The organism is Burkholderia sp. PR2, from assembly GCF_052372875.1.
Classification (GTDB): Bacteria; Pseudomonadota; Gammaproteobacteria; order Burkholderiales; family Burkholderiaceae; genus Burkholderia; species Burkholderia diffusa.
Genome location: NZ_JBQRWH010000004.1, coordinates 2,267,549 through 2,323,753 on the forward strand (window position 1 = coordinate 2,267,549; position 56,205 = coordinate 2,323,753).

General features: G+C 67.5%; 49 protein-coding genes, 2 tRNA genes and 5 pseudogenes (2 of these 56 only partly in view). 28 read left to right on the plus strand and 28 right to left on the minus strand.

The genetic code is table 11. The annotated features are described in order from the left end of the window. The 3 genes from ACT2FV_RS27645 to ACT2FV_RS27655 form a co-directional block, all read right to left on the minus strand. Positions 1-725, minus strand: partial view of a porin gene (locus tag ACT2FV_RS27645; RefSeq protein WP_425127077.1) — the 5' portion only. It extends 346 nt beyond the left edge of the window; only the first 725 of its 1,071 coding nucleotides appear in the window; its start codon is at positions 723-725; the stop codon falls past the left edge of the window. Between the two features lie 101 nt (positions 726-826). Then, the gene (locus ACT2FV_RS27650; RefSeq protein ID WP_444505176.1) at positions 827-1,213 is read right to left on the minus strand and encodes a RidA family protein; all 387 of its coding nucleotides are present in this window, start codon (positions 1,211-1,213) and stop codon (positions 827-829) included. A 30-nt stretch (positions 1,214-1,243) separates the two neighbouring features. Beyond that, positions 1,244-2,458: an amino acid aminotransferase gene (locus ACT2FV_RS27655; protein WP_444505177.1), complete on the minus strand. Its 1,215-nt coding sequence runs from the start codon at positions 2,456-2,458 to the stop codon at positions 1,244-1,246. A gap of 191 nt (positions 2,459-2,649) precedes the next feature. Between ACT2FV_RS27655 and ACT2FV_RS27660 the strand changes: the two genes are divergently transcribed. Then, positions 2,650-3,132 (plus strand): Lrp/AsnC family transcriptional regulator, encoded by a 483-nt coding sequence (locus ACT2FV_RS27660; protein WP_444505178.1) that lies wholly within the window; start codon positions 2,650-2,652, stop codon positions 3,130-3,132. 83 nt (positions 3,133-3,215) lie between these two features. Further along, positions 3,216-3,290 (plus strand) — tRNA-Val (locus ACT2FV_RS27665). A gap of 160 nt (positions 3,291-3,450) precedes the next feature. Here the strand turns inward: ACT2FV_RS27665 and ACT2FV_RS27670 are convergent. The 10 genes from ACT2FV_RS27670 to hutH form a co-directional block, all read right to left on the minus strand. Then, on the minus strand, positions 3,451-4,845 hold the full coding sequence (locus ACT2FV_RS27670; RefSeq protein ID WP_444505179.1) for an aspartate aminotransferase family protein: 1,395 nt from the start codon (positions 4,843-4,845) through the stop codon (positions 3,451-3,453). A 28-nt stretch (positions 4,846-4,873) separates the two neighbouring features. Continuing rightward, a complete protein-coding gene (locus tag ACT2FV_RS27675; protein ID WP_059599064.1) occupies positions 4,874-6,211 on the minus strand; it encodes a glutamine synthetase family protein in 1,338 nt (445 codons plus the stop codon). 12 nt (positions 6,212-6,223) lie between these two features. Beyond that, positions 6,224-7,030, minus strand: a complete 807-nt coding sequence (locus ACT2FV_RS27680; protein ID WP_444505180.1) for a gamma-glutamyl-gamma-aminobutyrate hydrolase family protein — start codon at positions 7,028-7,030, stop codon at positions 6,224-6,226. 724 nt (positions 7,031-7,754) lie between these two features. Then, positions 7,755-8,552, minus strand: a complete 798-nt coding sequence (gene hutG, locus ACT2FV_RS27685) for an N-formylglutamate deformylase (protein WP_444505181.1) — start codon at positions 8,550-8,552, stop codon at positions 7,755-7,757. Positions 8,553-8,612: 60 nt separating this feature from the next. Beyond that, complete coding sequence (locus ACT2FV_RS27690; RefSeq protein WP_444505182.1) at positions 8,613-9,989, minus strand: formimidoylglutamate deiminase; 1,377 nt, start codon at positions 9,987-9,989, stop codon at positions 8,613-8,615. Positions 9,990-10,012: 23 nt separating this feature from the next. Beyond that, entirely contained in the window at positions 10,013-11,236 is a 1,224-nt protein-coding gene (gene hutI / locus ACT2FV_RS27695) for an imidazolonepropionase (RefSeq protein WP_226115603.1), read from the minus strand. A 4-nt stretch (positions 11,237-11,240) separates the two neighbouring features. Then, positions 11,241-11,852, minus strand: coding sequence for a HutD/Ves family protein (locus ACT2FV_RS27700; protein WP_444505183.1), 612 nt, complete (start codon positions 11,850-11,852; stop codon positions 11,241-11,243). 2 nt (positions 11,853-11,854) lie between these two features. Beyond that, the gene (gene hutU / locus ACT2FV_RS27705) at positions 11,855-13,543 is read right to left on the minus strand and encodes a urocanate hydratase (protein WP_059599061.1); all 1,689 of its coding nucleotides are present in this window, start codon (positions 13,541-13,543) and stop codon (positions 11,855-11,857) included. Between the two features lie 39 nt (positions 13,544-13,582). Continuing rightward, positions 13,583-14,278: a histidine utilization repressor gene (gene hutC, locus ACT2FV_RS27710; protein ID WP_059599060.1), complete on the minus strand. Its 696-nt coding sequence runs from the start codon at positions 14,276-14,278 to the stop codon at positions 13,583-13,585. Positions 14,279-14,282: 4 nt separating this feature from the next. Further along, on the minus strand, positions 14,283-15,806 hold the full coding sequence (gene hutH, locus ACT2FV_RS27715) for a histidine ammonia-lyase (RefSeq protein WP_226115601.1): 1,524 nt from the start codon (positions 15,804-15,806) through the stop codon (positions 14,283-14,285). A 268-nt stretch (positions 15,807-16,074) separates the two neighbouring features. On the opposite strand from hutH, the pseudogene ACT2FV_RS27720 reads away from it, so the two are divergent. Next, a pseudogene (locus tag ACT2FV_RS27720) lies at positions 16,075-16,307 on the plus strand (hypothetical protein); the annotation flags it as partial. A 21-nt stretch (positions 16,308-16,328) separates the two neighbouring features. Here the strand turns inward: ACT2FV_RS27720 and ACT2FV_RS27725 are convergent. Both ACT2FV_RS27725 and ACT2FV_RS27730 read right to left on the minus strand, forming a co-directional pair. Then, complete coding sequence (locus tag ACT2FV_RS27725) at positions 16,329-17,027, minus strand: 4'-phosphopantetheinyl transferase family protein (protein ID WP_444505456.1); 699 nt, start codon at positions 17,025-17,027, stop codon at positions 16,329-16,331. A gap of 185 nt (positions 17,028-17,212) precedes the next feature. Continuing rightward, a complete protein-coding gene (locus tag ACT2FV_RS27730) occupies positions 17,213-18,256 on the minus strand; it encodes an alpha/beta hydrolase family protein (protein ID WP_444505184.1) in 1,044 nt (347 codons plus the stop codon). A gap of 119 nt (positions 18,257-18,375) precedes the next feature. On the opposite strand from ACT2FV_RS27730, the gene ACT2FV_RS27735 reads away from it, so the two are divergent. The 3 genes from ACT2FV_RS27735 to ACT2FV_RS27745 all read left to right on the plus strand — a co-directional run bounded on the left by ACT2FV_RS27735 (position 18,376) and on the right by ACT2FV_RS27745 (position 20,958). Beyond that, positions 18,376-19,317, plus strand: a complete 942-nt coding sequence (locus ACT2FV_RS27735; protein WP_151052386.1) for a LysR substrate-binding domain-containing protein — start codon at positions 18,376-18,378, stop codon at positions 19,315-19,317. A gap of 295 nt (positions 19,318-19,612) precedes the next feature. Further along, the gene (locus ACT2FV_RS27740; protein ID WP_444505185.1) at positions 19,613-20,845 is read left to right on the plus strand and encodes an MFS transporter; all 1,233 of its coding nucleotides are present in this window, start codon (positions 19,613-19,615) and stop codon (positions 20,843-20,845) included. Further along, positions 20,836-20,958: a hypothetical protein gene (locus tag ACT2FV_RS27745; protein ID WP_264160566.1), complete on the plus strand. Its 123-nt coding sequence runs from the start codon at positions 20,836-20,838 to the stop codon at positions 20,956-20,958. Before ACT2FV_RS27740 ends, ACT2FV_RS27745 begins: the two co-directional genes overlap by 10 nt. A 50-nt stretch (positions 20,959-21,008) precedes the next feature. Here the strand turns inward: ACT2FV_RS27745 and ACT2FV_RS27750 are convergent, their stop codons facing one another. Further along, a complete protein-coding gene (locus ACT2FV_RS27750; RefSeq protein ID WP_444505186.1) occupies positions 21,009-22,487 on the minus strand; it encodes a cryptochrome/photolyase family protein in 1,479 nt (492 codons plus the stop codon). Positions 22,488-22,857: 370 nt separating this feature from the next. Here ACT2FV_RS27750 and ACT2FV_RS27755 point away from each other — a divergent pair, with 370 nt between their 5' ends. Together ACT2FV_RS27755 and ACT2FV_RS27760 are read left to right on the plus strand one after the other, a co-directional pair. Beyond that, positions 22,858-23,337, plus strand: a complete 480-nt coding sequence (locus ACT2FV_RS27755; RefSeq protein WP_444505187.1) for an SRPBCC domain-containing protein — start codon at positions 22,858-22,860, stop codon at positions 23,335-23,337. 13 nt (positions 23,338-23,350) lie between these two features. After that, positions 23,351-23,803: a nuclear transport factor 2 family protein gene (locus ACT2FV_RS27760; protein ID WP_124629721.1), complete on the plus strand. Its 453-nt coding sequence runs from the start codon at positions 23,351-23,353 to the stop codon at positions 23,801-23,803. 59 nt (positions 23,804-23,862) lie between these two features. Here the strand turns inward: ACT2FV_RS27760 and ACT2FV_RS27765 are convergent, their stop codons facing one another. The 4 genes and pseudogenes from ACT2FV_RS27765 to ACT2FV_RS27780 all read right to left on the minus strand — a co-directional run bounded on the left by ACT2FV_RS27765 (position 23,863) and on the right by ACT2FV_RS27780 (position 27,996). Next, positions 23,863-24,849: an acetyltransferase gene (locus tag ACT2FV_RS27765; RefSeq protein WP_124629732.1), complete on the minus strand. Its 987-nt coding sequence runs from the start codon at positions 24,847-24,849 to the stop codon at positions 23,863-23,865. A gap of 17 nt (positions 24,850-24,866) precedes the next feature. After that, positions 24,867-25,656: pseudogene (locus tag ACT2FV_RS27770) on the minus strand (SDR family oxidoreductase). Positions 25,657-25,696: 40 nt separating this feature from the next. Further along, on the minus strand, positions 25,697-26,890 hold the full coding sequence (locus ACT2FV_RS27775) for a sulfotransferase family protein (protein WP_444505188.1): 1,194 nt from the start codon (positions 26,888-26,890) through the stop codon (positions 25,697-25,699). Next, on the minus strand, positions 26,887-27,996 hold the full coding sequence (locus tag ACT2FV_RS27780; protein ID WP_124629718.1) for a DUF1214 domain-containing protein: 1,110 nt from the start codon (positions 27,994-27,996) through the stop codon (positions 26,887-26,889). Before ACT2FV_RS27780 ends, ACT2FV_RS27775 begins: the two co-directional genes overlap by 4 nt. Positions 27,997-28,272: 276 nt before the next feature. Between ACT2FV_RS27780 and cysD the strand changes: the two are divergent. The 5 genes and pseudogenes from cysD to ACT2FV_RS27805 form a co-directional block, all read left to right on the plus strand. Further along, positions 28,273-29,193 (plus strand): annotated as a pseudogene (gene cysD, locus ACT2FV_RS27785) (sulfate adenylyltransferase subunit CysD); the annotation flags it as partial. After that, on the plus strand, positions 29,193-31,091 hold the full coding sequence (cysN, locus tag ACT2FV_RS27790; RefSeq protein WP_444505189.1) for a sulfate adenylyltransferase subunit CysN: 1,899 nt from the start codon (positions 29,193-29,195) through the stop codon (positions 31,089-31,091). The pseudogene cysD and the gene cysN, both read left to right, overlap by 1 nt. Positions 31,092-31,214: 123 nt before the next feature. Further along, positions 31,215-32,310: pseudogene (locus tag ACT2FV_RS27795) on the plus strand (helix-turn-helix transcriptional regulator). Between the two features lie 278 nt (positions 32,311-32,588). Next, entirely contained in the window at positions 32,589-33,950 is a 1,362-nt protein-coding gene (locus tag ACT2FV_RS27800) for an MFS transporter (RefSeq protein ID WP_444505190.1), read from the plus strand. Then, positions 33,937-34,986 carry a lactonase family protein gene (locus tag ACT2FV_RS27805; protein WP_226115578.1) on the plus strand — a complete coding sequence of 350 codons (1,050 nt, stop codon included), beginning with the start codon at positions 33,937-33,939 and terminating at the stop codon, positions 34,984-34,986. The genes ACT2FV_RS27800 and ACT2FV_RS27805 overlap by 14 nt, the downstream gene beginning before the upstream one ends. Before the next feature lie 61 nt (positions 34,987-35,047). Here ACT2FV_RS27805 and ACT2FV_RS27810 read toward each other — a convergent pair whose 3' ends face one another. Next, a complete protein-coding gene (locus ACT2FV_RS27810) occupies positions 35,048-36,085 on the minus strand; it encodes an AraC family transcriptional regulator (RefSeq protein WP_059599044.1) in 1,038 nt (345 codons plus the stop codon). A 227-nt stretch (positions 36,086-36,312) separates the two neighbouring features. On the opposite strand from ACT2FV_RS27810, the gene ACT2FV_RS27815 reads away from it, so the two are divergent. Continuing rightward, a complete protein-coding gene (locus tag ACT2FV_RS27815) occupies positions 36,313-37,425 on the plus strand; it encodes a fatty acid desaturase (protein ID WP_444505191.1) in 1,113 nt (370 codons plus the stop codon). 46 nt (positions 37,426-37,471) lie between these two features. On the opposite strand, the gene ACT2FV_RS27820 is transcribed toward ACT2FV_RS27815, so the two are convergent. Further along, positions 37,472-38,092 (minus strand): HAD family hydrolase, encoded by a 621-nt coding sequence (locus ACT2FV_RS27820; RefSeq protein ID WP_444505192.1) that lies wholly within the window; start codon positions 38,090-38,092, stop codon positions 37,472-37,474. Between the two features lie 222 nt (positions 38,093-38,314). Here ACT2FV_RS27820 and ACT2FV_RS27825 point away from each other — a divergent pair. After that, positions 38,315-38,405, plus strand: a tRNA-Ser gene (locus ACT2FV_RS27825). A gap of 211 nt (positions 38,406-38,616) precedes the next feature. Next, positions 38,617-38,864: pseudogene (locus ACT2FV_RS27830) on the plus strand (transposase); the annotation flags it as partial. A gap of 192 nt (positions 38,865-39,056) precedes the next feature. Here the strand turns inward: ACT2FV_RS27830 and ACT2FV_RS27835 are convergent. From ACT2FV_RS27835 to acs, 3 genes are all read right to left on the minus strand, one after another. Further along, positions 39,057-41,072, minus strand: a complete 2,016-nt coding sequence (locus tag ACT2FV_RS27835; protein WP_059599040.1) for a sodium:solute symporter family protein — start codon at positions 41,070-41,072, stop codon at positions 39,057-39,059. Positions 41,073-41,075: 3 nt separating this feature from the next. Beyond that, a complete protein-coding gene (locus ACT2FV_RS27840) occupies positions 41,076-41,420 on the minus strand; it encodes a DUF4212 domain-containing protein (RefSeq protein ID WP_444505193.1) in 345 nt (114 codons plus the stop codon). Positions 41,421-41,505: 85 nt separating this feature from the next. Beyond that, positions 41,506-43,488 carry an acetate--CoA ligase gene (gene acs, locus ACT2FV_RS27845; RefSeq protein WP_444505194.1) on the minus strand — a complete coding sequence of 661 codons (1,983 nt, stop codon included), beginning with the start codon at positions 43,486-43,488 and terminating at the stop codon, positions 41,506-41,508. A 314-nt stretch (positions 43,489-43,802) separates the two neighbouring features. On the opposite strand from acs, the gene ACT2FV_RS27850 reads away from it, so the two are divergent. The 9 genes from ACT2FV_RS27850 (at position 43,803) to ACT2FV_RS27890 (ending at position 51,124) form a co-directional block, all read left to right on the plus strand. Further along, on the plus strand, positions 43,803-44,720 hold the full coding sequence (locus tag ACT2FV_RS27850) for a DMT family transporter (RefSeq protein ID WP_059600989.1): 918 nt from the start codon (positions 43,803-43,805) through the stop codon (positions 44,718-44,720). 113 nt (positions 44,721-44,833) lie between these two features. Next, positions 44,834-45,454, plus strand: a complete 621-nt coding sequence (locus ACT2FV_RS27855; RefSeq protein WP_151050745.1) for a TIGR00645 family protein — start codon at positions 44,834-44,836, stop codon at positions 45,452-45,454. Positions 45,455-45,488: 34 nt separating this feature from the next. Then, complete coding sequence (locus ACT2FV_RS27860) at positions 45,489-47,012, plus strand: fumarate hydratase (protein ID WP_059600985.1); 1,524 nt, start codon at positions 45,489-45,491, stop codon at positions 47,010-47,012. A 193-nt stretch (positions 47,013-47,205) separates the two neighbouring features. Continuing rightward, positions 47,206-47,682: a bacterioferritin gene (gene bfr, locus ACT2FV_RS27865; protein WP_011352652.1), complete on the plus strand. Its 477-nt coding sequence runs from the start codon at positions 47,206-47,208 to the stop codon at positions 47,680-47,682. Positions 47,683-47,719: 37 nt separating this feature from the next. Continuing rightward, positions 47,720-48,583, plus strand: a complete 864-nt coding sequence (gene murI / locus ACT2FV_RS27870; protein WP_444505195.1) for a glutamate racemase — start codon at positions 47,720-47,722, stop codon at positions 48,581-48,583. A gap of 150 nt (positions 48,584-48,733) precedes the next feature. Continuing rightward, complete coding sequence (locus ACT2FV_RS27875) at positions 48,734-48,970, plus strand: (2Fe-2S)-binding protein (protein ID WP_006482749.1); 237 nt, start codon at positions 48,734-48,736, stop codon at positions 48,968-48,970. 217 nt (positions 48,971-49,187) lie between these two features. Continuing rightward, positions 49,188-49,916, plus strand: coding sequence for an energy transducer TonB (locus ACT2FV_RS27880; RefSeq protein WP_151050749.1), 729 nt, complete (start codon positions 49,188-49,190; stop codon positions 49,914-49,916). A gap of 34 nt (positions 49,917-49,950) precedes the next feature. Further along, entirely contained in the window at positions 49,951-50,682 is a 732-nt protein-coding gene (locus ACT2FV_RS27885; RefSeq protein WP_059600977.1) for a MotA/TolQ/ExbB proton channel family protein, read from the plus strand. Positions 50,683-50,695: 13 nt separating this feature from the next. Beyond that, positions 50,696-51,124 carry an ExbD/TolR family protein gene (locus ACT2FV_RS27890; protein WP_006754473.1) on the plus strand — a complete coding sequence of 143 codons (429 nt, stop codon included), beginning with the start codon at positions 50,696-50,698 and terminating at the stop codon, positions 51,122-51,124. Positions 51,125-51,517: 393 nt separating this feature from the next. On the opposite strand, the gene ACT2FV_RS27895 is transcribed toward ACT2FV_RS27890, so the two are convergent. Next, positions 51,518-52,495, minus strand: a complete 978-nt coding sequence (locus tag ACT2FV_RS27895; RefSeq protein WP_059605534.1) for a LysR family transcriptional regulator — start codon at positions 52,493-52,495, stop codon at positions 51,518-51,520. Positions 52,496-52,617: 122 nt separating this feature from the next. Here ACT2FV_RS27895 and ACT2FV_RS27900 point away from each other — a divergent pair, with 122 nt between their 5' ends. The 3 genes from ACT2FV_RS27900 (at position 52,618) to hemP (ending at position 54,454) form a co-directional block, all read left to right on the plus strand. Beyond that, positions 52,618-53,490: a pirin family protein gene (locus ACT2FV_RS27900; RefSeq protein WP_124629793.1), complete on the plus strand. Its 873-nt coding sequence runs from the start codon at positions 52,618-52,620 to the stop codon at positions 53,488-53,490. Between the two features lie 99 nt (positions 53,491-53,589). Further along, positions 53,590-54,072 carry an SRPBCC family protein gene (locus tag ACT2FV_RS27905; RefSeq protein WP_059605541.1) on the plus strand — a complete coding sequence of 161 codons (483 nt, stop codon included), beginning with the start codon at positions 53,590-53,592 and terminating at the stop codon, positions 54,070-54,072. A 136-nt stretch (positions 54,073-54,208) separates the two neighbouring features. Further along, complete coding sequence (hemP, locus tag ACT2FV_RS27910) at positions 54,209-54,454, plus strand: hemin uptake protein HemP (protein WP_059605544.1); 246 nt, start codon at positions 54,209-54,211, stop codon at positions 54,452-54,454. A 323-nt stretch (positions 54,455-54,777) separates the two neighbouring features. Here the strand turns inward: hemP and ACT2FV_RS27915 are convergent, their stop codons facing one another. Together ACT2FV_RS27915 and ACT2FV_RS27920 are read right to left on the minus strand one after the other, a co-directional pair. Continuing rightward, entirely contained in the window at positions 54,778-56,175 is a 1,398-nt protein-coding gene (locus ACT2FV_RS27915) for a 4Fe-4S binding protein (protein ID WP_444505196.1), read from the minus strand. After that, a protein-coding gene (locus ACT2FV_RS27920; protein WP_059605551.1) for an FTR1 family iron permease crosses the window boundary here: on the minus strand, positions 56,172-56,205 show its end. 809 nt of this gene lie beyond the right edge of the window; the window shows 34 of its 843 coding nt (coding positions 810-843); its start codon lies off the right edge, out of view — the gene reads right to left on this strand; its stop codon occupies positions 56,172-56,174. Before ACT2FV_RS27920 ends, ACT2FV_RS27915 begins: the two co-directional genes overlap by 4 nt.

The window sequence follows — 56,205 nt, forward strand, 5'->3', positions numbered from 1 at the left end:
AGCATGCCCGTGCGATCGATGCCGCCGAGATAGCCCGCGTACAGCGTCGCCGCGCCGAACGCGTAGCGCGCGCCCGCGCCCCATGCCTGCTGCGCACGGCTGTTCAGGTCGCGCACCTGCTGGTAGGTCGCGCCGACCATGAGCCCGCCGAGCGTGTACGACACGTGCGTACCCCAGTACGCATTCGCGCCGAGGCTGCCCGCGACGCCGCCGAAGCCGTAACTCGCGCCGACGTTCAGCCCGCCGAACGTGCCGTCGTAGCTGACCACGTTGCTCGCACGGCCCTGCGTGAGGAAGTACGGCCACATGTTGGCCGTGTAGTTGCCGACCGTCAGCGGATCGAGATCGCCGAACAGGTTGAACGCCTCGGTCGCCTGCCGGCCGAGCCTCACGGTGCCCCAGTCGCTCGCCAGGCCGACATACGCATAGCGGCCGAACAGCGCGCCGTCGAGCTGCCCGTTCTGCGGCTCGAAGCCGCTCTCGAGCTGGAAGATCGCTTTCAGGCCGCCGCCGAGCGCTTCGCTGCCCTTCAGGCCCCAGCGGCTGTTGGTGATCGCGCCGTTGGTCATCTGCACGCTCGCGTCATTCGACGCGTTCGCATGCGTCGTGTAGCGAATGCTCTGGTCGACGATGCCGTACAGCGTCACGCTGCTCTGCGCCATCGCGCCGCTCGCAGCGAGCAGGCCCGCTATCGTTGGTAGTGCGAATCGAGTGATACGCCTCATCTTCGTCTCCATCCTTGTCTGAATATTTGATGTTTGTCGGGGGGGTGTTGGTGCTTGTCGGTAATCGTGGGTGCTGCAATCGTCGCGAAGTCGCGTGCCGGCTAGCCGCGTGCCGCCGGCAGCGCGACATACGCGACGAGTTCGACGCGCATGTCAGGGTGCGCGAAGCCCTGCACGCCCACGCACGTGCGGTTCGGATACGGCTCGCCGAAATGACGCCGGTATTCGGCATCGAATTCGGGCATCGCCTTCACGTCGGACAGGTAGACGAGCACCTGCGCGACGTCGTCCATCGTCGCGCCCGCCGCCGCGACGGCCTTCGCGAGATTGCCGAGCGTGATGCGCGCCTGCTCGGCCATCGTGTCGCCGGCGATCGCGCCGGACGCATCTACCGGCCCATGGCCGGTAAACATCAGCCCGCCTGCGCGGGTCGCCCACGAGAACGGCTGCGCGAGCTGGGGCAAGTCGACCGGGATGGTGTCTGCCATCGTGTCCTCCTTCGGTTCGGGATCGGCCGCTCAAGCGGCCTGGCGCGACGTGCCGCCGAGCACGTCGGCGATCGCGTTCGCGACGTGGTCGACGTTCGCGTCGCTCAGGCCCGCGATGCACATGCGGCCCGAGCGCAGCAGGTAGACGCCGTGTGACGCGCGCAGCCGGTCCACGTCGCTCGCGGCGATGCCCGTGTAGCTGAACATGCCGCGCTGCGTGACGAGCGCATCGAACGCGGGCGCTGGCAGGCGCGCGTCGAGCCGCGCCTTCAGCGCGCCGCGCATCCGCTTGATGCGCGTGCGCACCTGGGCCACCTCGTCTTCCCAGCACGCACGCAGGACGTCGTCGTTCAGCACGGCCGACACGAGCTGCGCGCCGAACAGCGGCGGGCTCGAATAGGTGCGGCGCACGCCGGCCTGCAACTGGCTCAGCACCGTCGCCGCTTCGTCCGCGCTCGCGCAGACGATCGACAGACCCCCGACGCGCTCGCCGTACAGCGAGAAGTTCTTCGAGAACGAGTTGCTGACGATCGCCGGCAGTCCCGCCTCGACGATCGCGCGCACGGCCCATGCGTCGTCGTCGAGCCCGTCGCCGAAGCCCTGGTACGCCATGTCGAGGAACGGAATCAGTCCGCGGCGCGCGAGCACGTCGATCACCGCGTTCCACGCGTCGCGGCCGAGATCGAGGCCCGTCGGGTTGTGGCAGCACGGCTGCAGCAGCACGATGCTGCGCGCGGGCAGCGCGTCGAGCGCTGCGAGCATCGCGTCGACGCGCAGGTCGTTGCGCGCTGCGTCGTAATACGGATACGTGTGCACGTCGAGGCCGGCCGCCGCGAAGATCACGCGATGGTTGTCCCACGTCGGATCGCTGACCCAGATCGCGCTGTCGGGGAAATAGCGCTTCACGAACTCCGCGCCGAGCCGCAGCGCGCCCGAGCCGCCGAGCGTCTGCAGCGTCGCGACGCGCCCTTGCGCGAGCGCCGCGCAGTCGGCGCCGAACACGAGGCGCTGCACGCCCTGCCGATACGCGGCAAGCCCTTCCATCGGCAGGTAGGTATGCGGCGCACCGGCTTCGCGCACGCGCTCGGCCGCGAGACGCGTGCTCTCCAGCACGGGGATGCGGCCCGCGTCGTCGTAGTAGAGACCGATGCTGAGGTTGACCTTGTGCGGATGGGCATCCTGCTGGAACGCCTGGAACAGCGACAGGATCGGGTCGCCCGGATAGGCGGGAATGTGTTCGTACATGACGCAATGACGGTAAGAGTTGAAGGCGGCGATACGGCCGGCGGCGTGACAGCGCGTCAGGCCGTGCGGTCGAGGCATGGGGCGCATGTTATCGAGGACGAAATAGAATGAGCTTCACTTTTCGATGACGAATCGCCGCCTTTGCAGTAGAGTCTGCGCTTGTCATCTCAAAAATTACGGGATTCTGCGAAATGAATCTGGATCGAACCGACATGCGGATCCTCCGGCATCTCGAGCGGGACGGACGCATCAGCAATCAGGACCTCGCGAACGCGGTCGCGCTGTCGCCGTCGGCGTGCCTGCGGCGCGTGAAGTTGCTCGAGGAGCGCGGCGTCATTTCGGGCTATCGCTGCACGATCGAGTCGAAGAAGGTCGGCGTCGCGTTCGAGGCGCTCGTGCATGTGTCGATGCGGCCGGACGTACCCGAATGGCACGACCGGTTCGTGGAGGCGATCCAGGAGTGGCCGGAAGTCATCGCCGCGCAGATCGTGACGGGCGGCTCGAACTACGTGCTGACGGTTCGGGCGCGCGACCTCGACCATTATTCCGACTTCGTGATCAACCGCCTGCACCGTGCGACAGGTGTGATGTCGATCAATTCGAGCATCGTGCTCGCGACGCTCAAGCGCGACGGCTCGATCCTCGATCTCGTCGAACCGTCGACGGCCGGCTGACGAACTGTTTGCACCGGCCTGAAAAATATTTGAAGAAAGTGCTTTACGAACCCGAAAAGCTCTGACATAATTTCAGCTTCTTTGGGCGGTTAGCTCAGCGGTAGAGCACTGCCTTCACACGGCAGGGGTCACTGGTTCGATCCCAGTACCGCCCACCAAAGAATTCAAGGGCCTGCGTCTCACGACGCAGGCCCTTTTCGTTTTTCGGCCGCCTTTGTCCTGCGGCGCGCCTCCCCTGCACGCTTCCTTGCGCTCGCGAACAAGTTCGACGGGCAGCGACGCTTCGACCACATGCAATCGAAGCGTCGCGACGACTGACTACCCTGCCCGCCTCACCCGCTGCGCCGTCGCATCGAACGCGCGCTTCGCCTTGTCGACGATCTCGTCGACCTCCGCCTCCCGGATCACGAGCGGCGGCGACAGCAGCATCCGGTCGCCGGTCGCACGCATGATCAGATTGCCGCTGAAGCAGAAGTCCCGGCAGATCATGCCGACGTCGACGCTGGCGTCGAACCGCTCGCGCCGCGCGCGATCGCGTGCGAGCTGGACCCCCGCGACCAGCCCCGACCCCGCGATCTCGCCGACGATCGGATGATCGCCGAGCGCTTCCCGCAGCCGACGCTGGAAATACGGCCCGATATCACGCTTGACGCGCTCGACGATCCCTTCGTCGCGCAGCAGCTTCAGGTTCGCGACCGCCACCGCCGCCGCGACCGGATGGCCCGAGTACGTGAGGCCGTGATTGAATTCGCCGTTGTCGATGATCGGGCGCGCGATGCGTTCATGGATGCCCACCGCGCCCATCGGCACGTAACCCGACGTCAGGCCCTTGGCCATCGTGATCAGGTCCGGCTCGAAGCCGAAGTGCTGATGCGCGAACCATTCGCCGGTGCGGCCGAAGCCGCCGATCACTTCGTCGGCGACGAGCAGGATGTCGTACTTGCGGCAGATCCGCTGGATTTCCGGCCAGTACGTCGACGGCGGGAAGATCACGCCGCCCGCGCCCTGGAACGGCTCGCCGATGAACGCCGCGACGTTCCCCGCGCCGAGTTCGAGGATCTTCGCCTCGAGCTGCTGCGCGCGTGCGAGGCCGAATGCCTCGGGCGTCTCGCCGGCCTGCGCTTCGCCGAAGAAGTACGGCTGGTCGATGTGCACGATGTGCTCGACCTTCGACGGCATCTGCTCGTGCATGTAGCCCATCCCGCCGAGCGTGCCGCCCGCGATCGTCGAGCCGTGGTAGCCGTTCTTGCGCGAGATCACGTATTTCTTCTGCGGCTTGCCCTGCACGCGCCAGTACTGGTGCACGAGGCGCAGCACGGTGTCGTTGCCTTCCGAGCCGCTGTTGCAATAGAAGAAGTGGTTGAAGCCGGCGGGCGTCACTTCCGCGAGCATCGCGGAAAGCTCGATCACCGGCGGGTGCGTCGTCTTGAAGAACGTGTTGTAGAACGGCAGTTCCTGGAGCTGGCGATACGCGGCGTCGGCGAGTTCCTTGCGGCCGTAGCCGACGTTCACGCACCAGAGGCCGGCCATCCCGTCGATGACCTTGTTGCCGTCCGAGTCCCACAGATAGACGCCGTCGGCCTTCACGATCACGCGGCTGCCCGCGCGGTTGAGCGCACCCATGTCCGAGAACGGGTGGATGTGGTGCGCGGCGTCGAGCGCGCGGTATTCGGCGGTCGAGCGTGCGGCGACGGCTTCGCTTCGTTCTGTCATGTTGCCTCCGCTGGTCGATGCCGCACGCTCACACGTGCAGCAGGAGATGACGGCGTTCCCACGAACTGATCACGCGGAAGAACGCTTCGTATTCGGTTTCCTTCAGCGCCAGGTACGCCTTCACGAACTTGTTGCCGAGAATGTCGGCAAGCGGCGTGCACGCGGCCATCAGCGAGATGCCCTCCTCGAGATTGCGGGGCAGCTGGTACGGCAGGTCGTAGCCGTCGGACGCGATCGGTTCGGTCGGCGCGAGCTGCTGCGTGAGACCGAGATACCCGGCCGCGAGCGTCGCCGCGAATGCGAGGTACGGGTTGCAGTCGACGCCCGGAATCCGGTTTTCGATGCGCCGCGCGACCGGCGTCGACTGCGGGATGCGGAAGCCGACCGTGCGATTGTCGTAGCCCCACTGCACGTTGATCGGCGCGGCCATGAAGCGCGACAGTCGGCGGTACGAGTTGATGTACGGCGCGAAGATCGGCATCAGCGCGGGCGTGTACTTCTGCAGCCCCGCGAGATAGCTGTGGAACATCGGCGATACGACGCCGCCCTCGTCGGCGAACAGGTTGTGGCCGGTGCGCGCATCGGCAAGGCTCTGGTGGATATGCATCGCGGAGCCCGGCTCGCCCTCCATCGGCTTGGCCATGAACGTCGCGTACATGTTGTGGCGCAATGCCGCCTCGCGCACCGTGCGCTTGAACAGGAACACCTGGTCGGCGAGCGACAGCGCGTCGCCGTGCACGAAGTTGATCTCCATCTGCGCGGCGCCGACCTCGTGGATCAGCGTCTCGATGTCGAGGCCCTGCATCTCGCAGTATTCGTAGATGTCCTCGAACAGCGGATCGAACTCGTTGACCGCCTCGATCGAATACGACTGACGGCCCGTCTCCGCGCGGCCCGTGCGCCCGACCGGCGGCCGCAACGGCAGGTCCGGGTCGGCGTTCATGTCGACCAGATAGAACTCCAGTTCGGGCGCGACGACGGGCTTCCAGCCCTTCGCCTTGTACAGGTCGAGCACGCGGCGCAGCACGTAGCGCGGCGAGATCTCGACGGGCGAGCCGTCGAAATGCACGCAGTCGTGAATCACCTGCGCGGTCGGATCGACGGCCCACGGAATCAGGCAGATGGTCGACGGATCGGGTACGCACACCATGTCGGGATCGGTCACGCCGGTCAGCGACCCGTCTTCCGGATAGTCGCCCGTGACGGTCTGCACCATCACCGCCTGCGGCAGGCGCATCGATTCGCCGGACTCGAACTTGTTGCGCGGAATGATCTTGCCGCGCGCGATGCCGGCCATGTCGGGAATGATCGCCTCGACTTCGGTGATGCGGTGCTGACGCAGGAATTCGCTCAGTTCGGGTTGCATGATCGGCCTCGTTCAGTCGATGTCGGATGCGGCCGGCGACGGCATGGTGCCGCCGGCCGCATGCATGCGGTGTGTCATGCGCGCGCGGCACGCCGCGCCGAATGCCGCGAAGATGTCGCGCGACAGCGGTTGTTCCGCGAAGCGCCATTCGGGATGCCACTGCACGCCGAGCGCGAACGCGCGCGCGCCGCGCACGCTGACGGCCTCGATCAACCCGTCGGGCGCGCTCGCTTCAACCGCGAGCCCCGCACCGAGCCGCGCGATGCCCTGGTCGTGCAGCGAATTGACCATCGCGTCGTGCGCGCCGCGCGCGACCCGTTGCAACAGGCCGCCCGGCGCGAGCTGCACGCGGTGCGCGGGGCCGTACTGCCGTTCGAGCGGATCGCCGTCGCGCTCGCGATGATCGTGGAAGCACGCGCTCGCATGCAGCCGCTGATGCAGCGTGCCGCCATACACGACGTTCAGCTCCTGCATGCCGCGGCAGATCGCGAGCACGGGCACGCCCGCGTCGATCGCCGCGCGGATCAGCGGCAGCGCGGTCGCATCGCGCGAGGGGTCGTGCAGCGTGTCCGGCGGGCTCGCCGGGCCACCGTAGTGATGCGGCTCGACGTTCGAATAGCTGCCGGTCAGCAGCAGCCCGTCGATGGACGCGACGATCGCGTCGACCGGCTGGCGCGTGCCGAGCGCGGGCAGCACGAAGGCGAGCGCGCCGGCACCGTCGACCAGCGCGACGAGATACTTCTCGCCGGCCGTATGGTTCGGATGGGCGCCGCGCATCACGCGGTCGGCGGTGACGGCTACGAGCGGGCGCGGTCGCATGATCGTCTCCACGATGAAGGTGCGACGCGTGCATGGGCGCGAGACGATGGCAACGCGCGGTCGCGCCGCACGCGCCCAACCGCGATCCTGCCGCGCGAACGGCGCGGCAACGGACGGTGCGACCCGATGCGAAGGCAGAAACGGACGCTAGGGCAACAATGAAGCGCTGCCGTCGCACTGCACCGCGCTGAATACGTGCGCGGTCACGAGATTGAAGCGGCGCAGGCTGCAATGCGACACAGCGAAGGGACGAGGCTCGCGTATGAGGACGGCGCGCGTGCCGCGATCAGCATGCCGGATCGGCCCGGCCTGAGGCGACGCGCCCGCCGACGGACTTCGGGTCCGGCATATCGAAGGGCTGGCGGCTTTCACGATCGTACTCGACTGACTGATGAAGACAGGACACGTGTCGCAATGAAGCGGAGGCGGCAATGCCGCGCGGCGACACGTCGGCAAGTGTTTCGCAGCGGATTCCGGCGCGGTGCGGCGCTGATCGACGCCGTCGCGGCCGGCGCGCGTGACGACTTCCTGACATTCAGCTTATATCACCTAAAAATTGCGTCAAATTTTCAGGTATCGATCCCGACATCGATCAGACGAAAAAAACGGCATCGACCCGGCCGGTCGATGCCGTTTTGTGCGCTGCGTCGGCGCGTGCGGTGTTCGCTGACAGGCCGCGGCGCGAGGTGGCGCCGCGCCGCCGCACGCAACGCGGGCCGGCGGCTCAGCGATGCGCGAGCGCGGTTTCGACGAGCGTCTGCAGCAGCGGCACGATCCGCGCGGCGCGCGCTTCGTCGTACGCATACGGACGCGTCTCCTCCATGTAGGTGATCTGCGACAGCTCGAGTTGCACGGCTTCGACGCCGGTGGCGGGCACGCCGTAGTGACGCGTGATGTAGCCGCCCTTGAAACGCCCGTTCGCGACGGCCGTATAGCCGCCGTGTGCGCTCACGCATGCCGCCAGCGCCTCGGCGAGGCCGGGCGCGGCGCTCGCGCCACTCGACGTGCCGAAGTTGAAGTCCGGCAGACGGCCTTCGAAGAAGCGCGGCACATGCGAGCGGATCGAATGCGCTTCCCACACGAGCACGCGGCCGTGCTCGCGCTTCAGGCGCGCGATCTCGCCTTGCAGTGCGTCGTGATACGGGCGCCAGTAGCGGTCGCGACGGCGCATGATCTCGTCGTTGCCGGGCAGCGTGTTCGCCGGATACAGCGGCGCCTTGTCGAACGTGTCGACCGGCACGAGCCCGGTCGTGTCCTGCCCCGGGTACAGGTTCTCGTTGTCGGGCGGACGGTTCAGGTCGACGACGTAACGCGCGTGCGACGGCACGAGGATCGACGCGCCGAGCGTCGCGGCGAACCCGTACAGCCGCTCGAGGTGCCAGTCGCAATCGTCGACGAAGCGCGCGTCGGGCGTCATCGTCGCGGCGATGTCGTCGGGAATGTGGATGCCTGCGTGCGGAATCGAGATCAGCAGCGGCAGCGTGCCCTGCTTCAGCGTGAAAACAGCCGGTTGTTCAGTCATGTCGCATCACCGTAAGAGTCTGCCGGCGCACGCTCGCGGCGCGCGCCGGGTGCCGCGCGTTCAGCGCAGCAGTTGCGCCAGCGCGGCGCGGTAGTCGGCATACGCGACGGCTTCGTCGCGATGGCGGCGGCCGCTCACGACGCGTTCGCCGCCGGTGTATACGTCGAGCACCGGCGTATCGCCGTGCTCGGCGAACACCGCGCCCGACAGCCACGACGCGCTGCCGTGTTCGGCGATCGCCGGATGATCGGGATCGAGCACGAGCCAGTCGGCGCGGCAGCCTTCACGCAGCGCGCCGATGCGCCGCCCGCTGGCCTGCGCGCCCCCTGCGAGCGACGCGTCGAACAGCCGGTCGGCGACATGCGCCTGCGTGTCGCTCGCGAGCACGTTGCGCGCGCGATGCACGAGCCGCTGCCCGTATTCGAGCAGGCGCAGTTCCGAGCGCCAGTCGACCGACGCATGGCTGTCCGAGCCGACGCCGATCACGCCGCCCTGCGCGAGATAGTCGACGGCCGGGAACACGCCGTCGCCAAGGTTCGCCTCGGTGGTCAGGCACAGGCCGGCCACCGCACGACGCTTCGCGAGCGCGGCCGTTTCGGTCGCATCGACGTGCGTCGCGTGCACGAGGCACCAGCGCGCATCGACATCGAAGCGATCGAGCAGCCATTGCACGGGACGCGCGCCGTAAGCGCGCACGCAATCGTCGACTTCGGCCGTCTGTTCGGCGATATGGATATGCACGGGCGCATCGTCGGGCAGGCCGTCGAGCAGCACGCGCAATCCGCTCTCGGACACCGCGCGCAGCGAGTGCGGCGCGACGCCGTAGCGCAGTCCGCCGTGCTCGGGCGCGACGCGGCGCATCGCGTCGAGCAGTTCGAGCAGCCCGTCCGGCGTGTTGATGAAGCGGCGCTGGTCGTCGCGCGCCGGCTTGTTGCCGAACCCGGCGAACTGGTACGACACGGGCAGCATCGTGATGCCGATGCCGGCCGAGCGGGCCGCGTCGATCACGCGCGTGCCGAGTTCCGCGATCTGCGGATAGCGCGAGCCGTCCTGCGCGTGATGCACGTAGTGGAATTCGCACACCGACGTATAGCCGCATTTCAGCATCTCGACGTACAGCCAGCGTGCGATCGCCGCGAGCGCGTCGGGCGTGATCTTCAGCGCGAAGCGGTACATCAGGTCGCGCCAGCTCCAGAAGCTGTCGGCGGGATTCGCGCGGTATTCGGTGAGCCCCGCCATCGCGCGCTGGAACGCGTGCGAATGCAGGTTCGGCATGCCGGGCAGCACGGGCCCTGCCGCGCGGGCGACGCCGGCCGGCGCGTCGGCGTCGGGCGTCACGTCGGTCAGCGTGCCGGCTGCGTCCCAGCGCAGCAGCACGTTGCGGCGCCAGCCATCGGGCAGCCAGGCATGGTCCGCGAACAGCGTCATTTCGGTCATCGTGAGTCTCGTCTGTTGCAACGCTAGCCGTTCATCCGGCGAAACACGGTCGTACCGCCGCGCACGACCTGCTCGCACAGCGGCCGGCCGATCCAGTAAGCGAGCTCCGACAGCGAGCCGACCGACCAGGCCGCGAAATCGGCCTGGCGACCGATCTCGAGCGCGCCGTGACGATCCGCGCGGCCGAGTGCCGCGGCCGCATGGCGCGTGACGCCCTGCAGCACCTCGGGCACCGTCATGCGGAACAGCGTGCAGCCCATGTTCATCGTCAGCAGCAACGATTCGAGCGGCGACGTGCCGGGGTTGTGATCGGTCGCGAGCGCGATCGGCACGCCGTGCTTGCGCAGCAGCGCGATCGGCGGCAATTGCGTTTCGCGAATGAAGTAATACGCGCCGGGCAACAGCACGGCGACCGTGCCGGCCGCCTTCATCGCCTCGATGCCGGCTTCGTCGAGAAATTCGAGGTGATCGGCGGACAGCGCGCGATAACGCGCGGCGAGCGCGGTACCACCCGCGTTCGACAACTGCTCCGCGTGCAGCTTCACCGGCAGGCCGCGCCGCGCCGCGGCCTCGAACACGCGCTCGGTCTGCGCGAGCGAGAAGCCGATGCGCTCGCAGAACACGTCGACCGCGTCGACGAGGCCTTCGTCGGCGAGTGCCGGCAGCATCCGTCCACACACTTCGTCGATGTATTCATCCGGGCGGCCCGCGTATTCCGGCGGCAGCGCGTGCGCGCCGAGGAACGTGGTGTAGACCGTGACCGGAAAGCGCTCGCCGAGCTGGCGCGCGACGCGCAGCATCTTGCGCTCGCTCGCGAGGTCGAGCCCGTAGCCCGACTTGATCTCGATCGCGGTCACGCCTTCGGCGAGCAGCGGCTGCAGGCGTGCGGCCGCCTGCACGAACAGCGTCGTCTCGTCGGCCGCGCGCGTCGCGCGCACCGTCGACACGATCCCGCCACCCTGCCGCGCGATCTCCTCGTAGCTGACGCCGGCGAGGCGCTGCGCGAACTCGTCGGCGCGCGTGCCGCCGTACACGAGGTGCGTATGGCAGTCGACGAGGCCCGGCGTCACCCACGCGCCGTGCAGGTCTTCCCGCTGCCAGTGCGCATAACCGTGGGGCAGCGCAGAAAACGCGCCGAGCCACACGATCGTGCCGGTTTCGTCGACGGCGATCGCTGCGTCGTCGATCGTTTCGTCGGGATGGCCGTGCGGACACAGCCTCAGGTGATGCCAGACAATCGGTTTCATGCGTTCAGTCTCGTTCGCCGACGGCGAGCGACACGGCGAGCAGCGCGCCGCCTCCGCTCACGACGACGTCAAACGCACGCTGCGGCCCGTCGAGCCGCAGCGTGTCCATTTCCTGCAGTGCGTAGTGCGCGCCGTCGATCTCGATGCCGACCGCGCCGGTCGCGCAGAACAGCAGCACGGTATCGGCGCGCTCGACGCGGTGCGTGCCTTCGGGCCACACGTCGACCGTCCCGCGCGCGGCCGAACGGCGCGTCATCAGGTTGAAGTCGCGCGTCGCGCCGTCGTGCAGCGTCGCGTCGATCGCCGTTTCGCCGGCGAAATCCGCGCGGGCGAGCGGCGCGTCGAGCACGTGAAGTGCGCCACCCGCTTCCGCGAGCGTCATGCCCGCGCCGGACAGCAACACGAGCGTGCGGTCGATGCCGTCGAAACGCGAGAACGGCCCGGCCGCGCCGACGTCCGCGACGCTCACGCGCCAGGCGAACGCGTCGAGCGCGGCGCCCGGCGGGAACGCGCCGATTTCGCGCGTCACGCCGCCGCCGTTCTTCCACGGCGACGCAACGAGATCCGCCGCGCGGATCATCGTTGCGTGCACCGGCGCCTGGTCGAGCGCCGTCATGCTCAGCGGCCGAGCATCGGCAGCTTCAGGCCGGCTTCGCGGGCCGTCTGCTGCGCGAGTTCGTAGCCGGCATCCGCGTGACGCATCACGCCCGTCGCCGGATCGTTCAGCAGCACGCGACCGAGACGCTCGTGCGCGTCAGCCGTACCGTCGGCGACGATCACGACGCCCGAGTGCTGCGAGAAGCCCATCCCGACGCCACCGCCGTGATGCAGCGACACCCACGATGCGCCGCCCGCGGTGTTCAGCAGTGCGTTCAGCAGCGGCCAGTCGCTCACGGCGTCCGAGCCGTCCTTCATCGATTCCGTCTCGCGGTTCGGGCTCGCGACCGAACCGGTGTCGAGGTGGTCGCGGCCGATCACGATCGGGGCCTTCAGTTCGCCGTTCTTCACCATCTCGTTGAACGCCTGGCCGAGGCGATAGCGATCCTTCACGCCAACCCAGCAGATCCGTGCGGGCAGGCCCTGGAACGCGATGCGCTCACGTGCCATGTCGAGCCAGTTGTGCAGGTGCGGATCGTCGGGGATCAGCTCCTTCACCTTCTGGTCGGTCTTGTAGATGTCTTCCGGATCGCCCGACAGCGCGACCCAGCGGAACGGGCCCTTGCCTTCGCAGAACAGCGGGCGGATATAGGCCGGCACGAAGCCCGGGAAGTCGAACGCGTTCTCGACACCCATTTCCAGCGCCATCTGGCGGATGTTGTTGCCGTAGTCGAGCGTGGCCGCGCCGCGCTCCTGCAGCGTCAGCATCGCGCGCACCTGCACTGCCATCGACTGCTTCGCCGGATGCACGATGCCTTCCGGATCGACCTTCTGCGTCTCGCGCCATTGCGCGACGCTCCAGCCTTGCGGCAGGTAGCCGTTGATCGGGTCGTGCGCGCTCGTCTGGTCGGTCACGCAGTCCGGCGTGATGCCGCGCTCGACGCACTCCGTGAACACGTCGGCCGCGTTGCCGAGCAGGCCGATCGACACCGGCTTGCCGGTGCGCTTCGCTTCCTCGATCATGCCGAGCGCCTCGTCGAGCGTCGTCGCCTTCTTGTCGACGTAGCGCGTCTTCAGGCGGAAGTCGATGCGCGTCTCGTCGCACTCGACCGCGATCATCGAGAAGCCGGCCATCGTCGCCGCCAGCGGCTGCGCGCCGCCCATGCCGCCGAGACCGCCCGTCAGGATCCAGCGGCCCGACGGGTCGCCGTTGAAATGCTGGTTCGCGACCGAGAAGAACGTTTCATAGGTGCCCTGCACGATGCCCTGGCTGCCGATATAGATCCAGCTGCCGGCCGTCATCTGGCCGTACATCATCAGGCCCTTGCGGTCGAGCTCGTTGAAGTGCTCCCAGGTCGCCCAGTGCGGCACCAGGTTCGAGTTCGCGAGCAGCACGCGCGGCGCATCCTTGTGCGTGCGGAACACGCCGACCGGCTTGCCCGATTGCACGAGCAGCGTCTCGTCTTCGCCGAGATCCTTCAGCGACGCGAGGATCTGGTCGAAGCATTCCCAGTTGCGCGCCGCGCGGCCGATGCCGCCGTACACGACGAGCGCGTGCGGATGCTCGGCGACTTCCGGATCCAGGTTGTTCTGGATCATCCGGTAGGCCGCTTCGGCCAGCCAGGTCTTGCAGACCTTCTCGCTGCCGCGCGGCGCGCGGATCGTACGCGTCGGATCGAGACGGGGATCGATGTGTTTCGGATGGTTCATGACGACTGCTCCCGAGGGAAAGTGAATATCAAATAGGAATCAGAAATGCCCGGTGAAGCGATAACGGCTGCCGGGGTGCCACAGATTCGCCACCGAGGCGACGACGCCCTGCGACCAGGTGCGCCTATGTAAAACGAGACACGGCTCGACGTCGTCCATTCGCAGCTGCTCGCGCCGCTCCGGCGCCGGGGCCGCCGCTTCGATCCGGTACTCGACGCGCTGCAGCGGGGCTGCGCGCATCAGGTACAGGTTCGGCGTCGTGTTCGTGAAATCCTGCTCGGCATAATCCGGCGCGACCGCCGGATTCACCCACCGTTCTTCGAGCTGGACGGGTTCGTCATTCTCGAAGTGCAACACCTGCGAATAAAACAGCTTCGCGCGCACGGTCATCTGCATCTCGTCGGCGAGCGCCTCGTCGGCGCGGATCGTCTCGAGGCCGAGCACGCTGGCGCGGTAAGCATGCCCGCGCGCGTCGACCTCCTCCGAGATGCTGCGAATCGCGACGAGCGTCGACTCGTACTTCGGCCGCGCGACGTAGGTGCCGGCGCCCTTCATGCGCGTGAGCACCTGCTCGGCCGTCAACTCGCGCAACGCGCGGTTGACGGTCATGCGCGCGACCTTGAACTCGCGGGCCAGTTCGTTCTCGGAGGGCACCTGGTCGCCCTCCGCCCACTCGCCGGCGTGAATGCGGCCCAGGATGAAATCCTTGATCTCCTGGTAGACCGGCGCGCTCATGGGCTTACTGTTCCGATGCGAACGAGAACGGCGCGATCTTCGCGAATGCGCGCTCGTCGACGAGCTTCGCGACTGCTGCGATGTCCGGTGCGAAGTAGTGGTCGAGCTCGTAATGCGCAACCTTGCTGCGGATCGTTTCCATCACGGGCGCGAGCTTCGGGCTCGTGTGGTACGGCGCGCGCAGGTCGACGCCTTGAGCGGCGGCCAGCAGTTCGATCGCGAGGATGTGCTTCGTGTTTTCCGCGATGTCGGCGAGCTTGCGCGCGGCGAACGTCGCCATCGACACGTGGTCTTCCTGGTTCGCCGAGGTCGGCAGCGAGTCGACCGACGCCGGGTGCGCGAGCGTCTTGTTTTCCGATGCCAGGGCGGCTGCCGTCACGTGGGCGATCATGAAGCCCGAGTTCACGCCGCCGTCCTTCACGAGGAACGGGGGCAGGCCCGACAGCGTCGCGTCGATCAGCAGTGCGATGCGGCGCTCGGCCAGCGCGCCGATTTCCGATGCGGCGAGCGCGAGGTTGTCGGCCGCGAATGCGACGGGTTCGGCGTGGAAGTTGCCGCCCGACAGCACTTCGCCGGTATCCGGGAAGATCAGCGGGTTGTCCGACACGGCGTTCGCTTCGACCAGCAGCACGTCGGCCGCGTGGCGCATCTGGTCCAGGCACGCGCCCATCACCTGCGGCTGGCAGCGCAGGCTGTACGGATCCTGCACCTTGTCGCAGTCGCGGTGCGACTGGTTGATCGGCGAACCTTCGAGCAGGTCGCGGTACGACGCGGCCGCGTCGATCTGGCCTTGATGGCCGCGCAGTTCGTGGATGCGGGCATCGAACGGCTTCACCGAGCCGGCCGCCGCGTCGACCGACAGCGCACCCGCGACGAGCGCGGTGCGGTACAGGTCTTCGATCGCGAACATGTTGTCGAGCGCCAGCGCCGTCGAGGCTTGCGTGCCGTTCAGCAGCGCGAGGCCTTCCTTCGCCTGCAGCGTGAGCGGCGCGAGGCCCGCGACGCGCAGACCGTCGAGCGCGCTGGCGCGCTCGCCGCGGATGAACACTTCACCGACGCCGAGCAGCACGGCCGACATGTGCGCGAGCGGCGCGAGGTCGCCCGATGCGCCGACCGAGCCCTTCACCGGGATCAGCGGCAGCACGTCGGCGTTGAACAGCGTGATCAGCGCGTCCATCACCTCGCGGCGGATGCCCGAGTGGCCGCGGCCGAGGCTCGACAGCTTCAGCGCCATCAGCAGACGCACCGACGAGCGTGCCATCGGCTCGCCCACGCCGACCGCGTGCGACAGCACCAGGTTCTTCTGCAGCAGCTCGAGCTGGTCGTGCGGGATGTGCGTGCTGGCCAGGCGGCCGAAGCCCGTGTTGATGCCGTATGCCGGCTCGCCCTTTGCCGCGATGTCGGCGACGGCCTTCGCGCCTGCATCGATCTTCGCGAAGCTCGCAGGGTCGAGCGTGAGCTGCACGGATTCGCGAGCGATCTTGCGCAGTTGCGGGAGGGTCAGGTGGCCGGGGGTCAACGTAATCATGTGATCAATCCTGTCTAGACAAGTTCGTGATGGATTGCAGTGTAGCCATCGCAACTTGTCTAGACAACCCCGTTTTTCACGATTTCGACTCGGGAGTTTCCCTGATATCCGGGGCGGCCCGCCGGAGTGGCCCGACAGCCCCGGCAATTAACATCCGTTGCAGTTTATTTTTCGTTGGCAACGTACGGATTGACGCTTCCTCGCGATCCGTCCACGCAGACTTGCCATGACCATCCCGCCCCGGTTGACCGCCCTCCTCGGCCGCAGCCTGCTCACGCGCACGAGCCCGGGCACCGGCGGCTTCCCCGATCTCGCCGGCAAGACGGTCGTGACGAACCAGGGCACGACGTCCGAACGCGTGCTGCGAACGATGAACGAGGAGAAGAAGATGACACGTGGTTCATGAAGCCGGTGCCGCCGAAAGCGCGCGCGTTCGACGGCCCGATGAGCGACGTGATCAGGGCGCGCTACGCGACGCCGAACGACGTGCCGCTCGGGTGAGCGTCGCGTGCCGAAACGGGTTCAACGCGTCCACGCGACGCACGCCGCGTAGCCGGGCGCCGCGTCGAGCCAGCCCGCATCGAACGCGGCCACGCCGGCGGCGGGCGCGGCCGGCTCGACGATCGTCGTCGCGGGCGTCGCCGCATCGCGCGGCGGCACGACCGCGAACGCGCGCAGCCCGCCGACGATGCCGGTGCCGAGCGCCTTCAGCAACGCCTCCTTCGCGGACCACACGCGCATGAACGCGTCGGCACGCGCGGCCATCGGCAGGCCGTCGAGATACGCGGCCTCGGCGGTCGCGCACACTTCGCGCGTCAGCGCACGCCAGTCGGTCGAACGGTTGCAGCTTTCGATATCGACGCCGACACGTCCCGTCCCTGTCCATGCGATCAGCGCGTGATCGCCCGCATGCGACACGTTGAAATCGAGCGATGCGCGATGCGCGGGGTCGAGCGACGGTCGTCCCGATGCGTCGACGACGATCACGATGTCCTTTGCCGCCACGTCGAGCGCCGCGCCGAGCACGTCGCGCAGCGCGGCGCGCGTCGCGGCACTGCGCACCGCATCCTCGTGCCGCAGGTAGCGCCCGGCACGCGCGCGCTCGGCGTCGCTCAGTGCCGCATAGGCCGGCGACGCGAGCGGCACGTGCCAGTCGAAATCGATGCGCGCGACCTGCACGCCGGCCCGCGACGCGGCTGGCGGCACGTCGAGCAGGTGCATGCGCCACGCGCGGGACGGGTCGGCGGGAATCCCGGAATCGGGTGGAATGTACGTCGGCACTGGGCAGCCAGTCGAATGAAACGTCCGATGTTAATCGATCGCGCGGCACGGCCGCGATCGTCGACAGTGGCGGCAGGCGCGGCCGCCGCATCGACGCGACGGCCTGGCCGCCCTCGCCTGCGCGGTCACCCGTGCGCGACGGCGCCCGGCACGCCGCTTCCCGCCAGCCGCGCACGCTGCGCCGGATGGCGCGCGTGGACGCGGCCCGGTGCGTCGGCCGGCAGCACGCCGTGTTGCAGCCAGTACAGCGCCACGGGCCACAACGTGTCGGTGAAGCGGCTGTGGAAGAACGCGAAGTGGCCGATCGCGTCGACACCGATGTCGCGCGGCGCGATCCGCAGATGCGTGACGTCGCTGCCCGTGTAGTAGCCGACCAGTCGCTCGATCGCGTCGACCGTGCCGAACCCGTCGTCATCGAGGCCGATCGCGAGCATCGGCGCCGGCAGCCGCGCGAAGCGGGCCGGCAGCGCGGCGCGGCTCGCCGCGGTTTCGGCGAGCAGGCCGTGCGTATAGGCATCCTCGAAACGCGGCTGCGAACGCACCCACGACAGCGCGACGCCGCGCGGCGTATCCTCCATCCAGCCAAGCCGTTTCGCGGGCACGTAGCCGAACACGGCCGCGAGCGCCGGCATCGCGACGTGCCACTTCCACCACATGCGCCGCCGCTCTGCCGGCCGATAGTCACGCCAGTACGCATACTGCGCGCCGACGGTCACCGCATGACGCACGTACGCGTTCGACGCCGCGAGCCCGAGCACGCAGCCGCCGATGCTGTGCGCGACGACGTCGAGCGGCTGGCCGGGAAACGCGTCGCGCGCGTACTGCAGCGCGGCCTCGCAATCGAGCCGCCCCCAGTCGAGCCAGTTCGCGCGCAGCTTCGCGAGCCGCGCGGGGCGCGATCCGCCGATCCCGCGATAGTCGTAGACGAGTACGTCACGCCCCTGCGCGAACAGCCAGGCCGCGAAGCGGAAGTAATAGTCGCAGCGCACCGACGTCGCGCAATTGACGACCGTCACGGGCCGCGCGGCACCGCCGCCGCGATGCCGCCATACGTAGCCGCGCAGCACGTAACCGTCGGCCGCGGTCAGCGTCACGGCCTGCGGCGGCAACGCGCCCGCCGCGCGCCCGGCCGCCTGATCCGCCCCGGCTGCTTCGTTCGAAATCGTCATCCTGTCTCCTGTGCGGCACCGCATCACGCCGCGCTCGCCCGATCGGCCAGCCTCCATTGAACTTGACGCGCCCGGCGTTCTCAACCAATCTTGCTGCTCCGTTCGCATGAGCCCTACGCATGTCAACGCCGCTCGTCCGTCTCCCGTCGCTCGACCTCGTGCGCGGCTTCGTCGCCGTCGGCCGCCGCATGAGCATCACGCTCGCCGCGCAGGACCTGTGCGTCACGCAGTCGGCGGTCAGCCGCCAGGTGCACGCGCTCGAGGCGCACCTCGGCGTCGCGCTGCTGCAGCGCGGCTATCGCAAGATCGCGTTCACGCCGGAAGGCGAGCGGCTGTTTCGCGCCGCCGACGCGGCGCTGCTCAGCCTGCAGGACACCGTCGCGTCGCTCGCCGCCGCGCGCGAGCGCCAGCCCGTCACGATCACCGCGAGCATCGGCGTCACCGCGCTGTGGCTGCTGCCGCGGCTCGGGCGCCTGCAGGCGCGCCTGCCCGACGTCGACTTGCGCGTGGCCGCGAACGACAAGGTACTCGATTTGCGCACGGAAGGCATCGACCTCGGCATCCGCTACTGCCCGCGCGAGCGCGCGCCGGCCGGCGCGCTGCACCTGTTCGACGAGGTCGTCGTGCCGGTCGCGCACCCGGCGCTGGCCACGCGGCCCGTCACCGACGCGGCCGCGATCGCCGACCACGTGCTGCTCGAATTCGACGGGCCGCCGCAAACGCAACTGCAGTGGCGTGCGCACCTGCACGCGGCCGGACTCGGCGACGCGCGCCCGAAGGGCGTGCTGCGCTTCAACCAGTACGACCAGGTGATCCACGCCGCGATCGCCGGCCAGGGCGTCGCGCTCGGGCGGCTCGCGCTCGTCGCGCCGATGCTCGCGGACGGCCGGCTCGCGGTGCTTGGCCCGCACTCGCAGGCGTTGTCGGATACGTACGGCTACTGGCTGTTCCGGCACGATCCCGCACCGCGCCGCGAAGTCGCCGCCGTGCGCGACTGGATTCTCGCGGAAGCGGCCGAATGCGACGCGGCGATGCGCGCGTACGACGTGGCGCAACGGTAAGCCGCGAGCGAGTTGCCTCATCGAGCCGATGCCGGCGCGGCGTTGCGCACGGAATGCGCGCAGCCGCGGGCGATGCACTGACGCCCCGACTACGCTGCATCGGCCACGCATCACGCTGGCTGCATGCGTCGCAGCGGCACCACGCATCCGGCCCCCGGCATCGCGTCCGAACCCCGCCTCACATTCCCCACGCGCATGCGAACGCGACCGAATGATCGCTTGAGCGCGCGGCGCCCGGATCGTCTAATCGAATCGAACGCGGCGCCGCGCCGCACGCATTCATCCGGAGACCCGCATGACCCCGATCGAACAAGACACCCGGCGCCGCTGGCTGCCGGTGCTCGCGGGCGGCCTGATCATGGGCGCCGCGCTCGGCATCCGCCACGTGCAGGGGCTGTTCCTCGCCCCCGTCACGCTCGACCACGGCTGGTCGCGCGAAGCGTTCGGCCTCGCGCTCGCGCTGCAGAACCTGATCTGGGGCATCGCGCAGCCGTTCACCGGCATGATCGCCGACCGCTTCGGGTCGGTGCGCGTGATCGTCGCCGGCATGCTGCTGTATGCGGCCGGGCTCGTCACGATGGCGTTTGCCGCGTCGGCCGGCGTGTTCACGGTCGGCACCGGGCTCGTGATCGGCATCGCGCTGTCGGGGTCGGCCTTCGCGTCGATCTACGGCGCGCTGAGCCGGCTGTTTCCGCCGGACCGGCGCGGCTGGGCGCTCGGTGTCGCCGGCGCGATCGGCGGGCTCGGCCAGTTCTGCATGGTGCCGGTCGCGCAGGTGCTGATCGGCGACATCGGCTGGCAACATGCGTTCGTCGCGCTCGCGCTCGTCGCCGGGCTGCTCGCACCGCTCGCCGTGCTGGTGCGCGACCGGCACGCGCAAGCCGCGCGTCGCGCGGACGGCCCCGACCAGTCGATCGGCGCGGCGGTGCGCGAAGCGTTCGCGCATCGCGGCTTCTGGCTGCTGAACGCGGGGTTCTTCGCGTGCGGGTTCCAGCTCGCGTTCATCGCGACCCACCTGCCCGCTTACCTCCTCGATCACGGCCTGCCGGCGCGCCATGCCAGCGCCGCGCTCGCGCTGATCGCGTTGACCAACGTGGCCGGCACCTACGCATGCGGCCATCTCGGCGGCCTGCTGCGGCGCAAGTATGTGCTGTCCGTGCTGTATCTCGTCCGCGCGCTGGCGATGGCCGCGTTCGTCGCGGCGCCGTTGTCGCCCGCGAGCGTCTACGTGTTCGCGGCCGTGATGGGCTTCACGTGGCTCGGCACCGTGCCGCTGACCAACGGCGTGATCTCGCAGGTGTTCGGCGTGCGCTACATCGCGACGCTGTTCGGCTTCGTCTTCTTCGGGCACCAGCTCGGCAGCTTCTTCGGTGTATGGCTCGGCGCGCTCGTATACGACGCGACGCATTCGTATCTGCCGCTGTGGATCGGCTCGATCGCGCTCGGCGTGCTGGCCGCGCTGCTGCACCTGCCGATCGACGACGCGCGCATCGCGCGCCCGGTGCCGGGCAAGGCCGCGTGGGCATGATGCGCGCGGCGCTGGCCGTCGGCGTGCTCGCGTTCGTCGCGTGGTGCGGCGCGGCGTACTTCAATTCGGGCGTCGCGCTTGCGCTGCTCGAGCACGCAGCATTCTGCAACTGACATGGCAAGCCGCACCGCGCGCACGGAGGGTCGGCTGCGCCCCGCGACGCCTAGTGACGCTTCGGCAACGTGGCCAGCGCATCGAGCGCACGCCGCCGCGCGCCGTCGTGATCGACGATCGGCGCCGGATAGTCGTTGCCGAGCCGCACGCCGGCCGCCGCGAGTTCCACCGGCGACGCCTCCCACGGCGCATGGATCGTCGCCGCGTCGAGGCCCGCGAGTTCCGGCACCCAGCGGCGCACGTATGCGCCCTGCGGATCGAACTTCCGGCCCTGCGTCACCGGATTGAAGATGCGGAAATACGGCGCGGCGTCGGCGCCGCAGCCAGCGACCCATTGCCAGTTCGCCGGATTGTTCGCGACGTCCGCGTCGACGAGCGTGTCGTAAAACCAGCGCTCGCCGGCCCGCCAGTCGATCAGCAGATGCTTGACGAGAAACGACGCGACGACCATTCGCACACGGTTGTGCATCCAGCCGGTCGCCCACAGCTCGCGCATCCCCGCATCGACGAGCGGATAGCCGGTCAGCCCGCGCTGCCAGGCGCGCAGCGCGGCGGGATCGTCGCGCCACGGCATCGCGTCGAACTGCGCGCGGAAGTTGTCGGTCGCGAGCGCCGGGAAGTGATACAGCAGCACGTGGCTGAATTCGCGCCAGCCGAGCTCGCTCAGGAATTTCTCGGCGCCGGCCGAGCAGGCCGTGCCGCCCGCCTGTGCGGCACCCTGCACCGCATGCCACACCTGGCGCGGCGACACGTTGCCGAAGCGCAGGAACGGCGACAGCCGGCTCGTCGCCGACCGGTCGGGCCGGTCGCGCGTATCGGCATAGCCGGCCAGCGACTCGACTGAAAACGCGTCGAGCCGCGCATGCGCGCCGGCCTCGTCGGGTGTCGGCCACGCGTCGCGCAGGCCGCCCGCCCAGTCCGGCGCACTCGGACGCAATGCGAGCGCGTCGAGCGCCAGCGCACGTTCGCGCACGCCGGCCGGCCACGGGTGAAACGCGATCCGTTCGGGTTCCGGCAGCGGCGCCGCCACCGTGCGATCTCGCCGCACCGCGCGCCAGTATGCGGTGAACACCTGGAATGGCGTGCCGGCGCCTGTCAGCACCTCCCACGGTTCGTTCAGCAGGCTGCCGTTGCTGCTCTCGACCTCGATGCCGCGCGCCTTCAGCGACGCCTTCAACGCCGCATCGGCATCGCGCTGCGGCAGCGCATAGCGGCGGTTCCAGTACACGGCCGCAGCACCCGTGTCGTGCACGACGCGTTCGATCTCGCGCGGCGCATCGCCGCGCAGCAGCAGCAGGCGGCCGCCATGACGCACGAGCGCCGCGTCGAGTCCGGCGAGCGCCCCGTGCAGCCACCAGCGCGCCGCGCCGCCGAGCGCGCGCCCTGCGCCTTCGCCCGTGTCGTCGACGTACACGCACACGAGCGGCCGGCCCGACGCGACCGCGCGCGTCAGCGCGGGCTGGTCGGTCACGCGCAGATCGTCGCGGAACCACACGACGGCAGGAGCAACGGACGACTTCGCTGGCACGGGCACCTCGATCGGGAAACGGAAAAGTGACCGGTATTGTCGCGGCACGGACGCGCGATGTCGATGTCCGGCACACGTGCGGCGCCCGCCAACGCGTCGCGGCCCGACGACGACGCCCAGCCGGATCGCGAGCCCGGTGAAACGCCTTAGTCCATTCCGACGATTCTTCACCGGACGCACCGGCCTACGCTCGATGTCGGGTTCAACGCGATGCGCGGCACGCACCGGCCGCCGGTCGGCCACGCGCATCGCGCGACGCATCCGTCAGGTCCGCCGCCGCGCGCGCGGACCGTTCCGGCCGTCGCGGCGCGCACCCGCCCGGGCGCGCCCGCGGTCTCGCCCTCATCGTCAATCTCACCCGATACGCGCCATGACCAAACCAGCCAATCTCGTCACCTCGATCACCGTCGCGATCGACGCCCCCGCTTCCGTCGTCTGGGAAGTGCTGACCGACTTCCCGCGCTACGGCGAATGGAACACGTTCTGCGTCGGCCTCGAAACGACCGGCCGGATCGGCGACTTCGTGTACATGCAGGTGCGCATTCCGGGCACGGAGACGGTCATTCCCGTCAACGAAATCCTCGTCGCGTGCGAGCCCGAGCGTCTGCTGTCGTGGGAGCAGCGCCCGATCGACGACAACAAGGACGCCGCGCGCCGCGACCAGTACGTCGAAGCCGACGGCGCCGAACGATGCCGTTACTTCACGACCGACCAGTTTCTCGGCATCAACGCGGAAACGATCATGCGCGAGCACGGCGGCTGGGTGAAACAGGGGTTCGACCAGTGCGCGCGCGACGTGAAGCGGCGCTCGGAAGCGCTGCACGCGTCCCGCCGGCGTGAAAGCACGTGACGGAGAACGCCCGATGCCCGATCTGCAGACTCTCTCCGATCATCACGACATCCGCGAGCTGATCGTCGCGTACTCGAGCGCGATCGATGCACGCGACTTCGACGCGCTCGATGCGGTGTTCACGCGCGACGCGACGATCGACTATCGCGCGATGGGCGGCATCGCCGGCATCTATCCGGACGTCAAGGCGTGGCTGCGCACCGTGCTGCCGCGGTTCCCGCAATACCAGCACATGGTCGGCAACCTGTCGATCACGCTCGACGGCGACACCGCGCGCGGCCGCACGATCTGCTTCAATCCGATGGAAGTCGCGCTGCCGGACGGCGGCACGCAGGTGATGTTCCTCGGGCTGTGGTACGTCGACCGGTTCGTGCGCACCGCGCAGGGTTGGCGCATCGCGGAGCGCGTCGAGGAGCGCTGCTACGGCCACAACGTGCCGGCCGTGCTCGCGCACGCGACCGGCTGATGCGGCACGGCGCGCGCCGTGACAACGTTGCACGGCGCGCGCGTCGCGGGCGCCCGGTTTCAGTCGAGACGGAAGGCCGCCTCAAAACGTTCGGCGAACGCGTCGAACTCGGTTTCCGGCAGATGGTTGATGCCGCCCGCGCGCTTGCGCCCGCCGCCGGTCGGGAAACCGCGGCAGAATTCGTCGGCGCCGAGCGGCCGGCCGTCGGGCACGCGCACGCTGACGACGAGCCCGCCCTGCGCACGCGGCGACAGCACCGCGAGCGCCGCATGCGGCGCATTGCGCATCCGCTCGTTCGCGAGCATCCCCGTCGCGCGCCGCGCCCACGGATGATCCGGCATCCTGATCAGCGTCGCGCCCGGCACGTCGCGCAGCGGCGCGAGCGCGCATGCCCGCGCCATGTCGTCGCGATAGCCGTCGCGCAGCGCGGCGAACACCGGCGTGTCGCGCACGAAGTCGAGCGGATCCGCGCACGGCAGCATCGCATCGGCGAGCACCGCCGGATCGAAATGCAGATCGTCGACGCAGTCGCCGTAGGCGTTGTAGTTCAGGTAGAGCCCGAGCTCGGCGAGCGTGCCTCGTTCAGCCTCGTCGAGCCCGTATTCGCGCGCGAGCGCGTCGCCGAGTGCCGGCAGTTCGTCGCCGAACGCCGCGACGATCGCCCAGCGCACATGGCGGCCGCCGAGATGGCGGTTCACGAGCGCGCTCGTGCAGACGTCGGCGGCCGTGTCGATATACGCGTCGAAACGCGGATCGCCCGGCAGCTCGCCCGCGAAGTGATGGTCGAAGTAGCGGATCGCCGCGCCTGCGCACAGCAGCCGCGCGCAGGCGTCGCGGTTCTGGTCGTGCGACACGTCGAGCACGGTCACGCGGTCGCCGGCCCGCGCGTCGATTCGCTCGAGCAGCCTGATGTCGCGCTTCACGCCGGTCACGAGCGTGCCGCGTTCGCCCTCCGCGAGCCGCAGTTGCTGCAGCGCGCACAGGCCGTCCGCGTCACCGTTGAACGCGAAGAAATGTCGTCCCCGGTGGGGTTGCCGTTCCTGCATCATCCGTCGCTCCGTCCTCAGGGCATGAAGTCGCCGCCGTTCGCGTCCAGCGTCGCGCCGGTCACCGCGTTCGCATAATCCGACGCGAGGAACAGCGCCGCGCGCGCAGTCGTCGTCGGTCGGCAGCTTCGCGAGCGCGATGTTCGACGCGATCGGCGCGATGATCTCCTCCTCCGTCATTCCATACTCGGCTGCCGCCTGCCGGAAATACGTCTGCGTCGGCACGCCCCACATCCAGCCCATGTGGATGCTGTTCGCGCGGATCCCGTGCACGCCGAGCTCGCGTGCGAGGTATTTTGCCGCAACCGCGAGCGCGCCCTTCGATACAGCGTAGCCCGATTCCCCTGCAAACGGCTTGCGGGTGGCCTGCGTGTTGATCATCACGATCGCGCCGCGCTTCTGCCGCTTCATGTGCGGGACGATTTCCTGCGTGAGCGTCATCGTGCCGAACACGTTGGTGTCGAACACCGCGCGCCAGCCGTCGAGATCGGCTTCCTCGACCGCCTCCGGAAACGTGCCGTGCACGAACGCGCTGTTCACGAGCGCGTCGATCCGGCCGAAGCGCTCGACCGCCTGAATCGCGAGTTGCCGGCACTGCGCGCGCTCGGCGATGTCGGTTTGCACCTTCAGCACGTCGCATGCGACGCCGAGTGCGCTGATCCGCGCCTGCGCGTCGTCGAGTTTTTCCATCGTGCGTGCCGCGACGACCACGCCGCGCGCGCCCTCGCGTGCCGCCTCGACGGCGAGCTTCACACCGAGCCCCGGCCCGATTCCGGAAATCACGACGATCTTGTCCTTCAGCAACATGGGTTGTCTCCTGGTTATCGTTGGTTTCGCGGGCGCGCCGTCAGCCGGCCGCCCGCAGGTGCCGCGCGCGATACGCGGCGAAGTCGTGCGCCAGTTGCGCATCGGTGAAGCCGAAGCGCGCGATCGAGTAATCGTGCGCGGCGCGCTTGTCGCGGCCGTTGCGCGTCATCCAGTCCGTCATCGCCGCGCGCTGCCGTGCATCGAGCGGCATGCCGGCGAAGCGGTACACGGCTTCTGCAACGCCGAGCGGATTCGACACGGTGTCCTCGAAACGCACGTCGAGAAACCGCTCGGCCTGCAACGCGTCGCGCGCCGTCATCGCCGCGCGGATCGCGCGGGCCATTCCCGCGTGCCACTGCGCGCCGACCGTGCGCGGATCCGGGTCGTCCGCGTACATCTGCCACAGCGTGTGCGCCATGCTCGCCATCGACGGAATCGTCTGCGCCGGATCGCGGTGCGTGAGCACCACCTGCGCGTGCGGAAACACGCGGCACAGCACGTCGAGCGCATGCAGGTGCTGCGGCGTCTTCAGCAGCCAGCGCTCGGCCGGCGCGACGCCGCGCTGCATCTTCTGCCACTGCAGGAACTGCAGCATGCGCTTCAGGTACGTATAAACGGGTGTCAGGTCCTGCTGCTCGCGCCACGCCGTATAGCCCGGCACGTTCGCGTACGAATCCATCGCGCACACGAACGAGTGCTCCATCAGCATGAACTCCTCGTCGACGAGCATCGCGTCGAGCGGATGAATCGCGAGGATCTGCGGAATGCAGTCGATCATGGTCGCGACCTCGGCCTGCGCGCGTGCGATGCGCACGGTCGGTGCGTCGAGCGTCTCGCCGGAAAGCGGCGCCGGATAGCGCGTTTCCCACCACGCGGCCGAATGAAAGCGCGGATCGACCGCGAGCAGCCGCTGCAGCAGCGTCGTGCCGGTGCGCGGCAGCCCGACGATCACGAGCGGATCGTCGATCTCGATGTCGACGATCTCCGGATAACGCCGGCAGTAATCCTCCACGACGAGCCGATTCACGAGCTGGCCGACGAGCTTCTCGCGCATCATCTCCGCGCCGCGCGCGGACAGCTTCGCTTCATCGATCAGCGATGCGCACATCACGTCGAGCGCCTCGCGATACGGGCCGTCGCCGAACGCGGCAAGGCCGCCCGTGCGCGACACGGCTTCGGCGATCAACCCGTCGGCATCGAGCAGCGTGCGGATCCGGTCGAGCGGCGCGTTCATGCGGCCTCCTTCAGCGCGGCGAGCTTGACGACGCGCGTGCGCGGATGCACCGGCCGCGCGGCGCCGACCCAGCGCCAGCAGATCGTGCCGCTGCGATGCCCGGCCGTATCGAGCCAGTTCGCGTCGCCCGGCCGCGACGCGGCGACCACCACCGTCACGCCGCCGTCGGCATTCAGGCGCGCGCTGTGCTTGTTCACGCAGATGTCGAAGTGCCGGTAGTCGAGCGACTCCATCCAGTGGTTGTTGAGCTGCACGTTCCAGAAATCGCAGTCGGGCACCGTGTCGACGTCGATCACGAGCGCCTCGTCATCGGCCAGCGACCAGCACGAGTGGTAGTAGTAGATGTTCGGATCGCCGCCGACCGACTGGCACAGCGCCTGGTCCGCGGGCGGCAGCGCGTTGACGTGCGCCCCGTAGCTCCCGGCCCAGTCGGCGAACAGCTTCGACGTCCGCTCGACGAACTGCGCGGCGCGCATGAGGCCGCCCTGCAGCACGAGCGGGTCGAGCGGCGCCGGGCGGTCGTGCGCGCCGATGCGCTCGATCTTCAGTTGCGCGGGCGTCTCCGCGCGCCGGTCGAGGAAGGTCTGGCGCACCAGCAGCGCGTTCGTGCCCGGCTCCATGCGTACCCAGTTGCCCGCGCGCGGCGTCGCGCTCAGCACGATCTCGAAGCTGCCGTCCGGCGCGACCTCGAGTTGCTTCGCATCGAGAAACCCCGTCTGCAGCATCTTGCCGTCCGTTTCGTAGCCGCCCTTCTGCGTGCCGAAGCTCAGGTACGCGACCGTGCCGCGCCGCCCCGTCACGCGATATTCGCAGCGGCCGTCGAGGCGCGCGTACTGGTACAGGTTGTCGGGATTGTCGGCGCCGATCTTCGCGGTCTCGTGCGACGGCGAGAAGAAGCCGGGCCACGCGCCGTCCGCGAACTCGACGTGCATTTCGAGCGCGATGCGCATCAGCCGGCTCAGGTAGCGGAACCCTTCCGCGCGCGTGAGCGGATCGTCGGGCGCGTCGGCGCGCAGGATCTGCTGTCCGCTGCGCTTCAGGGTGTCGCAGAAATCGGCCCAGGTCTGGCCCGAAAGCAATTGCGTGGCACGTGTGTCGTCCGTCATGTGTCGTCTCCGCCAGTGGTCGAGCGCTCACCTTAAGCGAGCGCTCCACGCGCCACTTCGTCCGGGTGGACTAAGGAAAGATCCGCTGCGCCGCCGTGTCGGTTCTGTCCTGTTCCGGCCAATCACGCACGTTCCCCCGAACAAGAAAATTCGTGGGGCTGGCGCAAGCTCGTCGCTGGCCGGAACAGGCCCTAGTCCACCCGGACGAAGAACGGCACCGCCCTCGCTCGATACCGTTGGCGTCATGCACGAAACGCCGCACATGTCGCGCGGCGCCGGCATGCAACAAGGAGACGAACGATGTTGACCCACTTGGAGCGACTGGAGGCCGAGAGCATCCACATCATGCGCGAGGTGGTCGCGGAAAGCGAAAACCCGGTGATGCTCTATTCGATCGGCAAGGACAGCTCGGTCATGCTGCATCTCGCCATGAAGGCGTTCTACCCAGCGAAGCCGCCCTTTCCGCTGCTGCACGTCGATACGACGTGGAAGTTCCGCGAGATGATCGCGTTTCGCGACGAGACGGCCGAGCGCCTCGGCCTCGACCTGCGCGTCCACGTGAACCCCGACGGCGTGGCGAACGACATCAATCCGTTCACGCACGGCTCGGCCGTTCACACCGACGTGTGGAAGACGCAAGGGCTCAAGCAGGCGCTCGACCACTACGGCTTCGACGCCGCGTTCGGCGGCGCGCGCCGCGACGAGGAGAAATCGCGCGCGAAGGAGCGCATCGTGTCGCTGCGTTCGACGCAGCACCGCTGGGATCCGAAGCGCCAGCGGCCCGAACTCTGGTCGCTGTACAACGCGCGCAAGCGCAAGGGTGAAAGCCTGCGCGTATTTCCGATCTCCAACTGGACCGAGCTCGACATCTGGCAATACATCCGGCTGCACGACATTCCGATCGTTCCGCTCTACTACGCGAAGGAGCGGCCCGTGGTCGAGCGCGACGGCGCGCTGATCATGGTCGACGACGAACGGCTGCCGCTGCGCGACGGCGAAGTGCCGCAGATGCGCAAGGTGCGCTTTCGCACGCTCGGCTGCTATCCGCTGACGGGTGCGATCGACAGCGACGCGAGCTCGCTCGACGACATCCTGCAGGAGATGCGCGACACGCGCACGTCCGAGCGCCAGGGACGGCTGATCGACAGCGATTCGGCCGGCTCGATGGAAAAGAAGAAACAGGAGGGATATTTCTGATGGCACCCGTTCTCACCGCACCCAAGGCACCCGGTATGCACGCCGACGATGGGCAGACGAAGGACCTGCTGCGCTTCATCACGTGCGGCAGCGTCGACGACGGCAAAAGCACGCTGATCGGCCGCATGCTCTACGAATCGAACATGCTGTTCGACGATCAGCTGACCCAGCTCGAAGCCGATTCGAAGAAGGTCGGCACGCAAGGCGGCGACCTCGATTTCGCGCTGCTCGTCGACGGCCTGTCGGCCGAACGCGAACAGGGGATCACGATCGACGTCGCGTACCGCTTCTTCGCGACCGCGCGACGCAAGTTCATCGTCGCCGATACGCCCGGCCACGAGCAGTTCACGCGCAACATGATCACCGGCGCATCGACTGCCGATCTCGCGGTGATCCTGATCGACGCGCGCAAGGGCGTGCTCACGCAGACACGCCGCCACAGCCATCTCGTCGCGCTGATCGGCATCAGGCGCGTCGTGCTCGCGATCAACAAGATGGATCTGGTCGACTACGACCGAGCGGTGTTCGAGCGCATCGACGCCGACTATCGCGCGTTCGCGGCCGAGCTCGGCCTCCAGGAGATCGTCAGCATTCCGATGTCCGCACTGCGCGGCGACAACGTGATCGCGTCGAGCCCGCGCATGCCGTGGTACGCGGGCCCGCCGCTGATGCAGCATCTCGACACGCTGCCGCTCGTCGAGCGCGTGACGCGCGACGAACCGTTCCGCCTGCCCGTGCAATGGGTCAACCGCCCGCATCTGAACTTCCGCGGCTATGCCGGCAGCATCGCGTCCGGCGAAGTGCGCGTCGGCGAACGCGTGCGCGTGCTGCCGTCGGGCAAGGAAAGCCGCATCGCGTCAGTGATCACGCCGGCAGGCGAAGCCCACGTCGCGCGCGCCGGCGAAGCGGTGACGCTCACGCTCGCCGACGAAATCGACATCAGCCGCGGCGACATGATCGCGCACGCCGACGCGCCGCCGGAGGTGGCCGATCAGTTCGAGGCGACGCTCGTGTGGATGCACGACGAACCGCTGCTGCCGGGCCGGCCGTATCTCGTGAAGCTGGGCACGCAGACGGTCGGCGCGACCTGCGCGACGCCGAAGTACAAGATCGACGTGAACACGCGCGAGCATCTCGCCGCGCGCACGCTCGCGCTGAACGAGATCGGCGTGTGCAACCTGAGCTTCGACCGGCCCGTCGCGTTCGATCCGTACGACCAGAATCGTCATACCGGCGGCTTCATCGTGATCGACCGCTTCACCAACGACACGGTCGGCGCCGGGATGCTGCACTTCGCGTTGCGCCGCGCGCACAACGTGCACTGGCAGGCCGTCGACGTCGACCGTGACGCGCGCGCGGCGCAGAAGGCGCAGACGCCGCGCATCGTGTGGCTGACCGGGTTGTCCGGCGCGGGCAAGTCGACGATCGCGAACCTCGTCGAGCAGCGGCTGCATGCGCTCGGCAAGCATACGTACCTGCTCGACGGCGACAACGTGCGGCACGGGCTCAACCGCGATCTCGGCTTCACCGAGGCCGATCGCGTGGAGAACATCCGGCGCGTGGCCGAAGTCGCGCGACTGATGCTCGATGCCGGGCTCATCACGCTCGTATCGTTCATCTCGCCGTTCCGCGCGGAACGCGACATGGCGCGTGCGCTGGCCGGCCCCGACGAGTTCGTCGAAGTGTTCGTCGACACGCCGCTCGCGGTGGCCGAGGAACGCGATCCGAAGGGGCTGTACAAGAAGGCGCGCAAGGGCGAACTGAAGCACTTCACGGGCATCGACTCGCCGTACGAGCCGCCCGCGCAGCCGGAACTGCGCATCGACACGGTGGCCGAGTCGCCGGAAGCGGCGGCCGATCGCATCGTCGCGTACCTGCTGCGCGAGCGCGTCGCCTGACCCTCGCCGGCCGCGTCGCACGGACCACTGCCCGCGTCGTCTACTCCGTTCGGATGACGCGGGCCGCCGGCCGGCCGGTATGCTCGTTCGGAAGCATTCACCCCGCCCCAGGAGAACACGAGCATGCGGATCGCGCTGGCGCCCGACGACACGGCCGCGCACGACGGTTTCGACGACGCCGCGTGGACGGCCCGCGAACTCAGCGCGTGGCTCGGGCTCGTCTATCAGGGCCTGTCCGAAACGACGCCGTGGGCGCGCTTTCTCGAAGCGATCCGCGTGCGGCTCGACGCGCGCTTCACGACGCTCGTGCTGCGCAACCCCGGCGGCTCGCGGCGCGGGCTCATCATCAACGCGTCGGCCCACGGCCCGCTGCTGCCCGGCGAGCCGTCGTACAGCGAGCAGTTCTATGCGCTGTGCCCGTTTCTCGACCAGCCACCCGGCCAGGTGTTCACGGCAGACGGACTGTTCGGCGCCGCCCGCTGGTGCGCGCACGATTTCTACCGGCAGTACCTGCAGCCGCTCGACCTGCGCTTCATCCTCGGCGCGAACCTGCGCGGCGAGCGCGGCGTCGAGTGCGCGTTCTTCGTGAGCGGCGCTCGACGTGCTCGACGCCGAGCGCGCGCTGTACGCGGGCACCGTCGACCGGCTCGACGTCGGTACCGCGATCCTCGACGAGGATGGCCGCGTGATCAAGCACAACCGCATCGCCGAACGGCTGCTCGCGCAGCAGGACGGCCTGTGCCTGCGTCAGGAGCGGCTCCATGCGTCGTGCCCGCTCGACGAGCGCCGGCTGCAGAAGGCGTTGCAGGCCACGCTCGAGCATTTCCGCGCGGGCGCGCTGGGGCGCATCGAGGCCACCACGCTGTCGCGCCCCGGCGGCGCGATGCCGTTGAACGTGCTGCTGCGCCCGCTCGCGCCCTATCACGGCGCGGAGGACCGCCAGCACCGGCCGGCCGTCGCGGTGTTCGTCCGCGATCCGGCGTCGTCACCGCAGACCTCGCGCGACATGCTGCACCGGCTGTTTCGCCTCACGCCGATGGAAACCGAGATCGCACTGCTGCTCGTCGACGGCCTGACGCTCGACGAAGCGGCCGCCGCCACCGGCATCACGAAGAACACCGCCCGCGCACACCTGCGCGGCATCTTCGCGAAGACGGGCGCAACGCGCCAGGCCGTTCTCGTGAAGATGCTGCTGAACAGCGTCGTGTCGATGGCGTAGCGGGCGGCGCCCACCCGGGGGCGACGCCCATCGCAGCGCAGAGCGGGCCGCCAAGGATACGGTTGCCGTCAGGTCGAATCACGTCATACGTCATCAGACATGATGGCGCCCAATTATCTCCCGCTGCGATGTCTCATTATTTGGCCGAATTTCGGGTAAACCCGCGACGTCACGCCGGAATCTGAAGCGTACCATGTCGTACGACAACATACTACTTAGCTCACCACCCGACGCCGACGCGGGCCGCCGCCCCGTCCGCCGCCCGACCGGAGACTCCATTGACCACGCCTGCCCTGCCCGGCCGCGACCCGCTCGCGTCCGCCGTCTCGAAAGTGAAATGGCACGTGCTGCCGCTCGTGCTGATCATGTTCATCGCGAACTACATCGACCGCGTCAACGTCGGCTTCGTCGATCGCCACCTCGAAGCGTCGATCGGTATCGGCGCTGCGGCGTACGGACTCGGTGCCGGCCTGTTCTTCGTCGGCTACGCGCTGTTCGAAGTGCCTTCCAACCTGCTGATGCAGCGCTACGGCGCACGCATCTGGCTCGCGCGAATCATGGCGACGTGGGGCATCGTCGCCGCCGCGATGGCGTTCGTCTGGAACGACACGTCGTTCTACGTGCTGCGCTTCCTGCTCGGCGCAGCCGAGGCCGGCTTCTTCCCCGGCGTCGTGCTGTACCTGTCGCAATGGCTGCCGCCGCAGGAGCGCGGCAAGGCGATGGCGATCTTCCTCGGCGGCTCCGCGTTCGCGTCGGTGCTGTCCGGGCCCGTGACCGGCGCGCTGCTGTCGATCCACGGCTTCGGCCTGCAAGGCTGGCAGTGGATGTTCCTGATCGAAGGGATGTTCTCGGTCGCGCTGTGCGGCGCGAGCTGGCTGCTTCTGAAGTCGCATATCCGCGACGCGACGTGGCTCACCGCCGACGAACGCGCGGCGCTCCAGAACACGCTCGATGAAGAACGCGCGACCCGCGACGTGCGCTCGAAGGTGCACGTATCGGCCGCCACGCTGCTGCGCGACCCGCAGATCATGCTGTTCTGCTTCCTGTATTTCGCGATCCAGCTCACGATCTACGCGGCCACCTTCTGGCTGCCGACCATCATCCGCAAGATGGGCGGCCTCACCGACTTCCAGGTCGGCCTCTACAACACGATTCCGTGGATGATCGCGATCGGCGCGATGTACGCCTTTGCGGTGCTGTCCGCGAAGTGGAAACATCCGCAGCGCTGGCTGTCGTTCGCGCTCGTGCTCGCCGCGTGCGGGCTGTTCGCGTCGACGTCGCACGATCCCGTCTGGTCGTTCGCGTCGATCTGCTTCGCCGCACTCGGCTTCAAGGCCGCGTCGTCGCTGTTCTGGCCGATCCCGCAGGGCTACCTCGACACGCGCGTGGCCGCGGCCGTGATCGCGCTGATCAACTCGATCGGCAACCTCGGAGGCTTCGTGGCACCGACGGCCTTCGGCTATCTGAAGCAACATACGGGTTCGATCACGGGCGGCCTGTATGCGCTCGCGATCGCATCCCTCGTCGCCGCGGTCGCCGCGCTGTTCGCCCGCACGCACCGGCGCAGCGATCCGCCGAAGGGCCTGCCGGCCGACGAGTCCTTCACGAACACTGCACTGCTCCGCCATGCCGAACACTGACCGCCTGACCGTCGTCGTCTCGAATGCCGTCGACGGCGACCTCGCCACGTTCTCGCTCACCTCCGACGGCGCGCTCGCCCCGCTCGCCCGCTACCCGGCCGGCGACGTCGCGATGCCGGTCGCCGTGCAGCCCGATCGCGGGCGGCTGTACGTCGCGACGCGCGGCGCAGAGCCGACGATCGTCGCATTCCGCATCGCAGCCGGCACCGGCGCGCTCGCCCGCATCGGCGCAACCGCGATCGACGCGAGCCACGCGTACCTGTCGCTCGATCGCAGCGGCCGCTGGCTGCTCGGCGCGTCGTACGGCGGCAACTCGCTGAGCCTCTACGACGCCGCGCGCGTGCGCGACGGCGACGGCGCGCCGCTGCAGGTCGCGCACGGCATCGCGAACGCGCATGCCGTCGTCGTGTCGCCGGACAATCGATTCGCGTACGTGAGCTCGCTCGGCTCGGACCGCATCTTCACGTTCGCGCTGGTCGAGGATGCAGGCGGCCTGCGCGCGGTCGAGCATGGCGAAACGCGCGTGCCGGGCGGCTTCGGGCCGCGTCACCTGCGCTTCGCGCGCGACGGCCACACGCTCGTCGCGGTCAGCGAATTCCAGGCCACGCTCGCGACCTTCTCGCGCGACGTCGACAGCGGCCGCCTCGGCAACGCACAAGTCAGCGCGCGTCACCCGGCCGTCATCGACCTCGCGCAAGGCCATGCGCGCCCACCCGCGCCGACCGAACCCGCCGTGTGGGCCGCCGATCTCCACCTGACGCCCGACGAGCGCTTCGTGTATGTCAGCGAACGCACGTCGAGCCAATTGCTTTGCTATCGCCAGCATGCGGACGGCACCTTCGAACCCGCTCATGCGACGGCCACCGAAACGCAGCCGCGCGGCTTCGCGATCGATCCGTCGGGACGCTGGCTCGTCGCATGCGGCGAGCAATCGGAATACGTGTCGGTCTATGCGGTCGAGCCAAGCGACGGCACGCTGTCGTTGCACGCACGCGTGCCGGGCGGTCGCGGGGCGAACTGGGTTGCGATCGTCTGACGGGCCGATTGATCGATGCAGGGCGCACCCACCGACACCGGCCGCGCCGCCCGGCGCGCCGTCAGCGCCGCTCGCTCGGCGCGACGCCGGTCCAGCGCTTGAATGCACGCGTGAAATTGGCGCGGTCGGTATAGCCAACCCGCGCCGCGATCTCGTCGACCGGCAGGCGTGTGCCCTCGAGCAACCTGAGCGCATCGCGCAGCCGGATCTCGTCGAGTAGCGCGGAGTAGGTCGCGCCGAATTCCGCGAGCTTGCGTTTCAGCGTGCGCGCCGACACGTGCAGCTCGCGCGCGACTTCGTCCACCGACGGATAACCTGCGTCGCCGCAGATCAGCAGGTTGCGCACGCGCTCGACGATGCTTTCCGCATAGCCGAGCCGCGCGAGCTCGGCCTCGCATTGCTGGACGATCATCTGCGCGGTCTGCGCGTTCGCGGTGCCGATCGGCTCGTCGAGCAGCGCCGCATCGCAGCGGATGCGGTTCGCGCTCGCGTCGAAATGACAGCGCGGCAGCCGCTCGCGATAGCGCTCGAACCACGGCGGTTCGGGCCATTCGAAATGCAGCTCCGCGCGCGACCGCAGCGTGCGACCGGGCGCGGGATCGAGCAGCGAGTTGAACAGGATCGCCGTCTCGACCAGGAAGTTCTCCACCGCGAACTGGCGCAGCCGGCCAAGCGGAAATGCCTCGAGCACGTCGATGTCGACAATCCCGTCGAGCTGCGCGAGCCGCACCGAAAAGAACGGCACGCGCGTCGGCAGGTAGCGGATACCGAGCGCGATTGCCTCGCCGAGCGTCGCGCAGCTCATCAGCCCGAAGCCGATCAGGCCGGATTTCGTGAGACTGCTGCGCAGGCCGATCTCGATCGCGATCGACGGATCGTCCGTCGCCTCGAGCAGGTTGAACACGATCGCCGCCTGCTGCAGCGGCGTGATGCGCGCGTCGGGCTGGGCGAGCCGGTCGCGCTCGACACCCGACCCGGCGAGAATTCGGCCGCCATCGATGCCGCGCTCCTCGGCGAGCATCAGCATGAACAGCGCATACGCGGACGATACCGTCGCCTTGTTCAGCTGGCGCGCGGCATCCGGGACGGACAGGGCCATACGGCGGACTCCGGAGCGGTTTTCGGCGGATTGTAGCGTCGCTGGCCCGCAATGACACCGCGTCGGCACTCTAGCCGCATGACGCTGCACCGCAGGCCGGCGCGCGGGTCAACGTGGCCCGAAATGACACCATCATTGGCACCGGCGGCCCTCGCGTGCGCCACGAGGCGCACCTATGCTTGTCACATCGGCATTGCGCCCCACTCTCTCTGCTCGGATTCCGGTCGATGAGCCAATCTGCACGAACCGTCTTTCGTCACGACGCCGACAAGGTCGCGTACGTCCGCCGCGAGGTCAACGCCGCGAGCGACGCGATCCGCGCGCGCTTTCCGCTGCTCGACAACCAGAACCTCATCGGCGCGACCGTGATGGCCGTGTCGGTGAGCGCGATGCTCGCGATCGCCTGGCTGTATGCGCGCGGCGCGATCGCGTGGTACGTCGCGCTGCCGCTCGCCGCGTTCGTCACGTCGCTGATCCACGAACTCGAGCACGACCTGATCCACCTGATGTACTTCAAGAAGACACCGTGGGCCTATCACCTGATGATGGCGCTGTGCTGGCTCACGCGGCCGGGCACGATCAACCCGTGGACGCGCCGGCGCATGCACCTGCATCACCACAAGGTGTCGGGCGGCGAATCGGATCTCGAGGAATTCGGCATCACCAACGGCGAACACTGGGGCGTGAAGCGGCTGCTGATGATCGCGGACGGGATGCTCGCCGTCGTGCTGCGGCCGGAGGCGATGCGCCGCAAGGTCAGGCAGTACGTGGCCGCGCAACCGGTGCAGGATGCGGCCGAACGCGCGCAATTGCGCATCGAGCAGGTGTCGTCCTACATGCCGATCGGTCATGCGTACTACGCGCTGTGGCACGCGTTCATCGTCTATCACGCCGGCCTGTTCGCGCTGCATGCGTTCGGCTATGCGGTGACCGTGCCGACCGTCGTCGAGCGCGTGATGCACGTCGTCGATTTCCTCGCGGTCGTGTGGCTCGGGCCGAACTTCGTGCGCAGCTTCTGCATCAACTTCGTCAGCTCGAACATGCATTACTTCGGCGACATCGATTCGCGCAACGTGATCCAGCAGACCCAGGTGCTCAACCCGTGGTGGATGCTGCCGTTCCAGCTGTTCTGCTTCAACTTCGGCAGCACGCATGCGATCCATCATTTCGTGGTGCGCGATCCGTTCTACATCCGGCAGCTGACCGCACGCACCGCGCACAAGGCACTGCGTGAAGTCGGCGTGCGGTTCAACGACGTCGGCACGTTCAAGCGTTCGAATCGCTGGGGTGCGTATCGTCCGGTTCGCGGTGTGCGCGGCACGCGGCGGGCCGACGCTTGACGGCAGCGCGCGGGGTTGCTCGCCGCGCCGGTGTCGCGTTAGTCCGTCAGTCGCCGATCGGCGGCATCGGCCCCCGCCCGCGGATCCACGCCCAGTTCGCGAGTTCGGCCATTTCCTTGTCGCCGCGGCTGTCGCCGTAGGCGAACAGTTTCGCGGGCAGCCGATTGCCCCACCAGCCGCGCAAGCGCACGACCTTCTGCGGGCCCCAGCAGTTCTCTCCGTTCAACCGTCCGGTGAACGTGCCGCGCTCGAACGCGAGGCGCGTCGCGAGCACCGTGTCGATGCCGGCCGTCTTCGCCCACTTCTCCAGATACAGCGACGGCGATGCGCTCACCAGCACGACTTCATGCCCGCGCGCCTGATGCTCGCGCACCCGCTCCAGCATGTCCGGACGCACGAGGTTCGGCAGGTAGCCGTCGACGAAGCTGCGCGCCAATACGTCGAGCGCGTCCTCGCGGATCGGCCCGAGCGCAAACCACGCGAACTTCGCCTTCGCGTCGCCGCGCGACAACAGTCCCGCCTTCATCGCGATGATCCACGGCAGCGCGCGCAGCCCGGCCCATGCGAATCGCGGCGTGCCGACCGCGTAGCGGACGAAATGACGGAAGCTGTCGGTGGTCGTGATGGTGCCGTCGAAATCGAATGCGGCGACGATGCGGTCGGTCATGGAGAGGCAGGAAAGCGATGAGATGCCCGGGAAGATAGCAGACTCGCGCGGCCATGCGGCCGGGCCCGGGCGTAACTGGGGGCATGGCCCTTCTGCGCGGCCGGATTCGATACGAAGCAGGCCGCCGCGCGACCCGCGGAAGGCGGCTTTCCCGCCGATTTCGGCGGATCGCCCAAGGGGGTGGCGACCATCCGCCAGAGTTTGCTATACTCTCGGTCTTCCGGAGAGATGGATGAGTGGTTTAAGTCGCACGCCTGGAAAGCGTGTATAGGTTAATCGCCTATCGGGGGTTCGAATCCCCCTCTCTCCGCCAAATGATTTAAAAAGCCCCGCAAAATCAATGATTTGCGGGGCTTTTTGTTTTGTGGCTATCAAACCAACTATCAAACGCCGCCACCGGACTTCACCTCGGCACCGCGGCCGACAGACGTGGGAAACGACGAAGCGCAAAACACCAGGGACGGGCACGCCTGACGCATGTCCACCGAATAGCTATCCGCGCTCGGGCGTCCTGGTCGAATGCTTATCTGGCGCTGGGCATTCGTGCCAACGGTCGCAAGGAAGTGCTGAGTCTGTGGATCGAGCAAACCGAGGGCGCAAAGTTCTGGATGAAGGTCTTCAACGAACTGAAGAACCGAGGCTTGCACGACATCCTGATCGCGGTGGCCGACAGTTTGCGCGGCTTCCCCGAAGCGATCGAGGCGGCTATCCGGCCGCCCAAATCCAGACCTGCATCGCGCATCTGATCCGCAATTCGCTGAATCTGGCGAGCTGATCTGGCGAGCTGAAAGGACCGCAAGCCGCTGACTGCCGCGATCAAGCCGGTCTCCAGGCCGCCACGGCCGAGCGCCAGCAGCGTCGCTCGACACCGAGCGACGAAGCGGCTGGCAAACTGCTGTATCTGGCCTTGCGCCACATCGAAAACTTCTTCCCCCCGCGATGTCCCGCGTCCAGCGCCTCAGCGTCATGGATGCCGAATGTAATCGACCAGCGCCCTCGTGTATTCATCCGGCTGCCGATCGAGCAGACTCACCACGATCGCCACCGCGAACCCCGCCGGCACGCCGAACACACCTGAACTGATCGGCTCGATCCCGAACCACGTCCGCCCGGCGAACCCCGTCAGCTGCGTGAAGTACGGATACGTCGACACGATGTAGTACACGCACACCGCGAGCCCCGTCAGCATCCCGGCGATCGCGCCGCGCGTCGTCGTGCGTTTCCAGAACACTCCGAGCACGAGCACCGGAAAGAAACTGGACGCCGCGAGCGAAAACGCCGCCCCGACCAGAAACAGAATCTTCCCCGTACTGAGCGACGCGACATACGACGCGAACAGCGCGACGCCAAGCAGCAAGACCTTCGAGATCGTCACGCGCCGCTGCCTCGACGCGTCCGGCGCGACCATGCAGTAATAGACGTCGTGCGACAGCGCATTCGCGATCGTCAGCAGCAACCCGTCCGCGGTCGACAGCGCCGCGGCCAGCGCGCCGGCCGCGATCAGCCCCGACACGACATACGGCAACCCCGCGATCTCCGGCGCGGCCAGCACGACCATGTCTGGCTGCATCTGGATCTCCGACCAGTGCACGATGCCGTCGCGAATCACCTCGACGACGCTGATCAGGTCCGGTTCGAAGTGATGCCACTGCGTGACCCATGCGGGCAGCTCGGCGATCGGCCGCCCGACGAGGCTGGTGAGAATCTCGTACTTGATCATCACCGCGAGCACCGGCACGCTCAGGTAGAACAGCGCAATGAAGAACAACGTCCAGCCGACCGAACGCCGGGCCGATGCGACCGACGTCGTCGTGTTGTAGCGCGTGAGGATGTGCGGCAGGCTCGCGGTGCCGAGCGACAGGCACAACAGCAACGCGAGGAAATTCCGCTTGCGCGGCTTGCGGTCGTCGTCGTTCGCCGCGGGAAACGGCTCGTGCATCGGCACGGGTGGCTCGGCGCGTGCCAGGAGATCGTCGCGCGTCTGGGTCCAGGTCACGCGCGCCGCCGTCGGGTCGCGCGGAAAGTCCGCCAGCTCGCGCTCGCGCTGGTTGATCTCGCGCAGCGGCCCGTTGTGGCGCCGCAGCTCCGCAAGCTGGTCGACGAGTTGCTGGCGAGCGTCCGCATACGATGCAGGCAAGCGGTCGAGCTGCGCCTGCACGACCGCGGCCTGCCGGCGATACGCATCGCGCACCTGCTGCTCCGGGGCGGCATCGCGCACCTGCGCCTCGCGCGCCGCCACGCGCTCCATCAGCTTGCCGTAATTGAACTGCGGCACCGGCCCGAGCCCGTTCTTCATCGCGATCAGCGACACGGGAATCAGGATCGCGCTGATCAGGATGATGTACTGCGCGACCTGCGTCCACGTGACCGCGCGCATCCCGCCGAGAAACGAGCACACGAGAATGCCCGCGAGCCCGCAGAAGATCCCGATCGCGAAGTCGACGCCGATGAAGCGCGTCGCGATCAGCCCGATCCCCTGGATCTGCGCGACCAGATAGACGAACGAGCACAGGATCGCGGCGCCGGCCGCGAGCGCGCGCACGGCGGTGCTGGAAAAGCGCGTGCCGAGAAAATCGGGAATCGTGTAGCGCGCCAGCTTGCGCACGTATGGCGCGAGCAGGAACGCGACGAGGCAGAAACCGCCGGTCCACCCCATCACGTACGCGAGCGCATCGTAGCCGGTTGCGTAGAGCGAGCCGGCCAGACCGATGAACGACGCCGCCGACAGCCAGTCGGCCGCCGTCGCCATCCCGTTGAACGCAGACGGCACGCGCCGCCCGGCCACGTAGTATTCGACGAGATCGGACGTGCGCGACAGCAGCCCGATCACCGCATACACGGCAATCGGTACGAACAGGAACACGTAGCCGATCCACACGCCGGAACCGGTCGCGCGCTCGATCCGCCACAGCAGCAGCACGAACCCGAGAAAGCCGAGGGTGTAAAGCGCGTACGCGCGAATCAGTCGATGCGTCAGCATGGATCAGCGGGCATGGTGCGCATTGCCCGCGTGCGACGCATGTTCGTCGTACGCGCGCCGCAGCAGGCGGTCCGCGCGCTGCATCAGGCCGATGTAGACGACGATCAGCACGAGATACACGAGAATCGCGCCCTGCGCGCCGACATAGAACGGCAGGCTGAAACCGGCAAAGCGGATGCCTGCGAGCGCGGGCGCGAAGAACGGCACGACGAACGAAACGGTGAAGCCGATCGCCATCAGTACCACGATCAACACGACGTTGAAACGCCAATAGCGCGCATGGGCACGCGCGAGCGGCTCGGGAACGGGTGGCGGCGCGGCAGGCACAGGACGGGACGAATCGGTCATGCCGTTATTTAGCAAAAAGCCCCTGCGCGGGCAATCGGGATTGCCGCGCAGGGGCTCGTGTGCGCAACGTGCACAACAGGCGCGATCAGCGCACTTCGGCGAGCTGCTCGAGGATCGCCGGGTTCTCGAGGGTGGACGTGTCCTGCGTGATCGCCTCGCCCTTCGCGAGCGAGCGCAGCAGGCGCCGCATGATCTTGCCCGAGCGCGTCTTCGGCAGGTTGTCGCCGAAGCGGATGTCCTTCGGCTTCGCGATCGGCCCGATCTGCTTGCCGACCCAGTCGCGCAGCGTCTTCGCGAGCGCCGCCGCTTCCTCGCCTTCCGGACGCGAACGCTTCAGCACCACGAACGCGACCACCGCCTCGCCCGTCGTGTCGTCCGGGCGGCCGACCACCGCAGCTTCCGCAACCAGCTCGTGCGAAACCAGCGCCGACTCGATCTCCATCGTGCCGAGCCGGTGGCCCGACACGTTCAGCACGTCGTCGATGCGGCCCATGATCGTGAAGTAGCCGGTGTCCTTGTCGCGCACCGTGCCGTCGCCGGCCAGATAGAGCGTGCCGCCGAGCTCCTCGGGGTAATAGCTCTTCTTGAAGCGCTCCGGGTCGCCCCAGATCGTGCGGATCATCGAGGGCCACGGACGCTTGACGACGAGAATGCCGCCTTGCCCGTTCGGCACGTCCTGGCCGGTCTCGTCGACCACCGCGGCCATGATGCCCGGCAGCGGCAGCGTGCATGACCCCGGCACCGTCGGCGTCGCGCCCGGCAGCGGCGTGATCATGTGGCCGCCGGTTTCGGTCTGCCACCACGTGTCGACGATCGGGCAGCGCTCCTGGCCGACGTGCTTGTGGTACCACATCCACGCTTCCGGATTGATCGGTTCGCCGACCGTGCCGATGATGCGCAGGCTCGACAGGTCGTAGCTCTTCGGATGAACCTTGTCGTCGGCCTCGGCGGCCTTGATCAGCGAGCGGATCGCGGTCGGCGCGGTGTAGAACACCGTGACCTTGTGATCGTTGATCATCTTCCAGAAGCGGCCGGCGTCCGGCCAGGTCGGCACGCCTTCGAACACGACCTGCGTGCCGCCGCACGCGAGCGGGCCGTAGGTGATGTACGTGTGGCCCGTGACCCAGCCGATGTCGGCCGTGCACCAGAACACGTCGGTCGGTTTCCAGTCGAAGGTCCACTTCATCGTCTGCGCGGCCCACAGCAGGTAGCCGCCGGTGCTGTGCTGCACGCCCTTCGGCTTGCCGGTCGAGCCCGACGTATAGAGGATGAACAGCGGATGCTCGGCGCCGACCCATTCCGGTGCGCACGTGTCGGGCTCGCTGTCGGCGATCTCGTGCATCCACAGGTCGCGCCCGGCGTGCCAGTCGATCTTGCCGCCGGTGCGGCGATAGACAATCACGCTCTTGACTGCTTCGCAGCCGCCCATCGCGAGCGCCTCGTCGGCGATGCTCTTGAGCGGCAGCGTCTTGCCGCCGCGCGCCTGCTCGTCGGCGGTGATGAGGGCGACCGCGCCGACGTCGACGAGCCGCTCGTTCAGCGATTTCGCGGAGAAGCCGCCGAACACGACCGAGTGCGTGGCCCCGATGCGCGCGCAGGCCTGCATCGCGACGATGCCCTCGATCGACATCGGAATATAGATGACGACGCGATCGCCCTTGCCGATTCCGCGTTTCTTCAGCGCGTTCGCGAAGCGCGATACACGTGCCAGCAGATCGGCGTAGGTGACGCGCGTGACGGTGCCGTCGTCGGCCTCGAAGATCACCGCGACGCGCTCGCCGTTGCCGGCTTCGACGTGACGGTCGAGGCAGTTGTACGACGCGTTCAGCTCACCGTCGTCGAACCACTTGTAGAACGGCGCATTGCTCTCGTCGAGCACCCTGGTGAACGGCTTGTGCCAGCTGAGGCCCTCGCGCGCGAGACGCGCCCAGAAGCCCTCGTAATCCTGCTCGGCCTCGGCGGCAAGCGCCTGGTAGGCCGGCATGCCGGAAATGGTCGCCGCCTTCTCGAGCGCCTCGGGCGGCGCAAACTGACGGGTTTCGTGAAGAACCGATTCAATCGCAGACATCGACTACCCCTTGGTGAACATGAATCCTCTGCATGGCGGCGCGATCGTGCGCGCCGCGTCTTGGCCGGCGCTTGCGCGCCGCTGTCTCCCACTCACCCGCGCGCCCCCGAAGGCTGCGCGCGATGCTGCGCCGCACCACGTCACAAGACGATGGACGTACGGCCCGGCCCTATCCACGATAAGCGCTCGAACTTACCCGTCACTTACGCGACATCGCCGTTTCGCACGCCGCGCGGCGGCGCCTTGCAGTCTGCTTTACGCTGTTACGACCGCGACCCTACAATCCTAACTGAACTCGCCTCCCGGATTCCAGCTTGAATCGCTACGCCCTCTTCCTCATCCTGTCGATGCTGTTTGTCGGCAGCAACGTCGGTATCGGCAAATCCATCGTCGTCTTCGTCCCGGTCGCCATCCTCGCCACGCTGCGCTTCGTGATCGCGATCGCCGTGCTGTGGCCGCTGTTCAGTCCGGTGAAGATGCGTGCGGTCCGGCGCGCGGAATGGCTGAACCTGTTCCTGCAGGCATTCTTCGGCACCTTCATGTTTACGCTGCTGATGCTCAACGGCGTGCAACGCACGAGCGCGGTCGCGGCCGGCGTGATCACGAGCACCATCCCGGCCATCGTCGCGCTGTTCGCGTGGCTGATCCTGCGTGAAAAACCGAACGGCCGTGCGCTCGTGTCGATCGCGCTCGCGATCGCCGGCGTCGTGACGATCAACCTCGCCAACGGCAGCGCAGGCAGCGCGTCCGCGCACGGCGCCGGGGGCGCCTCGGCCGGCTCGCTGACCGGCAACCTTCTGATCCTTGGCGCCGTGTGCTGCGAATCGATCTACGTGATCCTGTCGCGCCGGCTCACGCAGACGCTCGCGCCGATCGACATCTGCGCGTATACGCACCTGTTCGGCCTGTGCCTGATGCTGCCGCTCGGCGCAACGGCCTTGTGGCATTTCGATTACGCGAGCGTGCCGGCCGGTACGTGGGCGCTCGTGGTCTGGTACGGGCTGTCGGCCAGCATCTTCTCGTTCTGGCTGTGGATGAAAGGGATCCGGCACGTGCCGGGCAGCCTCGCCGGCGTATTCAGCGCGGTGCTGCCGGTCGCGGCCGCCGCATACGGCATCGCGTTCCTCGGCGAACGTCCGACGCTCGCGCACGGCATCGCGCTCGCGTGCGTCGTCAGCGGGATCGTGCTCGCGAGCCTGCGCGTGAAGCGCGTGCCGGCCGCCGCGTCCTGATCCGTCCCCTGCAGCCCCGGCGCGACGCTGCAGTCGCACCGGCCGACGCGTTACAATAGCGCGCCTTTTCAAGATTACCCCCGATACCTGCGTCCAGCGCCCGACCCTTCACCATGTCTGCCCCGCATTCGCCCGGCTCCATCCGTCGTCCCCTGCGCCCGCTGCCCGCGCTGATCTTCATGAGCCGCTGGCTCCAGGTTCCGCTTTATCTGGGCCTGATCGTCGCGCAGGCCGTCTATGTGTTCCTGTTCCTGAAGGAAGTCTGGCACCTGCTGTCGCATGCGACGAGCCTTGACGAGATCAGCGTGATGCTCGCGGTGCTCGGCCTGATCGACGTCGTGATGATCTCGAATCTGCTGATCATGGTGATCGTCGGCGGCTACGAGACGTTCGTGTCGCGCCTCGGCATCGAGGGCCACCCCGACGAGCCCGAGTGGCTCGACCATGTGAACGCGGGCGTGCTGAAGGTCAAGCTGTCGATGGCGCTGATCAGCATTTCGTCGATCCACCTGCTGAAGACCTTCATCAACCCCGACCAGCACACGACGCACGCGATCATGTGGCAGGTGATCATCCACGTGTCGTTCCTCGTGTCGGCGCTCGTGATGGCGTGGGTCGACCGCCTGACGACCCACACGCACCCGGCCCATTTCCACGAGCCGCACGCCCGCGACGCGCACGCGCCTGCAGCGAACGAGCCCCGCAAATCGGTCGAAGCCGCCGCCAGCGCATAAACGTATTCCCCTCAGTCCTCACAGAGTCTCAGCCATGACCGTCATCAAACAGGAAGACCTGATCCAGAGCATCGCGGATTCGCTGCAGTACATCAGCTACTACCATCCGCTCGACTACATCCAGGCCCTCGGCCGCGCGTATGAGCTGGAAGAGAGCCCGGCCGCGAAGGACGCGATCGCGCAGATCCTCACGAACAGCCGCATGTGCGCGGAAGGCCGTCGCCCGATCTGCCAGGACACCGGCATCGTCACGATCTTCGTGAAGGTCGGCATGGACGTGCGCTGGGACGGCGCGACGATGGGTCTCACCGACATGATCAACGAAGGCGTGCGCCGCGGTTACACGCACCCGGACAACGTGCTGCGCGCATCGATCGTCAATCCGCCGGAAGGCGCCCGCAAGAACACGAAGGACAACACGCCGGCCGTGATCCACTACGAGATCGTGCCGGGCGACAAGGTCGACGTGCAGGTCGCGGCAAAGGGCGGCGGCTCGGAGAACAAGTCGAAGTTCGTGATGCTGAACCCGTCCGACTCGATCGTCGACTGGGTACTGAAAACGGTCCCGACGATGGGCGCGGGCTGGTGCCCGCCGGGCATGCTCGGGATCGGCATCGGCGGCACTGCCGAAAAGGCGATGCTGATGGCGAAGGAATCGCTGATGGAGCCGATCGACATCCAGGAAATCATCGCGCGCGGCCCGAAGGACTGGGTCGAGGAACTGCGCGTCGAACTGCACGAGAAGGTCAACGCGCTCGGCATCGGCGCGCAGGGCCTCGGCGGCCTCGCGACCGTGCTCGACGTGAAGATCATGGCCGCGCCGACGCACGCGGCGTCGAAGCCGGTCGCACTGATCCCGAACTGCGCGGCCACGCGCCACGCGCACTTCGTGCTCGACGGCTCGGGCCCCGCGAAGCTCGAGGCGCCGTCGCTCGACGCCTGGCCGAAGGTCCAGTGGGAACCCAACACGGAAACCAGCAAGCGCGTCGACCTGAACACGCTGACCCCGGAAGAAGTCGCGAGCTGGACGCCGGGCCAGACGCTGCTGCTGTCGGGCAAGATGCTCACGGGCCGCGACGCCGCGCACAAGCGCATCGCCGACATGCTCGCGAAGGGCGAGAAGCTGCCGGTCGACTTCACGAACCGCGTGATCTACTACGTCGGCCCGGTCGATCCGGTGCGTGACGAAGTGGTCGGCCCGGCAGGCCCGACGACGGCCACGCGGATGGACAAGTTCACCGAGACGATGCTCGCCCAGACGGGTCTGATCTCGATGATCGGCAAGGCCGAGCGCGGCCCGGTCGCGATCGACGCGATCAAGAAGCACAAGGCGGCGTACCTGATGGCGGTCGGCGGTGCGGCTTACCTCGTGTCGAAGGCGATCCGCGGCGCGAAGGTGCTCGCATTCGAAGACCTCGGCATGGAAGCGATCTACGAGTTCGACGTGCAGGACATGCCGGTGACGGTCGCCGTCGATTCATCGGGCACGTCGGTGCACCAGACCGGCCCGAAGGAGTGGCAGGCGAAGATCGGCAAGATCCCGGTCGCAACCGCTTAAGCGCGCTCGCACGAAAGGCCGGACGGATGTCCGGCCTTTTTACTTCTCATTCTCGTTATTGCGCGCGGCCCGTTATCCCGGGCCGATTCTCATTACCCGCAAAAGGCAGGCCCGACAAGGCTTCGAGGCTTGGCTTTTCTCGTTCGAGCGATTATCGTTCGGTTTCTGAAGCCCCACTGAACAAGGAACAGCCATGCAAGGCGACAAGAAAGTCATTGAATACCTGAACGCCCAACTGAAGAACGAACTCACGGCGATCAACCAGTACTTCCTGCATGCGCGCATGTACAAGCACTGGGGCCTCGAGAAGCTCGGCAAGCACGAATACGACGAATCGATCGGCGAAATGAAGCATGCCGACTGGCTGATCGAGCGTGTGTTCATGCTTGACGGCCTGCCGAACCTGCAGGACCTGCACAAGCTGCTGGTCGGCGAGGAAACCGAAGAGATCCTGAAGTGCGACCTGAAGCTCGAGCAGATCTCGCAGTCCACGTGCAAGGAAGCGATCGCTTACTGTGAATCGGTGCGTGACTACGTGTCGCGCGAGATCTTCGAAAAGATCCTCGACGACACCGAAGAGCACATCGACTGGCTGGAAACGCAGATCGACCTGATCGGCAAGGTCGGCCTGCAGAACTACCAGCAGACGATGATGGGTTCGCCCGAGTAATCGCCACACCCGCCACGATCGCCACCTCGCCTTCCGCATGACGACGACGAACCAACCCGCCGCTTCCGGGGTCCGCCCCGCCGCCCCTGTCGGCATCTTCGATTCGGGGCTCGGCGGCCTGTCGGTGCTGCGTGCCGCGCGCGCGCACCTGCCCGGCGAGTCGTTCGTCTATGTCGCCGATTCGCACCACGCACCGTATGGTCCGCGCGACGAGGCATTCATTACGGAGCGCACGCTTGCCATCGGCGAGTGGCTAGCCCGCGAAGGCGCGAAAGCGCTCGTGATCGCGTGCAACACCGCGACGGCGCGAGCGATCGCAGCCATCCGCGAGCGCCTGTCGATACCGCTCGTGGGTGTCGAGCCAGGCATCAAGCCAGCCGCCGCGCTGTCCGCGACCGGTGTCGCGGGCGTGCTCGCCACGCAATCGACGCTGAACAGCCCGCGCTTCCAGGCGCTGCTCGACCGCTACGGCGCCGGCCGGCGCTTCATCTGCCAGCCCGGCCACGGGCTCGTCGAAGCGATCGAACGCGGCGACACGAACTCGGCCGCGTTGCGCGCGTTGCTCGAGCGTTACCTGCAGCCGATGCTCGACGACGGCGCCGATACGCTGGTGCTCGGCTGCACGCACTACCCGTTCTTCACGGAAACGATCCGTGATCTTGTCGGCGACCGGCTGACGATCGTCGATACGAGCGATGCCATCGCCCGGCAGCTCACGCGGGTGCTCGACGAACGCGGCCTGCGCGCGCCGGCCGGCACGCGTGCCGCGCCGCCACGCTTCTGCTCGACGAGCGACGGCCTGCAACTGCGCGCACTCGCATCGTCGCTGCTCGGCCTCGACGTGCCGGTCGAATCCGTCACCATTTCCTCGCCGAACGCGCGCGCCTGCGCGACCGTCTGACGCGGGCCGGCACGCCGCCGGTTCGCCCTCTCCCGCTCCGCCTCCCGTTTCAAGGGTCCGATGACCTTAAAAAAAGCCGAACCCAGGCTTGTCAACGTCCGCAAATTTAATGATAATAATTCGCATTACCGTTAGCTATCGCAACTCATCATGATCGTCTGCGTGTGCAAGTCTGTTTCCGATCGCAAGATTCGCGCGTCCCTCGCCGAGGGCGTGAACTCTTTCGATGAACTCCAGTTCGAGCTCGGCGTGGCCACGTGCTGCGGCAAGTGCGAGGAGTCCGTACGCGACCTCATGGCCGAGCAAGGCGTCTGCGCGAGCCGGTGCGGTGTCGAGCATCATGCTCATCCGATCCCGGTCACGTTCTACGACCGCAAGGCCGCCTGAGCGGCGCCGAGCGTACCCGTGCGGCTGAAGCCGCATTTGATGTCCTTCCGTCAGCAAGCCATCTTTCGCGCGAGCCAGCGGCTTACCTGCCAAGGAGCCTGTCATGGAATTGCTGATCGGATTTGTGACCACTGTGTGCATCTCGCTGCTGATCTTCCGCAAGTAATACCGATTCACCCGCCGCGCCCCGGGTGCGACGTCGTTCTTTCAAGCTAACATGCAGGCTTCGCAATCCGCTCCTGCCGGCGTCTTGCCGGCTGCCCCACGTATGAATCCCCGGGTCATCACCGTCGCGGTCGGTGTGCTTGCCGCACATGCGATCATGCTGACGGCCGCGTGGCTCCATCGCAACGCGCCGCCGCCGAAGACGGTCGAAGTCCAGTCGATCACGGCGCAGCTCATCCCGTCTGCACCGGCCGCTCAGCCGGTCGCGGTCGAATCGGTTGCGCAACCCGCGCCACCGAAGCCCACGCCGCGCGTCAAGCCGAAGGTCGAACCGAAACCGGTACAGAAAGCCGTCAAGCCGACGCCCCAGCCGGTCGCACAATCACCGTCTCCGACACCCGCCCCGGCAGCCGATCCGACACCCGCGCCCACCGCACCCGCCGCCCCCGCTGCGCCGGCGGTCACGCCCGGTCCGGCCCGTGAGACGATGCAAGTCAGCGCGCCGAAGAACGTATCGGCGCTCAAGTGCAGTTTCGTGAAGCCCACCTATCCGTCGATGTCGCGTCGCCGCGGCGAAACGGGCACGGCCTATGTTCACTTCGTCATCGGCTTGACGGGCAAGATCGAAAGTGTCGAGTTGCAAAAGAGCAGCGGCTACCCGCGCCTCGACGAGGCTGCGCTGGATGCGACACGCGCCAGCACCTGCCCGCCGTACCTCGAGAACGGGCAAGCGATCCGCGCCGCCCATACGCTGCCCTTCAACTTCACGCTCGACGATTAACCCGCCTCATTCGAAAGATTCAAAGGAAACAAAAATGCAAAGCTACGGTATCGCGCACGTCTGGGCGCAAGGTGATTTCGTCACGCGCGCCATCGCGATCACGCTGCTCGTGATGTCGGTCCTGTCGTGGATCGTGATCATCGTCAAGGGCTGGAACGTGGTTCGCCTGAACCGTCTCACGAAGAATGCCGAGCAGGCATTCTGGCATTCGGACGATTTCAACGACGGCATCAAGAAGCTCGGCCTCGCCGCATCGACGCCGAGCGACAACCCGTTCCTCGCGCTCGCGCTGTCGGGCAAGGAAGCCGCCGATCACCACCATCAGACGCAACCGCATCTGCACGACCGCATGGACGTGTCGGACTGGGTCACGCGCTGCCTGAAGGACACGATGGACGAGGGCATTTCGCGCATGCAGGCCGGTCTCGCGATTCTCGCGTCGATCGGCAGCACGGCGCCGTTCGTCGGCCTGTTCGGCACGGTCTGGGGCATCTACCACGCACTGCTCGCAATCGGTGCAACCGGCCAGACGTCGATCGACCAGGTCGCGGGCCCGGTGGGCGAGTCGCTGATCATGACGGCCTTCGGCCTGTTCGTCGCGATTCCCGCAGTGCTCGGCTACAACGCACTGACCCGTGCGAACAAGGGCGTCGTCAGCAAGCTGCGCCGCTTCGCGCACGGCCTGCACGCATACTTCGTGACGGGTGCGCGCCTCGCGTCGTCGTCGCCCCGCGACGGCCTGCGCCTTGCTTCGCGCGCCAGCTGAGACGAGGTGAACCATGGCAATGAACACCGGCTTCAGCGATGACGACGACGATGGCGTGATGAGCGAGATCAACATGACGCCGCTCGTCGACGTCATGCTCGTACTCCTGATCATTTTCCTCGTGACGATTCCGGCGATGCAGCACGCGGTGAAGATCGACCTGCCGCACGCGAGCAGCCAGCCCGTCGACGAAAAGCCGCAGACCGTCGACGTCGCGATCCAGGGCAATGGCACGATCCTGTGGAACGACCAGACGGTCACGCGCGAGCAGTTGCAGGCGCACATCGCGGAAGCGGCACAGCATCAGCCGCAACCGGAGTTGCACCTGCGCGCCGACCGCAAGGTTGCGTATGAGCGTGTGGCCGAAGTGATGTCCGATGCGCAGGCCGGCGGCCTGACGAAGCTCGGCTTCGTGACGGAGCCGACTGCGAAGGCGAAGTAACGCACGCGCATTCGCTACGCGACGGTGGCCTGGGTGGCAGGACCTCGCCGGCCGCACCTCGCCGGCCGCCCACAAAGTAAAAGGCCTTCATCGCCAGATGAAGGCCTTTTTTCATGCGCACGCGGGCGCCTTCGGGCGGCGGGCTCTTCGGCGGTATCGGTTGCGCCTCGAGCAACGCAAATGCGGCTACCGTGGTCTGCACGGACTGCGCGTTCTGCCCTATCTGGCTCGCAATATATGCGGCCACCTGATTCCGCTCAGAACTTCCTTCGCGAAATGGGATTTCAATATAGGCCTGCCCGCGTATGCATTCAAGGTCCCGGCGATTGAAACTTGCGATTGCCGGCGGCGCTTCAATGACAAAACAAATTTGCCACGACGCGCATCTTGCATTCAGGTGGCCGAAGCATCGGCCGCCGCCGCATCCTGTTTCGCGCGCTCGGGGCACCCCGGCTGCTTGTATTCGCCATGGTCGAGCTTCTCGACCAGATAGTCGACGAACGCCCGCACGGCGGGCGGCATGCCCTGCCGCGACACGAACACTGCATAGAGTTGCGGCACCGGCAGCGTCCAGCCCGGCATCACCGGCGACAACTGCCCCGCACGCAACGCATTGCCGTACATCATCTCGGGCAGCGCCGCGATGCCGAGACCGTCGAGCACGGCCTCGCGGATCGTCATCAGGTCGGCCGTCACGAGCCGCGGGTCGTGCTCGTGCAAGTGACGCGTGCCGTCCGGCGCGATCAGGCTGAACACGTGCCGCCCGTCGACGCTCGGCGTATCCAGCGTCTCGAAGCGCGCCAGATCGTCCGGCACGAGCGGCGGCGCATTCTGGTTCAGCAGGCTCGGCGCGCCGACCAGCATCTGCTCGGTCCGCCACAGCGGCCGCACGACGATGTTCGCGTTCTGCGGCGGCTCCGAGCGCACGCGCAACGCAACGTCGATCGAATCCTCGAACAGGTCGATCACGCGATTCGTCACACGGATGTGCACCTTCACCTCGGGATAGCGGTGCAGAAATTCGGGGAGGATGCGCGACAGCATCGTCTGCGACAACGTCACGGGGACACTCACGCGCACCGAGCCGCGCGGCGACGCGCGCAACTGCTGCACGGCGTTCATCGCGGCCTGGGCTTCGGCGAGCATCGCCTGGCAATGCTGGTAGAACAGCTCCCCCGCCTCGGTCAGCGCGAGCTTGCGTGTCGAGCGCTGCAGCAGGCGCACGCCGAGCGCCGCCTCGAGTTCGGTCAGGCGCCGCGACAGGCGCGATTTCGAGATACCCAGCACGCGTTCCGCAGCCGAGAAACCGCCGTGTTCGACGACCTGCGAAAAGTACATGAGGTCGTTCAGGTTGTGTGCATCGATGTTCATGTCATCGTTCCAATTTCAGAACAATCCATTGCGAACCGCCGCAAATCGGACCGTAAAACGCCCAATATAATAGCGCTATGTTTCAAAAATGACGCTATTCCGATGATATCGAGGGCTTCTGCATGACGACCGCTCGCTCGCTTGACCGCACGTACCCCGCGCTTCGCACGACCGAAGGCGGCGGCTTCGTGGTTCACCGCCCGTTCCCGACCCGGCTGCTGATGGATTTCGATCCGTTCCTGCTGCTCGACGAAATGGGCCCCGTCGACTATGCCCCTGGCGAAGCCAAGGGCGCGCCCGACCATCCGCATCGCGGCTTCGAGACGGTCACCTACGTGCTCGACGGGCGTTTTCGTCATCGCGACTCGGCCGGCCATGCGGGCACGCTCGGGCCTGGTGACGTGCAGTGGATGACGGCCGGCGCGGGCGTCGTGCACAGCGAAATGCCGGATCCCGAGTTCGCGCAGGCCGGCGGACGCTCGCACGGCTTTCAGCTGTGGGTCAACCTGCCGCGACGCGACAAGCTGATCGCACCGCGCTACCAGGAGATCCCGGCCGGCCGCATCCCGACCGCGACGTCGCCCGACGGCCGCACGCAGGTCCGCGTGATCGCCGGCGAAGCCTTCGGCGTGCGTGCGGCGATCGAGACGCGCACGCCGATCCTCTACCAGCATTTCACGCTGCAACCGGGTGCAACGGTCACGCAGCCGGTGCCGGCAGGTTATCGCGTGTTCGCCTACCCGCTCGAGGGCGCCGGCCGCTACGGGCCCGACAGGCAGCAAATCGACGCACGACAGATGATCGTCTACGGTGACGATGGCGACGCGGTGACGTTCGAGGCCGGCGATATGCCGCTCGACCTGCTGCTGATCGGCGGCGTGCCGCTCAACGAGCCGATCGTCCGCTATGGCCCGTTCGTGATGAATACCGAGGAAGAGATCCGGCAGGCCGTCATCGACTACCAGACCGGCCGCATGGGCTCCATCGAGGCATGACGTCCGATCGGGGCCACAGGTGCCGCGAAGCTGCGCGTTTTGCGTCACAATGTTTTTTTGATCCATGTGGCCGCCCGCCACCAGAAGGAACCCGTCCCCTTGAACTTCGAACACCTGATCCAGATCAACTCCGACGATCCGGCCGTGCCGTCCCTTACCCGCGACCAGCTCTGGGAAGGCCTCGTGCTGCGCGCCGAACAGCCGCAGCTGTTCGTGATCGGCCTCGACAGCTGTGTCGTCCTTGAACGGACGGATACCACGCTCGAACGCGAGCTGCACTACGGCCATGCGACCGTGCGCGACCGCGTGACGTTCACCCCGAACCAGCAAGTGCGCTACGACATCCATGCGGCCGGCGGCGAAATCGGCGGCTCGTTGACGATGACGATCGAGGAACGCGACGACCACGAGTTGTTCCTGCGCTTCGAATACCACACGACGCTGACCGTCACGGACGACAGCGAGGAAGCGCGCCAGACGCACGGCATCGTCAAGGAAGCGTATCGCACGTCGGACATCGACACGGTGCGCCTGATCCGCGAATACGCACAGGGACGCAAGGACCCTGACCCGCTCCACTGACGTCGGCGGCGGCCTGCGAGCCGCCCTTTGATTCAAGCTATCGAATTCGTCATATCGATCGATAAAGAGTTTTGTAAATGGGAATAGTTATCATTTAGAATTCATTCCATCGTATCGACAGTCACCGATCAACCGAATGACCGACACCACGCGCCCGACCACGCTGACGTTGCGCCGCACGACCGGCACCGCAAGCGCCAACCGTCAAAAGACGGCAGCGGTCACGACGCCGGCGAAACCTGCCGGTAGTCACGATGCCGGCACCCGGACCCTCAGCAGCGATGCGCTGCTGCAAGGCCGCAGCCACATCAGCATCGCGCACAACGGAGAGACGTATCAGTTGCGTGCCACGCGGCTCGGCAAGCTGATCCTGACGAAGTAACGACAGAGTATTGTGGGGACCACCTCCTTGAGAGGTGTTGGGCAGTAGCCAGCGTAACGGCTTGCACGCGAGATCTAGACCCCTTCGTGCAAACACACTCAAGCAGCCGTTGCAGCAAGCCAAGCCACTTTTTTGGTTCTCGCACAAGGAAGAAAAAAAGCGACACGTCCTTCGACGTGTCGCTTTTTTTGTCGGTGCGTCCGGATGCAAACAGAAAGGTATCGCGGCTGTCGGCACTTCAGCTTCAGCGCGTTCCGGAGCCCGACGGCGAAATACGCTCGCCTGTTGCTCCGGAGCCCGGCCACACGGCCGTCAAGACCGCGTCAGAAACCCCAGAACATCAACCACCATGCGCTGTCGACCACGGCCAGGCCTGCCACGAACCACGCGAATGCCGCCAGTCGACGCGACCAGGCAGCATAGCGCCCCGTCACCTTCCATGCGAGCCAGGCGCTCCATGCGTTGGCGCCGACCAGAATCGCGATGCGAACGTCGGTCGCCCAGCCGAGCGGCACGTGCTCGGCCCGCAACAGCGACAGCGTCGTCGCCGACAGCCCGAGGAACACGCCGGCTCCCGCGATCGGGATCAGCGCCTGCGCGAGATGATGAAGACGCACGCGGTCGAAACGGCCGAGCATCAGCGTCGCACCGGCCAGCAGCACGAGCAGCGCGGTGCCATACACAAGCCCCGTGCCGACGATGTAGCTGACGACCAGCCCGCCGTCGAGCCACGAGAACACATCGTTTCGATCCGGATAGTGCGTGAGCAGGAACCACGGCGCATTCGTCTCGAGTGGCCACGTGATGTCGCGATCAATGAGCCAGCCCGCGAGCCATTGCTTGATCTGCACGAACCACGGGCTGACGGTCCAGTGAAACGCACCGATCGCGACGCCGAGCAGGCCGTACAGGATCAGCGCCGTGTCCCACGGATTCGCCTGCTGCGCGCCAAGGTTCACGACCTCGTCGGACGGCGAGCGCCACGACAGCGCGATTGCATCGCGGTGCCCGCTGCATCGGCCGCACATATGGCACGAGGCCGCGCCCTTCATGTTGCGCAACGGCACGAGCGGCGCGCAATTGATCGGAATCACGCGATGCCCGTGCTCGCCGTTCTTGTACGAGCGACGCCAGGCATCCTCATCGACCTTGTAGCGCATCGGCGCGAGCCGCGCGAGCAGCCCGAACACACCGTTGACCGGGCACAGGTACTTGCACCACGCGCGCTTCTCGCGACCGTACAGCACGCCAATCACGATCGCGCCGACGGTCGAGCCGCCGAGCACGAACAGCACCGCGAGCGGATACTGGTACACGCTCACCATCTGCCCGTAGATCGTCGTGAGCCCGAATGCGACGAACGGCCAACCGCCCCACCGCATCCAGCGCGGAATCGCGCCGCCGCGGCCGAACTTGCTCGCATATTCGGTCAGCGCGCCTTCCGGGCACAGCACGCCGCACCAGACGCGGCCGAGCATCACCATCGACAGCAGCACGAACGGCCACCAGATGCCCCAGAACACGAACTGCGCGATCAGCGTGAGATTGCTCCACAGATGCGCGGAATCGTCGGGCAGCGGCAATACTGCGGGCACGATGATCAGGAACGCGTAGACGGCGACGACGACCCACTGGATGCCGCGGATCACCGCGCCGTGGCGCTGCATCCACTGACCGGCCTGCGCGAGCCAGCCCGGCTTGGCTGCGGCAACAACACTCATGCCGCGCGACCTGCAGGGACGACCGGACGA

Excerpts from the sequence above, each read along its gene's own strand:
- ACT2FV_RS27650 (WP_444505176.1), bottom strand. The coding sequence starts at position 1,213 with ATGGCAGACACCATCCCGGTCGACTTGCCCCAGCTCGCGCAGCCGTTC.
- ACT2FV_RS27655 (WP_444505177.1), bottom strand. The coding sequence starts at position 2,458 with ATGTACGAACACATTCCCGCCTATCCGGGCGACCCGATCCTGTCGCTG.
- ACT2FV_RS27660 (WP_444505178.1), top strand. The coding sequence starts at position 2,650 with ATGAATCTGGATCGAACCGACATGCGGATCCTCCGGCATCTCGAGCGG.
- ACT2FV_RS27670 (WP_444505179.1), bottom strand. The coding sequence starts at position 4,845 with ATGACAGAACGAAGCGAAGCCGTCGCCGCACGCTCGACCGCCGAATAC.
- ACT2FV_RS27675 (WP_059599064.1), bottom strand. The coding sequence starts at position 6,211 with ATGCAACCCGAACTGAGCGAATTCCTGCGTCAGCACCGCATCACCGAA.
- ACT2FV_RS27680 (WP_444505180.1), bottom strand. The coding sequence starts at position 7,030 with ATGCGACCGCGCCCGCTCGTAGCCGTCACCGCCGACCGCGTGATGCGC.
- hutG (WP_444505181.1), bottom strand. The coding sequence starts at position 8,552 with ATGACTGAACAACCGGCTGTTTTCACGCTGAAGCAGGGCACGCTGCCG.
- ACT2FV_RS27690 (WP_444505182.1), bottom strand. The coding sequence starts at position 9,989 with ATGACCGAAATGACGCTGTTCGCGGACCATGCCTGGCTGCCCGATGGC.
- hutI (WP_226115603.1), bottom strand. The coding sequence starts at position 11,236 with ATGAAACCGATTGTCTGGCATCACCTGAGGCTGTGTCCGCACGGCCAT.
- ACT2FV_RS27700 (WP_444505183.1), bottom strand. The coding sequence starts at position 11,852 with ATGACGGCGCTCGACCAGGCGCCGGTGCACGCAACGATGATCCGCGCG.
- hutU (WP_059599061.1), bottom strand. The coding sequence starts at position 13,543 with ATGAACCATCCGAAACACATCGATCCCCGTCTCGATCCGACGCGTACG.
- hutC (WP_059599060.1), bottom strand. The coding sequence starts at position 14,278 with ATGAGCGCGCCGGTCTACCAGGAGATCAAGGATTTCATCCTGGGCCGC.
- hutH (WP_226115601.1), bottom strand. The coding sequence starts at position 15,806 with ATGATTACGTTGACCCCCGGCCACCTGACCCTCCCGCAACTGCGCAAG.
- ACT2FV_RS27725 (WP_444505456.1), bottom strand. The coding sequence starts at position 17,027 with ATGCACCTGCTCGACGTGCCGCCAGCCGCGTCGCGGGCCGGCGTGCAG.
- ACT2FV_RS27730 (WP_444505184.1), bottom strand. The coding sequence starts at position 18,256 with ATGACGATTTCGAACGAAGCAGCCGGGGCGGATCAGGCGGCCGGGCGC.
- ACT2FV_RS27735 (WP_151052386.1), top strand. The coding sequence starts at position 18,376 with ATGTCAACGCCGCTCGTCCGTCTCCCGTCGCTCGACCTCGTGCGCGGC.
- ACT2FV_RS27740 (WP_444505185.1), top strand. The coding sequence starts at position 19,613 with ATGACCCCGATCGAACAAGACACCCGGCGCCGCTGGCTGCCGGTGCTC.
- ACT2FV_RS27755 (WP_444505187.1), top strand. The coding sequence starts at position 22,858 with ATGACCAAACCAGCCAATCTCGTCACCTCGATCACCGTCGCGATCGAC.
- ACT2FV_RS27760 (WP_124629721.1), top strand. The coding sequence starts at position 23,351 with ATGCCCGATCTGCAGACTCTCTCCGATCATCACGACATCCGCGAGCTG.
- ACT2FV_RS27765 (WP_124629732.1), bottom strand. The coding sequence starts at position 24,849 with ATGCAGGAACGGCAACCCCACCGGGGACGACATTTCTTCGCGTTCAAC.
- ACT2FV_RS27775 (WP_444505188.1), bottom strand. The coding sequence starts at position 26,890 with ATGAACGCGCCGCTCGACCGGATCCGCACGCTGCTCGATGCCGACGGG.
- ACT2FV_RS27780 (WP_124629718.1), bottom strand. The coding sequence starts at position 27,996 with ATGACGGACGACACACGTGCCACGCAATTGCTTTCGGGCCAGACCTGG.
- cysN (WP_444505189.1), top strand. The coding sequence starts at position 29,193 with ATGGCACCCGTTCTCACCGCACCCAAGGCACCCGGTATGCACGCCGAC.
- ACT2FV_RS27805 (WP_226115578.1), top strand. The coding sequence starts at position 33,937 with ATGCCGAACACTGACCGCCTGACCGTCGTCGTCTCGAATGCCGTCGAC.
- ACT2FV_RS27810 (WP_059599044.1), bottom strand. The coding sequence starts at position 36,085 with ATGGCCCTGTCCGTCCCGGATGCCGCGCGCCAGCTGAACAAGGCGACG.
- ACT2FV_RS27815 (WP_444505191.1), top strand. The coding sequence starts at position 36,313 with ATGAGCCAATCTGCACGAACCGTCTTTCGTCACGACGCCGACAAGGTC.
- ACT2FV_RS27820 (WP_444505192.1), bottom strand. The coding sequence starts at position 38,092 with ATGACCGACCGCATCGTCGCCGCATTCGATTTCGACGGCACCATCACG.
- ACT2FV_RS27835 (WP_059599040.1), bottom strand. The coding sequence starts at position 41,072 with ATGCTGACGCATCGACTGATTCGCGCGTACGCGCTTTACACCCTCGGC.
- ACT2FV_RS27840 (WP_444505193.1), bottom strand. The coding sequence starts at position 41,420 with ATGACCGATTCGTCCCGTCCTGTGCCTGCCGCGCCGCCACCCGTTCCC.
- acs (WP_444505194.1), bottom strand. The coding sequence starts at position 43,488 with ATGTCTGCGATTGAATCGGTTCTTCACGAAACCCGTCAGTTTGCGCCG.
- ACT2FV_RS27855 (WP_151050745.1), top strand. The coding sequence starts at position 44,834 with ATGTCTGCCCCGCATTCGCCCGGCTCCATCCGTCGTCCCCTGCGCCCG.
- ACT2FV_RS27860 (WP_059600985.1), top strand. The coding sequence starts at position 45,489 with ATGACCGTCATCAAACAGGAAGACCTGATCCAGAGCATCGCGGATTCG.
- bfr (WP_011352652.1), top strand. The coding sequence starts at position 47,206 with ATGCAAGGCGACAAGAAAGTCATTGAATACCTGAACGCCCAACTGAAG.
- murI (WP_444505195.1), top strand. The coding sequence starts at position 47,720 with ATGACGACGACGAACCAACCCGCCGCTTCCGGGGTCCGCCCCGCCGCC.
- ACT2FV_RS27875 (WP_006482749.1), top strand. The coding sequence starts at position 48,734 with ATGATCGTCTGCGTGTGCAAGTCTGTTTCCGATCGCAAGATTCGCGCG.
- ACT2FV_RS27880 (WP_151050749.1), top strand. The coding sequence starts at position 49,188 with ATGCAGGCTTCGCAATCCGCTCCTGCCGGCGTCTTGCCGGCTGCCCCA.
- ACT2FV_RS27885 (WP_059600977.1), top strand. The coding sequence starts at position 49,951 with ATGCAAAGCTACGGTATCGCGCACGTCTGGGCGCAAGGTGATTTCGTC.
- ACT2FV_RS27890 (WP_006754473.1), top strand. The coding sequence starts at position 50,696 with ATGGCAATGAACACCGGCTTCAGCGATGACGACGACGATGGCGTGATG.
- ACT2FV_RS27895 (WP_059605534.1), bottom strand. The coding sequence starts at position 52,495 with ATGAACATCGATGCACACAACCTGAACGACCTCATGTACTTTTCGCAG.
- ACT2FV_RS27900 (WP_124629793.1), top strand. The coding sequence starts at position 52,618 with ATGACGACCGCTCGCTCGCTTGACCGCACGTACCCCGCGCTTCGCACG.
- hemP (WP_059605544.1), top strand. The coding sequence starts at position 54,209 with ATGACCGACACCACGCGCCCGACCACGCTGACGTTGCGCCGCACGACC.
- ACT2FV_RS27915 (WP_444505196.1), bottom strand. The coding sequence starts at position 56,175 with ATGAGTGTTGTTGCCGCAGCCAAGCCGGGCTGGCTCGCGCAGGCCGGT.